This is a genomic window from Paenibacillus sp. Z6-24, from assembly GCF_054161335.1.
The window spans coordinates 2,014,403-2,072,073 of sequence record NZ_CP096398.1 but is presented as its reverse complement, the minus strand read 5'-3'; the positions used below and the strand labels follow the sequence as shown (position 1 = coordinate 2,072,073).

46 protein-coding genes, 1 tRNA gene, 2 pseudogenes and 1 other annotated feature (2 of these 50 running past the window's edge) are annotated in these 57,671 nt (G+C 49.2%); of the genes and pseudogenes, 15 read left to right on the top strand and 34 right to left on the bottom strand.

The annotated features are described in order from the left end of the window. A protein-coding gene (gene modB, locus M1D61_RS09150) for a molybdate ABC transporter permease subunit (RefSeq protein WP_458122059.1) crosses the window boundary here: on the top strand, positions 1 to 546 show its 3' portion. 132 nt of this gene lie to the left of the window's left edge; only the last 546 of its 678 coding nucleotides appear in the window; the start codon falls outside the window, past its left edge; its stop codon occupies positions 544 to 546. A 312-nt stretch (positions 547 to 858) separates the two neighbouring features. After that, positions 859 to 1,722 carry a GNAT family N-acetyltransferase gene (locus tag M1D61_RS09145; RefSeq protein WP_458122058.1) on the top strand — a complete coding sequence of 288 codons (864 nt, stop codon included), beginning with the start codon at positions 859 to 861 and terminating at the stop codon, positions 1,720 to 1,722. 265 nt (positions 1,723 to 1,987) lie between these two features. Here the strand turns inward: M1D61_RS09145 and M1D61_RS09140 are convergent, their stop codons facing one another. The 4 genes and pseudogenes from M1D61_RS09140 to M1D61_RS09125 all read right to left on the bottom strand — a co-directional run. Then, positions 1,988 to 2,773, bottom strand: a complete 786-nt coding sequence (locus M1D61_RS09140; protein WP_458122057.1) for a hypothetical protein — start codon at positions 2,771 to 2,773, stop codon at positions 1,988 to 1,990. A gap of 30 nt (positions 2,774 to 2,803) precedes the next feature. Continuing rightward, positions 2,804 to 3,256 carry a flavodoxin gene (locus tag M1D61_RS09135; RefSeq protein WP_458122056.1) on the bottom strand — a complete coding sequence of 151 codons (453 nt, stop codon included), beginning with the start codon at positions 3,254 to 3,256 and terminating at the stop codon, positions 2,804 to 2,806. A 213-nt stretch (positions 3,257 to 3,469) separates the two neighbouring features. Continuing rightward, a pseudogene (locus M1D61_RS09130) lies at positions 3,470 to 3,607 on the bottom strand (aminoglycoside phosphotransferase); the annotation flags it as partial. Positions 3,608 to 3,792: 185 nt separating this feature from the next. Then, positions 3,793 to 4,109, bottom strand: a pseudogene (locus tag M1D61_RS09125) (transposase); the annotation flags it as partial. Between the two features lie 504 nt (positions 4,110 to 4,613). Between M1D61_RS09125 and M1D61_RS09120 the strand changes: the two are divergent. Together M1D61_RS09120 and M1D61_RS09115 are read left to right on the top strand one after the other, a co-directional pair. Further along, complete coding sequence (locus tag M1D61_RS09120) at positions 4,614 to 5,477, top strand: class I SAM-dependent methyltransferase (protein ID WP_046215087.1); 864 nt, start codon at positions 4,614 to 4,616, stop codon at positions 5,475 to 5,477. Positions 5,478 to 5,483: 6 nt separating this feature from the next. Beyond that, entirely contained in the window at positions 5,484 to 6,209 is a 726-nt protein-coding gene (locus M1D61_RS09115) for an RluA family pseudouridine synthase (RefSeq protein ID WP_458122055.1), read from the top strand. Between the two features lie 237 nt (positions 6,210 to 6,446). On the opposite strand, the gene M1D61_RS09110 is transcribed toward M1D61_RS09115, so the two are convergent. Continuing rightward, a complete protein-coding gene (locus tag M1D61_RS09110) occupies positions 6,447 to 7,280 on the bottom strand; it encodes a LysR family transcriptional regulator (protein WP_458122054.1) in 834 nt (277 codons plus the stop codon). A 240-nt stretch (positions 7,281 to 7,520) separates the two neighbouring features. Between M1D61_RS09110 and M1D61_RS09105 the strand changes: the two genes are divergently transcribed. After that, on the top strand, positions 7,521 to 7,952 hold the full coding sequence (locus M1D61_RS09105) for a DUF4865 family protein (protein ID WP_458122053.1): 432 nt from the start codon (positions 7,521 to 7,523) through the stop codon (positions 7,950 to 7,952). A 327-nt stretch (positions 7,953 to 8,279) separates the two neighbouring features. Here the strand turns inward: M1D61_RS09105 and gyrA are convergent, their stop codons facing one another. The 6 genes from gyrA to M1D61_RS09075 form a co-directional block, all read right to left on the bottom strand. Next, positions 8,280 to 10,742, bottom strand: a complete 2,463-nt coding sequence (gene gyrA / locus M1D61_RS09100; protein ID WP_458122052.1) for a DNA gyrase subunit A — start codon at positions 10,740 to 10,742, stop codon at positions 8,280 to 8,282. Positions 10,743 to 10,882: 140 nt separating this feature from the next. Continuing rightward, a complete protein-coding gene (gene parE / locus M1D61_RS09095; RefSeq protein ID WP_458122051.1) occupies positions 10,883 to 12,868 on the bottom strand; it encodes a DNA topoisomerase IV subunit B in 1,986 nt (661 codons plus the stop codon). Between the two features lie 533 nt (positions 12,869 to 13,401). Then, a complete protein-coding gene (locus M1D61_RS09090; protein WP_458122050.1) occupies positions 13,402 to 14,391 on the bottom strand; it encodes an ABC transporter permease in 990 nt (329 codons plus the stop codon). Next, a complete protein-coding gene (locus M1D61_RS09085; RefSeq protein WP_458122049.1) occupies positions 14,384 to 15,394 on the bottom strand; it encodes an ABC transporter ATP-binding protein in 1,011 nt (336 codons plus the stop codon). Before M1D61_RS09085 ends, M1D61_RS09090 begins: the two co-directional genes overlap by 8 nt. A 77-nt stretch (positions 15,395 to 15,471) precedes the next feature. Further along, positions 15,472 to 16,305: a GDSL-type esterase/lipase family protein gene (locus M1D61_RS09080; RefSeq protein ID WP_458122048.1), complete on the bottom strand. Its 834-nt coding sequence runs from the start codon at positions 16,303 to 16,305 to the stop codon at positions 15,472 to 15,474. Positions 16,306 to 16,535: 230 nt separating this feature from the next. After that, positions 16,536 to 18,245: a glycoside hydrolase family 13 protein gene (locus tag M1D61_RS09075; protein ID WP_458122047.1), complete on the bottom strand. Its 1,710-nt coding sequence runs from the start codon at positions 18,243 to 18,245 to the stop codon at positions 16,536 to 16,538. 329 nt (positions 18,246 to 18,574) lie between these two features. Here M1D61_RS09075 and M1D61_RS09070 point away from each other — a divergent pair. Next, positions 18,575 to 18,647, top strand: a tRNA-Lys gene (locus M1D61_RS09070). A gap of 201 nt (positions 18,648 to 18,848) precedes the next feature. On the opposite strand, the gene M1D61_RS09065 is transcribed toward M1D61_RS09070, so the two are convergent. The 12 genes from M1D61_RS09065 to leuC form a co-directional block, all read right to left on the bottom strand. Continuing rightward, positions 18,849 to 19,544: a DUF1450 domain-containing protein gene (locus tag M1D61_RS09065; RefSeq protein WP_458122046.1), complete on the bottom strand. Its 696-nt coding sequence runs from the start codon at positions 19,542 to 19,544 to the stop codon at positions 18,849 to 18,851. 193 nt (positions 19,545 to 19,737) lie between these two features. After that, positions 19,738 to 20,295 carry a CAP domain-containing protein gene (locus tag M1D61_RS09060; RefSeq protein WP_458122045.1) on the bottom strand — a complete coding sequence of 186 codons (558 nt, stop codon included), beginning with the start codon at positions 20,293 to 20,295 and terminating at the stop codon, positions 19,738 to 19,740. Positions 20,296 to 20,495: 200 nt separating this feature from the next. Further along, positions 20,496 to 20,951: a GNAT family N-acetyltransferase gene (locus M1D61_RS09055; RefSeq protein ID WP_458122044.1), complete on the bottom strand. Its 456-nt coding sequence runs from the start codon at positions 20,949 to 20,951 to the stop codon at positions 20,496 to 20,498. Further along, positions 20,941 to 22,128, bottom strand: a complete 1,188-nt coding sequence (gene purT, locus M1D61_RS09050; protein ID WP_046215077.1) for a formate-dependent phosphoribosylglycinamide formyltransferase — start codon at positions 22,126 to 22,128, stop codon at positions 20,941 to 20,943. Before purT ends, M1D61_RS09055 begins: the two co-directional genes overlap by 11 nt. Before the next feature lie 546 nt (positions 22,129 to 22,674). Next, on the bottom strand, positions 22,675 to 24,492 hold the full coding sequence (locus M1D61_RS09045) for an ABC transporter ATP-binding protein (RefSeq protein WP_458122458.1): 1,818 nt from the start codon (positions 24,490 to 24,492) through the stop codon (positions 22,675 to 22,677). A 43-nt stretch (positions 24,493 to 24,535) separates the two neighbouring features. Then, positions 24,536 to 26,368 (bottom strand): ABC transporter ATP-binding protein, encoded by a 1,833-nt coding sequence (locus M1D61_RS09040; protein ID WP_458122043.1) that lies wholly within the window; start codon positions 26,366 to 26,368, stop codon positions 24,536 to 24,538. A gap of 369 nt (positions 26,369 to 26,737) precedes the next feature. Next, positions 26,738 to 30,607: a dynamin family protein gene (locus M1D61_RS09035; RefSeq protein ID WP_458122042.1), complete on the bottom strand. Its 3,870-nt coding sequence runs from the start codon at positions 30,605 to 30,607 to the stop codon at positions 26,738 to 26,740. Between the two features lie 287 nt (positions 30,608 to 30,894). Further along, a complete protein-coding gene (locus tag M1D61_RS09030; protein ID WP_458122041.1) occupies positions 30,895 to 31,173 on the bottom strand; it encodes an NAD/NADP transhydrogenase alpha subunit in 279 nt (92 codons plus the stop codon). A gap of 16 nt (positions 31,174 to 31,189) precedes the next feature. Beyond that, entirely contained in the window at positions 31,190 to 31,906 is a 717-nt protein-coding gene (gene nth / locus M1D61_RS09025; protein ID WP_458122040.1) for an endonuclease III, read from the bottom strand. A gap of 342 nt (positions 31,907 to 32,248) precedes the next feature. Beyond that, the gene (locus M1D61_RS09020) at positions 32,249 to 33,676 is read right to left on the bottom strand and encodes an N-acetylmuramoyl-L-alanine amidase (RefSeq protein WP_458122039.1); all 1,428 of its coding nucleotides are present in this window, start codon (positions 33,674 to 33,676) and stop codon (positions 32,249 to 32,251) included. Positions 33,677 to 34,010: 334 nt separating this feature from the next. Continuing rightward, positions 34,011 to 34,613, bottom strand: a complete 603-nt coding sequence (leuD, locus tag M1D61_RS09015; RefSeq protein WP_458122038.1) for a 3-isopropylmalate dehydratase small subunit — start codon at positions 34,611 to 34,613, stop codon at positions 34,011 to 34,013. Between the two features lie 30 nt (positions 34,614 to 34,643). Next, positions 34,644 to 36,068: a 3-isopropylmalate dehydratase large subunit gene (gene leuC / locus M1D61_RS09010; protein ID WP_458122037.1), complete on the bottom strand. Its 1,425-nt coding sequence runs from the start codon at positions 36,066 to 36,068 to the stop codon at positions 34,644 to 34,646. Positions 36,069 to 36,389: 321 nt separating this feature from the next. Here leuC and M1D61_RS09005 point away from each other — a divergent pair, with 321 nt between their 5' ends. Next, positions 36,390 to 37,316, top strand: a complete 927-nt coding sequence (locus M1D61_RS09005; protein ID WP_458122036.1) for a LysR family transcriptional regulator — start codon at positions 36,390 to 36,392, stop codon at positions 37,314 to 37,316. A gap of 265 nt (positions 37,317 to 37,581) precedes the next feature. Beyond that, positions 37,582 to 38,298: a DsbA family oxidoreductase gene (locus M1D61_RS09000; RefSeq protein WP_458122035.1), complete on the top strand. Its 717-nt coding sequence runs from the start codon at positions 37,582 to 37,584 to the stop codon at positions 38,296 to 38,298. Between the two features lie 208 nt (positions 38,299 to 38,506). Here the strand turns inward: M1D61_RS09000 and M1D61_RS08995 are convergent, their stop codons facing one another. The 4 genes from M1D61_RS08995 to M1D61_RS08980 form a co-directional block, all read right to left on the bottom strand. Next, positions 38,507 to 39,115 carry an alpha/beta hydrolase gene (locus M1D61_RS08995; protein WP_458122457.1) on the bottom strand — a complete coding sequence of 203 codons (609 nt, stop codon included), beginning with the start codon at positions 39,113 to 39,115 and terminating at the stop codon, positions 38,507 to 38,509. Positions 39,116 to 39,128: 13 nt separating this feature from the next. Continuing rightward, a complete protein-coding gene (locus M1D61_RS08990) occupies positions 39,129 to 40,073 on the bottom strand; it encodes a ring-cleaving dioxygenase (protein ID WP_458122034.1) in 945 nt (314 codons plus the stop codon). Between the two features lie 221 nt (positions 40,074 to 40,294). Then, positions 40,295 to 40,705: a histidine phosphatase family protein gene (locus M1D61_RS08985; protein WP_458122033.1), complete on the bottom strand. Its 411-nt coding sequence runs from the start codon at positions 40,703 to 40,705 to the stop codon at positions 40,295 to 40,297. A 161-nt stretch (positions 40,706 to 40,866) separates the two neighbouring features. Further along, on the bottom strand, positions 40,867 to 41,676 hold the full coding sequence (locus M1D61_RS08980) for a carbon-nitrogen family hydrolase (RefSeq protein WP_458122032.1): 810 nt from the start codon (positions 41,674 to 41,676) through the stop codon (positions 40,867 to 40,869). Positions 41,677 to 41,880: 204 nt separating this feature from the next. Between M1D61_RS08980 and M1D61_RS08975 the strand changes: the two genes are divergently transcribed. The 7 genes from M1D61_RS08975 to mtnB all read left to right on the top strand — a co-directional run bounded on the left by M1D61_RS08975 (position 41,881) and on the right by mtnB (position 49,496). Further along, complete coding sequence (locus tag M1D61_RS08975; protein ID WP_458122031.1) at positions 41,881 to 43,083, top strand: aminotransferase class I/II-fold pyridoxal phosphate-dependent enzyme; 1,203 nt, start codon at positions 41,881 to 41,883, stop codon at positions 43,081 to 43,083. A 163-nt stretch (positions 43,084 to 43,246) separates the two neighbouring features. Then, positions 43,247 to 43,467, top strand: a binding site (T-box leader). Positions 43,468 to 43,525: 58 nt separating this feature from the next. After that, entirely contained in the window at positions 43,526 to 44,635 is a 1,110-nt protein-coding gene (gene proB, locus M1D61_RS08970) for a glutamate 5-kinase (RefSeq protein ID WP_458122030.1), read from the top strand. 97 nt (positions 44,636 to 44,732) lie between these two features. Continuing rightward, a complete protein-coding gene (locus M1D61_RS08965) occupies positions 44,733 to 45,980 on the top strand; it encodes a glutamate-5-semialdehyde dehydrogenase (RefSeq protein ID WP_458122029.1) in 1,248 nt (415 codons plus the stop codon). Positions 45,981 to 46,100: 120 nt separating this feature from the next. Then, positions 46,101 to 46,970: a pyrroline-5-carboxylate reductase gene (proC, locus tag M1D61_RS08960; protein WP_458122028.1), complete on the top strand. Its 870-nt coding sequence runs from the start codon at positions 46,101 to 46,103 to the stop codon at positions 46,968 to 46,970. After that, entirely contained in the window at positions 46,967 to 48,181 is a 1,215-nt protein-coding gene (locus M1D61_RS08955) for a 2,3-diketo-5-methylthiopentyl-1-phosphate enolase (RefSeq protein WP_458122027.1), read from the top strand. Before proC ends, M1D61_RS08955 begins: the two co-directional genes overlap by 4 nt. Further along, positions 48,178 to 48,852 carry a 2-hydroxy-3-keto-5-methylthiopentenyl-1-phosphate phosphatase gene (locus tag M1D61_RS08950; protein ID WP_458122026.1) on the top strand — a complete coding sequence of 225 codons (675 nt, stop codon included), beginning with the start codon at positions 48,178 to 48,180 and terminating at the stop codon, positions 48,850 to 48,852. Before M1D61_RS08955 ends, M1D61_RS08950 begins: the two co-directional genes overlap by 4 nt. Next, a complete protein-coding gene (gene mtnB, locus M1D61_RS08945) occupies positions 48,849 to 49,496 on the top strand; it encodes a methylthioribulose 1-phosphate dehydratase (protein WP_458122025.1) in 648 nt (215 codons plus the stop codon). Before M1D61_RS08950 ends, mtnB begins: the two co-directional genes overlap by 4 nt. Before the next feature lie 331 nt (positions 49,497 to 49,827). Here mtnB and M1D61_RS08940 read toward each other — a convergent pair whose 3' ends face one another. The 7 genes from M1D61_RS08940 to M1D61_RS08910 form a co-directional block, all read right to left on the bottom strand. Further along, entirely contained in the window at positions 49,828 to 50,244 is a 417-nt protein-coding gene (locus M1D61_RS08940) for a LysM peptidoglycan-binding domain-containing protein (protein WP_458122024.1), read from the bottom strand. A gap of 1,175 nt (positions 50,245 to 51,419) precedes the next feature. Beyond that, complete coding sequence (locus tag M1D61_RS08935; RefSeq protein ID WP_458122023.1) at positions 51,420 to 52,115, bottom strand: DnaD domain-containing protein; 696 nt, start codon at positions 52,113 to 52,115, stop codon at positions 51,420 to 51,422. A gap of 51 nt (positions 52,116 to 52,166) precedes the next feature. Beyond that, entirely contained in the window at positions 52,167 to 53,459 is a 1,293-nt protein-coding gene (gene asnS, locus M1D61_RS08930; protein ID WP_046215054.1) for an asparagine--tRNA ligase, read from the bottom strand. Positions 53,460 to 53,497: 38 nt separating this feature from the next. After that, a complete protein-coding gene (locus M1D61_RS08925; protein ID WP_458122022.1) occupies positions 53,498 to 54,697 on the bottom strand; it encodes an acetate/propionate family kinase in 1,200 nt (399 codons plus the stop codon). Then, positions 54,694 to 55,566: a 3-hydroxyacyl-CoA dehydrogenase family protein gene (locus M1D61_RS08920; protein ID WP_458122021.1), complete on the bottom strand. Its 873-nt coding sequence runs from the start codon at positions 55,564 to 55,566 to the stop codon at positions 54,694 to 54,696. The genes M1D61_RS08925 and M1D61_RS08920 overlap by 4 nt, the downstream gene beginning before the upstream one ends. A 267-nt stretch (positions 55,567 to 55,833) precedes the next feature. After that, entirely contained in the window at positions 55,834 to 57,336 is a 1,503-nt protein-coding gene (locus M1D61_RS08915; protein WP_458122020.1) for an AAA family ATPase, read from the bottom strand. Then, a protein-coding gene (locus M1D61_RS08910; RefSeq protein ID WP_458122019.1) for a hypothetical protein crosses the window boundary here: on the bottom strand, positions 57,336 to 57,671 show its 3' portion. Its footprint extends 192 nt past the window's final position; the window shows 336 of its 528 coding nt (coding positions 193-528); the start codon falls outside the window, past its right edge; the stop codon is at positions 57,336 to 57,338. Before M1D61_RS08910 ends, M1D61_RS08915 begins: the two co-directional genes overlap by 1 nt.

Here is a 57,671-nt window from a genome sequence, read left to right as displayed (position 1 = left end):
CCCGGCAAAATGATCCTGGAAACCCTATTTATGCTGCCGCTTGTGCTGCCGCCTTCGGTCGTCGGATTGCTGCTGCTTACGATTCTGGGCAGACGCAGCTGGATCGGACAGGCTGCCGAATGGCTGATCCACCAGCCGATTGTCTTCAGCGTTACCGGAGCGGTGATCGCATCGGCTGTTGTATCCTTTCCCCTCGTCTACCAGACGCTCAAGACCGGATTCGCTCTCGTCGACCGGGATGTACTGGAAGCTTCCCGTTCCCAGGGAGCGAGAGAATTGCAGGTGCTCTGGTATATGGTGCTGCCGCTGTCGTGGCGGTCGCTGGTAACCGGCTTTGTGCTTGGTTTTGCCAGAGCACTGGGTGAATTCGGAGCTACGCTCATGGTCGCCGGTAATATTCCGGGCAAGACGCAAACACTGCCTACAGCCATCTATTTTGCGGTTGATGCCGGGCATATGCAGCTGGCCTGGAGTCTGACGATCATTACGATTTTGATTTCATTTATCCTGCTGTTATTAACCGGAAAAATCCGTGGTACTGATTAATCAGACTGCGGATTTTTTGATATCCGGATAGGAATGGATATGAGCAGATAGAGATTAATCTTCCGGATGACAAGCGATAATCCACCTCTTTCATGAAGAATATGGAAACAAATGTAGCTTTATCTAAACGTTTATTTATATAATTGTATTGGGATTTATGCGTATATACTGATCAGTTGATGGGTTATACACAGGTATACTGTACATATGAATGACTTTTTATTCATCATTCATGACTGAAATGAGTACCGCAAGCACGATGAGAGTACAATTTCGTGATCGGTATGGTCAAAAAGAGAGGACATCAAATTTATGCTAAAACTCCGTCAATTATCCGATATCTCCGAACTGCAGATCATATGTGAAAAGCATGACCAGGTGATGCTGAAGCTCAACTGGGATATGCTGAAAAATCGTTCCCCCGGCAGTACGGAAGACTTTTTCCATTATGAACAGGAGCGGCTGGTCGCTTATCTGGCTGTCTACCAGTTTGGACCCAATATTGAAGTGTGCGGGATGACGCATCCTGAGCACCGGCGCCAGGGTCTGTTCACGGCGCTCTGGCAGCAGGCTGCAGACAGTGGTGTATTCTCTGGGGCCCATCAGGTGCTGCTGAATGTTCCGCGTGATTCTACAGCCGGGCAGGCCTGGATTCATACCATTCGCACCGCACTCAGCAGTGTGGAATATTCGCTCAAACTCAATGATGATAATGCGCTGCTGTCTCCGGTATCACACGAGATTGCCGTACTGCGTCCTTTCCGTGAAGATGATTCTGCCCTGTGGGCGCGGCTTGATGCGGATGCATTTGACATTGCCGAGTCCTCTACACTAGCGGCACTGAACAGCCCATATCGTTCCTTGTCCAGAGTGATGCATGTGATTGAGCACAGCGGGCTGGCTGCAGGCAAGATTGAAGTCGATCGCCAGGATACGCAGAGCTGGATTTACGGTTTTGTGATTGATCCGGCACTGCGTGGACACGGCATTGGACGCAGCGCACTGCGCCAGGTGGCTGCCGAAGAGAAGAGATTGGGACAGGAAGTATGGCTGAATGTAGTCTCGGACAATGACAGAGCCCTTCATTTATATGAATCCTGCGGATTTGTCCACCAGGATATTCAGGATTATTATGAGTATCAGGGCATCCCTCTTCGCTCTGCAGCACAGGTATAATCGGAAGCAGAGATGGTCCAGCTGTACAGCTGTCGTCTCTATTTTTTGTACACAAAAAGCGTTGATCACTGTCATGGAGGTCCGGTCCATAACAGGATCAACGCTTTTTCGCAGAACGGCTAAACATTCCGTACATGACTGGGACAGAAGGTTCAACCGTCCTGTTTCCCCTGTAACAGGGAAGCCGTATGTTCGTGTAGTGCATTTATGTGAAAAGATGACAGCATCAAAATGATGGGGGATTTTGATACGTCTCCTCTTTCACCTACATAAGGCTCCATTGCGGAGCAAGGTATGCCATACCAGCGTTCGTCCCACAGCTGGTGCAGGAGCGATTTCCGCCCGGTACGGCATGGCGGAGCAAATGAAGATAATCGATGGAAGCCGTATACTGATCGGCATGAGGCACATACCGCTTCACCGTACCTTCGATCATATTGAATAATTCGATCTGCTCCGGCAAAGCGCCGAAGGCAGACTGGCAAAACACGGAAGACAAATGGATAAACGCTTCTTCCAGCTGAGGCTCATGCTCAAGAAAGAACTTCTGGACAATCAGGCTCTTGTGTCCGGATGACTCCGCATCCGGTTGCGCTGTTGTCCAGGGCATCTGCCAGGCTGCCTGAAAGATCAGCGACAGCTCTGCTCCCAACTCGGGTACCATTACCTGATGCTGTTCATACAGCATGACCGGATAGGCTGCCGGATGATTGGGAGGCAGCAGCTCGGTGAGACGCCGGATCATCAGATCCTTGATATCCCAGTAATGCCGCTCACTCTCAAAAGACTGGAGCTGCCTGGGCCAGCGGTAGTCCAAAAGTTGTCCTATATTGGCAACTTCGCGCAGCTCCGGGTCCAGACTGTAATAGCGGTTCACCGCATGCCCTACCGCATATTGGACACGCTGCTTCCAGCCCGGCTTCTGCTGTGCAGTACGGCGAGACGAACCTACCGTATGCGTCTCGATGGTATAGGTCTTTCTCAGCCAGTCCTCCAGCTGATAATCCCGAAGCACGGCATTATCGTCGGTCCATGTCGCAGAAGAGTTCATTATGTGTTCACCATCTTCCGTGCACTTCACTTATACGAGGCTAACTGCCGTGCTGGCAAATTGTTTGCCAAAGCTGCGACATGTTTCTTTGTCTTCCGAGGACGGGTTGAGCTCGATCTTCAGGCTCTCCTGTACGATCTCTGCACCGCGTTCTCTCAGCTTGTCAGTCAGCAGATCAACCGCTGCCGCGTATTGGTCATAAGCGGTATCACCACTGCCGAATACGGCCGCTTTTTTGCCGCTGAGATCCAGATTGTCCATGTCTTCATAAAAGTCGAGGAATTCGTCCGGCAGTTCGCCGTCTCCCCATGTATAGGCGCCAAGTAGTACAGCGTCATATTCAAGCAGAATGTCCGCATCCACATCCATGGACTGTTTCAGTTCAACTACACCGCCTGCGGATGTAATGCCTTCTGCAATAAGGTCTGCCATCTCTTCGGTATTGCCTGTCATGCTGGCAAAAACGATTAATATTTTCGGCATGGTCATCCTCCTGTTGTACATTGTTTCTCTCAGTTCTTTTCTCTGACAACATCATAATTGATAATGATTATCATTGTCAACTTTTTTTTATTTGAATTTCGTGTTCCTCAACATAAAGCGGCATTAGAGAAGGCGGATCGTACCTATCGCGGATTTTGAACGACAAAATGGTGCCGATAGCCATAGCCCTATAGCTGCAACGAAATAATGAACCTAATCCGACAGCGCCCGCATGATGTTGGATTTGGCCTCTGCCACAATCACTTCATTCCCATCATCGACCGCTTGCATTAAGATCAGTATGGGGATGTATACCGCGATCAGCCGCGCCAGCAGCTTCGTTTCCTCGTTCGCTCGTCTTTGCAGCCTGCTAATATACGCTTCGATCACACCGGACTCCTCCGGTTTTTCTTGTTCGATACGGTATTCTCATATGCATTGCTGTCTAAATAACGAAACCACGCCAAGTAATTCTGCAAATACTTTGTTGCAACACCATTGAAGCGATCCATCCATTTCTTCAATCGGCTGAGGTAATCGTTTAACTGCTCTGCACATTTTCTCAGAGAAAAGCCTTCAATCATGCATTCGATAAAACGAGCCCACATATGAGGTCTCTTTGTTCGTTGCAGAAGGGGTTCGTAAGGTCATTGAATGTTTAGTGACAGGACTTACAACGATAATATTGACGATTAACCTCTTCAGTGCGTGTTCTTACAGCGTACTTTCCAAATCGAACAACAGAATGGCTTTGGCAATACGGGCAAACAATACTACCTTTATGCTTCTGCTCTTGAATTTCATCAATCGCTCGAACTGGAAGTGCCACTCCCTTGATTCGGGACTGCAAAATACTTGAATACAGCAGTTGAGAAATCAAAAAAATCATTTTGATCATTCTCATTTGAATAGTTATTCTCAATTACATTCTCAATGAATATCTTCTTTATCAAAATCCTGGTAAATGCGATTTACCCTTTATTCTGCTGAGACCGATGACCGGATTACTCAAAAGGAAACATATATAGCGCCTGTGCGTCTGTTGTTGTACAATAAAATGCGGTAAACCTATTTGAAGAGCGGGCTGTTATTCTATATTTTGATGTTCCTGTGCAATAAAATCTCTTATATTCGTAAGCGTTTGAGATGGAAAGCGCGATGTTCCATAAGAAATCATTTTGTTGGATAAAATGATTGGACGGTTGAAGCCTGAATATCTCTAAATATTCGTGAATGGAACAGGCAGCCAATATTCGGAATCCTCAGATCTGAAACCTCCTCTTGCTGGAGAAATCGAAGCTGTCGGAATCGTCTGTACCCGGGCTCTGAAAGAAATAAATCATAAGGATGGTTACACATGTATATTGCAGATCAATGGAAAGACTATGAATTAATCGATACTGGTGATGGAGAGCGTCTGGAGCGCTGGGGAGAAATTCTGCTGCGTCGTCCGGACCCGCAGATCATCTGGCCCAAGAAATCCGACGATCCACGCTGGAATCAAGTGCACGGTCATTATCACCGCAGCTCCTCCGGCGGTGGCGAATGGGAATGGAAACGCAAAATTCCGGAAAAATGGGAGCTTGGTTATGAGCAGCTGAAGTTCCATATCAAACCGACCAACTTCAAGCATACCGGTCTGTTCCCGGAACAGGCAGCCAACTGGAGCTGGATGATGGACAAAATTCGCAATGCCGGACGTCCGATTTCCGTGCTTAATCTGTTTGCCTACACCGGTGGTGCGACAGTAGCCGCCTCCTCTGCAGGCGCTGAAGTGGTGCATGTCGATGCGGCTAAAGGCATGGTGCAATGGGCGAAAGAAAACCATCAGTTGTCCGGTATCGGCGATCGCCCGGTACGCTTCATTACCGATGATGTATTCAAATTCGTGCAGCGTGAGCAGCGTCGCGGCAACAAATACGACGCAATCATTATGGACCCTCCTTCCTACGGACGCGGACCAGGCGGAGAAATGTGGAAGCTGGAGCAGAGTCTGTATCCATTCCTGGAATCGTGCATGACCATCATGTCCGACCAGCCGCTGTTTATGCTGATCAACTCGTATACAACCGGTCTGGCACCGACGGTATTGTCCAATATTCTCAGCATGACCATGAAACAGCGTTATGGCGGTACCATTTCTTCGGGAGAGATCGGTCTGCCGATCACCAATTCGGGAATGACCCTGCCATGCGGTATCCTCGGCCGCTGGGAAAGCTGATCGGTTATGAGTACACCGAACGCATCCATTCCAGTCTTATTCGAAGATAATCATCTGCTCGCTGTCGTCAAGCCGGTCAATGTTCCTTCTCAGGAAGACAATACCGGCGACCCTGACATGCTGACACTGCTCAAAGCCGATCTCAAAGAGCGGCATAACAAGCCGGGCAATGTATTTCTCGGTCTTGTTCACCGGCTGGATCGTCCGGTCGGCGGAGCGATGGTGTTTGCCAAAACATCCAAGGCCGCTTCCCGTCTGTCCGAGACGGTACGCAGCCGCAGTATGATCAAACAGTATGCTGCGGTAGTGCGGGGTGTACCTGCGCGCCCACAGGGTACTTTAAAAGACACACTGCTCAAAGATTCACGTACCAATACGGTAGCTGTCGTGAAACCGGGGACTGCCGGCGCCAAAGATGCGGTGCTTGATTACGAAGTGATCGCCAGCACCGGTGAATTGTCGCTTGTACTGATTCATCTGCATACCGGCCGTTCACATCAGATTCGTGTACAGATGGCTAACAACGGCCATCCGCTGTACGGCGATCAAAAATATGGTGCCGATGTGAACAGCAAAGGGGAACAGCTGGCTCTCTGGTCGGTCTGCACAGGCGTACCGCATCCGGTATCCAGGGAAATGATGACCTTTGTCTCTCTGCCACCGCGTACCCGTCCATGGACGCAGTGGAATGAAGATGTCTATGAACAGATTAGACTACAGCTTGGACAGTAATTAGACCGCAGGTAATAGGCAGAGGAATAGATATCCTATTGGCAGTTTTTTCCGATTCTGATTGAGATTCAATGCTTTATTTATGTACACATCGGCAAAATCAATAATCCAATATACCGCCAAAGAATACGCAAGAATATAAAAACCCCTGGTATGCACTCATCCAGACCGTTTGATAGAAACGGCAGATGCTTGGCAGATCAGGGGATTTTTTGTATACGAATTGATAGAATGCCATTATACAGCAGCTTTCTCCGCCAGCATTCCTGATAGGGTAGTCAGCTTGCAGCTTAATGTATGGTCATGAGAGACTTTACAGAAATACATATAAATATGCAGGGCTGGCGGCTCAAATAATGGAAGATCCAGCCTTTTCAATTTCTCGGAAGCCAGCGTGCTCGGGAGTAGTGCTACCGCCTGGCCGTTCTCTACTGTGGACAGAACGATATCCAGCGTATCCGCTTCAAGTATTTTTCGGCAAGCATTATTATCTTTTACATATTTCAATGCCGACTGCTGATAAGGACATTCCGGATCGCGAACCACAATAATTGGAAGCTGAGAATCCGGTTGCCCGGTCAGATTACAGGCTGCCATCCAGGCTATTCGGTCTTCGAGCATGAATCCGCATTCCAGCTGTTCATCCGGCAGTTCCCGGTTAACCAGTATTACATCCAGTTCCCGACTCTTTAACATAGATGCCAATTCTCTAATCGGACGAGTATATACAGCCATAGGCAGTCGTTCATTCCACATGAGTTCCCGCATATATCCGCTGGTAATCGTCTGGGTGGCTCCCAGTTTCATCTGCTCCCGGCTGATGCTAATTTCTTTTTGCGCCTGATCCGCGAGTGCCGTAATCTGATCGGCATATTGCAGCAATATCCTTCCTTCCGGCAGCAATTGTACACCCTTCGGATGCCGAAGGAATAACGGCGTTCCGAGTTGTATTTCCAGCCCACGGATTCTGGAAGTGATATTGGATTGTACATAACCAAGCTTTTCTGCTGCTTTTGACATGGACTCCAGCCGGGCTACTTCAGCGAATATACGCAGGTCATTCATTTCCATACTGTTCCTCTCCATACTGTTCCTCGCTTTTGTAAAATGTGTTAACTGTATTGAATGTACCAGGCAGTGCTTTTTATTTATTATACTCGTGTCAGTATCTGCTGATGCATTTTCTTTATGAGGTGCAGCTATCATTAAAAGGAATGGCTGCTCTCATTTATAATCATTATTCAAATTGCCAGGCCAGCTATACAATAGTCCTGTGTTCAATATATGCCTGTTAGGAAAGGAAGTTAATATATGATTACTATGCAGTATAAAATCAGCCTGCCTGCAGACTATGATATGCAGATCATCCGTCAGCGCGCCCGGCACAATGGTCACAAAACTGATGCGTTTCCTGATCTTCTGTTCAAAGCTTATCTGATTAGTGAAAAAGGGCAGTTTGGCAATTTGCGAAACAGCTATGCTCCGCTGTACGTCTGGAAAGATAGCCCGGGGATGAATACATTTCTACTGCAAGGACCTTATGATGCGATATTGTCTTCTTTTGGATGGCAAAAAGTGGAGCTCCATATTCCACTGGAAGTTCAACTACCGGATAATTTTTCGCAAATCCGTTATATTCTCCAGTATACGGGTACTATTGCGCCTGCAGGCAAGCTGGATGGTATTAAAGACCATGTTTTTCAGCAGATAACTCCTCCAGTCAGGATTCGATATCCAATCTGAACAGAGCGCATCTGCTGTGATATCGAATCATGGAAACTATGACATATCCAGATATGTTTTATCCTACAGTCCGGAACGCTGGGAATATAATTGCTGTTTTTTACTGGATGATCCTCCTGTTCTTGCGTCATTATCTTCTGCTGGAGAGTGTCAAACAAGAGAAGTCCATGAGGTGATCCATATGTCTGTTCCTTGTTAAATAATTGTTAATTTATTATTGATAAAGACCAAAAAGCTTTCCCTATTTATTCCAAGGATATGCAGCCAAGGAATATACACAGGAAAAGCTTTTTGATTTTTCAATCGGTATTGATACCCAATTCGGAACTACCCGTTAGTCGACTGGGTTGATACATCTTCCAGTACAGCGATGATTGCATCATTTTTGTCGAGCGTGACAATCGGTTTACCGATATGTCGACGTTCATCGGTCTGCACAGCCAGCTTGCTGTTAAATGGTATCGTACGATTTGGCGGTACAATGGCGATAAACGAACGATTTTCCTTGCAGATAAAGGCAGCAATAATGCGGTTACCGTTCGGCTTCACGCGCTTGCCTTCTTTGAGTTCAAAGGTAGATACGCCTTTGCCCCCACGGCTCTGTGTCTGATACTGCAGCATGGATGTTCGTTTGGCATAACCGAGATCGGTCATAACCATCAGCTGTCCATCTTCTTCCCCGTCTACCCATAGCGAAATAACGACTTCATCATCATCCACCAGCTGAATGCCGCGTACTCCTGTCGATACCCGGCCCATCGGACTGACTTCTTCCGCCCGGAAGCGGATGCTCATTCCATTACGGGTAATCAGCATCAGGTCGCGTGCCTGATCGCCGCGGCTGACGGATATGACTTCATCTCCTTCACCGAGCTTGCATGCAGCTACTGCGCCGGAGCGCTTGGTTGCATAGTCTTTGAGTTCAGTTCGTTTGACCTGTCCCCGCTTGGTGACAAACACCAGACTGCCTGTCTCTTCTTCCAGATTACGTACCGGGATAATATCGACTATCCGGTCTTCACGGGTCATGGAAATGACATTCACAATCGCTGTACCGGTTTCTTTCCACTTGAAGTCCGGAATCTGATGCACCGGCAGCAGGAAGTACTGACCGCGCTGTGTGAAGATCAGCAGACTATCGAGTGTATTCACATCCAGTACCTGACGGATAAAGTCATCTTCCTTCGCTCCCGATCCGCTGCGCTCTGCACCGGAACGGTTAAAGGACATCATACTCGTACGCTTGATGTATCCACCGTTCGAAAGTGTAACCAGTACATCCTCGGAGTTGACCAGGACTTCCAGATTAACTTTGAGTTCTTCCACTTCATCACGGATCTCGGAGCGGCGCTCGATTCCGTATTTGTCGTAGCTCTCCATCAGTTCTTTTTTAATGACACCGATCAGTTTTTTGTCGCTGTCCAGAATGGACTGGAGATTTTTGATTTTTTTCTGGATATCGCTCAGTTCTTTCTCCACCTGATTGATTTCCAGGTTGGTCAGACGATACAATTGCAGGCTGAGAATCGCATCGGCCTGACGCTCGGTCAATCCGAACATCCACTGCAGATTCTGATGGGCATCCTGGCGGTTTTTGGAAGCTTTAATTGCTGCGATCACTTCATCCAGAATATTCAGCGCTTTGGCGAGACCTTCCAGTACATGTGCACGATCTTCCAGTTTGTCCAGATCGTAGCGTGTACGGCGGGTAACCACTTCGCGCTGATGAGCGATATACGCTTGCAGTATCGCTTTTAGACCCAGCTGCTGTGGAGCTTTGTTGACAATAGCGACCATGTTAAAGTTGTAGGCTACCTGCAAATCGGTCTTTTTGAGCAGATAAGCGAGAATCCCTTCTGCATCTGCATCCTTTTTCAGTTCAATGACGATACGCAGACCTTCACGGCCGCTCTCATCGCGTACTTCAGCAATCCCTTCCACCTTTTTCTCCAGACGGATATTTTCCATTGCGGTAACCAGACGTACTTTTACCACCTGATAAGGGATCTCGGTAATCACAATCTGCTGTTTGCCACCACGCATCGTTTCGATTTCGGTTTTGGAACGAACATAGATGCGTCCTTTGCCAGTCTCATACGCATCGCGGATACCGCTGCCGCCCATAATAATGCCGCCGGTCGGGAAATCTGGACCTTTGACATGAGTCATCAGTTCATCCAGCTCCATCGCCGGATTTTCCATGAGTGCAATACAGGCTTCAATGACTTCGCGCAGGCTGTGCGGTGGAATCTCGGTCGCAAAACCCGATGAAATGCCGCTCACACCATTGACGAGCAGATTCGGATAACGGGCCGGCAGAACGGTCGGTTCCTTGGTCGTATTATCAAAATTGTCCTTAAACTGGACCGTATTGCGATCAATATCACGCAGAATCTCCATGGCAATGGCAGACAGGCGTGCTTCGGTATAACGCATTGCTGCTGCCGGATCATCATCCGGGGAACCCCAGTTACCATGACCGTCCACGAGTGTATGTCCCATTTTCCATGGCTGTGCCATCCGGACCATACCATCATAGATGGAAGAGTCACCATGCGGGTGATAGTTACCCATTACGTCACCGACGGTTTTGGCGGATTTGCGGTAGCCTTTTTCCGGTGTATTGCCGGATTCGTACATCGCATAGAGAATACGGCGTTGCACCGGTTTTAATCCGTCCCGTACATCTGGAATCGCACGGTCCTGGATAATATATTTGGAATAACGACCAAATCGGTCTCCGACGACTTCTTCGAGAAACGCCGGCATATACTGTTCATTTGTAGCCATCCGTTCACCTTACCTTCCGGCCGCAGCCGGATTATTTTATAAAACTGTTATTCGTGCAAAAAGGAATGAAAACCATCCCTGAAAGCTGGTGTGTCTCATTCCTGATTGCCCTCTATAGCATAAATTATTGTATGGAAATATTACTCTTCATATTCTGTGAAATCGACATTTTCGACGATCCAGCGTTTGCGCGGATCGACTTTGTCACCCATCAATGTGGATACACGGCGTTCTGCCTTGGCCGCATCCTCGATCTGTACCTGCAGCAGCGTACGACTCTCCGGATTCATTGTGGTCTCCCACAGCTGATCGGGATTCATCTCACCCAAACCTTTATAACGCTGCAGCTCAACGTTGCGGCCGAATTCCTTGAGTGATTTCTCCAGCTGCTCATCGGTCCATGCGTAACGTTGATTGATCTTTTTGCCGGAACGCTGTGTGATTTTGAACAGCGGCGGCTGGGCGATATAGATACGTCCCTGGTCAATCAGAGGCTTCATGTATCGGTAAAAGAACGTCAACAGCAGCACCTGAATGTGCGCTCCATCCGTATCGGCATCGGTCATGATAATAATCTTGGAGTAATTGCTGTCTTCAATCGCAAACTCAGGTCCGATACCGGCACCAATCGCCGATGTGATCGCCCGGTATTCTTCATTTTTCATTACATCCGCCAGCTTGGACTTCTCCGGATTCATCGGTTTACCCTTAAGCGGCAAAATCGCCTGAATCTTGGAATCACGTCCCTGCTTGGCCGAACCACCAGCGGAATCACCTTCAACGATAAACAGTTCATTACGGGAAAAGTCCTTGGATTGTGCAGGGCTCAGCTTACCGTTCAGGTTGGAGCTCTCGCTGCGCTTGCGCCCGGTGCGCATATCATCGCGTGCCTTGCGGGCAGCTTCACGGGCTCTGGAAGCCTGAATCGCCTTTTTGATAAGCTTCTGACTGACCTGCGGATTCTCTTCGAGGAAACGCTGCATGCTCTCGGCTACAATCGCATCCACGGCTCCGCGTGCAGAGGAACTGCCCAGCTGGTCCTTGGTCTGGCCGACAAATTCTACTTCAGCCATCTTGACGCTGATAACAGCCATCATGCCTTCGCGCAGATCCCCGCCCTCCAGGTTCTTTTCCTTTTCCTTAAGCATGCTCATCTTACGGGCATAATCATTGAGCACGCGAGTGTACGCTGTCTTGAATCCGGTCTCATGCGTACCGCCTCCGCGGGTAGGAATGGAATTGACAAAAGAGGCAATTGTCTCGGTATAGCCTGCGTTGTACTGCAGTGCAATCTCTACCTCGATATCCTCGCGTTCCGCATTAAAGTGAATCACATCATGCAGCACGTCCTTGCCCTCGTTCAAATATTCAACGAACTGGCTGGCACCGCCTTCGTAGTAAAAACGGTCTTCTTTATCATTGCGCTCATCCTTGAGCAGAATCTCCAGTCCCGAGTTCAGGAAAGCAATCTCCTGCAGACGCTCGGACAGCGTATCATAGTTAAGAGAAATCCCGTTCTGGAATACACGGATATCCGGCTTAAAGGTAACTTTGGTACCGGTGACTTTGGTTTTGCCGATCACTTCAAGACCGGTTACCGGCTCACCGACATGTTCCTTGCCCTTTTTGTCCATCCAGTATTCGAACCGTTGACGGTGAATTCCTCCATCCCGGTAGATTTCCACTTCCAGCCATTCGGACAGGGCATTGGTAACCGAAGCACCCACGCCGTGCAGACCGCCGGACTTTTTATATCCGCCACCGCCAAATTTACCGCCGGCATGCAGAATGGTAAATACGACCTGAGGCGTTGGAATGCCGCTTTTATGCATTCCCGTCGGAATTCCCCGGCCGTTATCATATACGGTTACAGAACCGTCTTTGTTTAGGCTGATCTCTATTTTGTCGCAATGCTTTGCAAGATGCTCGTCGACTGCATTGTCTACAATCTCCCAGACAAGATGATGCAGTCCAGACGAACTTGTACTACCGATATACATCCCCGGACGCTTCCGTACGGCAACAAGCCCTTCGAGCACCTGAATGTCGTCAGCATCATACCCTGTAGCTGGCGGATTAACGCCATCCCGGGATGAATTTGTAAGTGAATCGATCTGTTCGACCATTCATGGCCCCCCTTTATTTATTGCAATCATGCTTCGTGCTTCTCAACCTACGCTTTAGTAGTATACTGGTTTGTCGAAAATTACGCCAGAGCCAGCCGAACAATCCTTTTCGGTATCCGAAGGGAGGATTATATCACTTCAGGCTATCCTCAGCTTTGCCTAAGCATACCACAAGCCTTGAGCATATCACATATTACGATTTACATTAAATGTAATTTATAAGTATGTTGTTCGGAAATAATGCAAACACATGTTTCCATTTCTTTGTTTATTCTAAATCAAACTCCCGTTTTCGTAAAGGAAATGTTGCAAAGGAGTACGAACGGGTCTACCCGCCTATCCTTTTATCATGCCCTCCCATTAAAACAAGCCTGCCTGCAGATGTGTTCGCATCCTGCAAAGGCAGACTTGTCTATTTTAACGAATAATTAGAAGCGCGCAAGCTTGCCAGTCTCGATTTCCCTGTTCGGACAGCTGCTTTGACAGCAAACCGATACAGAATGGAACACCCAGCTGAGTTCGCAGCATTTATGCTAATTCAGTACATCCCTTTTTGTAAAGACGGCAAACGACACAACCAGCGATACCGCGGCCCAGATGCCGAGTACCGCCAGCGAAAACGGCAGGGTCATGCCTTCGATCGGTGCCGGGCTGCCGGACAGGTAGTTGGTCAGGCCCAGATTGACCATAAACAAATATTTGGCACTGCTCCACGAAGAAGCCATATTGGTCAGAATCGTCCCGGCGATCAGCGCAGCCATCATAATGACGATACTCGCAGCGGTACTGCGTACGAGCACAGATACCATAAAAGCCAGCAGCCCCACCGTCAATCCGACGAACCAGATCAGTCCCATCTGCATCAGAATGAACTGCCACTGGTCCACCGCATGCACCGTCGCCATATCCACGCCCGTCTCACTTGGCTGGAATCCGGTAAATACCGGAATGGTAAAGCCCGAATATCCGAATACCAGCCCCGATATTGCATAACATATAATAAAGGTCGATACGACGATGAGCGATACAAACATCGTCAGCGTAATCAGCTTGCTGAGCAAAATTTTCCATCGCCGCACCGGCCTCGTCAGCAGCATCTTGATCGTGCCGCCGGTTCGTTCGCCGGAGACCAGATCCGAAGCGATCGTCATAATCAGCAGCGGGATAAACAGACTGCTGGAATTATCGAGGAATTCACGGGTAAAGGTCACACCGCCCGGTTCGTTCGGATTCACGTCATTTTGCAAATAATACTGCATCTGCTGGATAAAGATGCGGCGGTACTTTTTCCATTCTTCCGGTACCCGGTCACTGCCCAGGGAGTTCTGGTTATCCGTAATGGCCTGCTGCAGCTCGGTCCGCCAGTCATCTCCGAACTTGGTACGGTTCTCCTGCGCCTGGCGCATCTGTGCATAGGTAAACATTGGCACCAGCACGAGCAGCACCAGCAGGATCACATAGAACCGCTTTTTCTTGATAATCTTGATCGTCTCATTTTGTACGAGCGGCCAGATGCTATTCAATCGTCTCACCCTCCGTAATGCCGAGGAACAGCTGCTCCAGGGTAGGATTTAGTTTGCGTAGGTTATGAATTTGGACATTTGCCTGTACCAGAGCCTGAATGGTTGAAGATATTTGTTCTTCCGGTGTGCGGGTGATGATGCTGTCTACCTTCAGTGAAGCAGCCGTATCGTTATCCAGATGTGCCGATTCCATATCCAGCACGCTGACTTCAGGCAGGGACTCCAGAATGCGCATTCCCTGATCGGCAGGCTCCAGTTCCCAGACGACGAGATGTTCCCTGTCTTCGACCAGCTCGTTAACACTGCCTACCGCAATTACCCGGCCGTTGCCGATAATGGCGACCCGATCACACAGCAGCTGAATCTCGCTGAGCAGATGGCTGGAGACAAATACGCCCATCCCCTGGGCCGCCAGCTCACGAATGAACAGCCGCATATCACGGATACCTTTGGGGTCGAGTCCGTTGGTCGGTTCATCGAGAATGAGCAGCTTCGGTCTGCCGAGCAGTGCCTGGGCAATACCGAGGCGCTGACGCATCCCCAGCGAGTATTTGCTCACTTTATCATGAATCCGTTCGTCCAGACGTACGATCTCCGTAACTTCCTGAATCCGCTGTTCATCCACACCCGGCTGCATCCGGGCAAAGTGCTGCAGATTCTCCCAGCCGGTCAGATACGGGTACATCTCCGGATTCTCAACAATCGAACCTACATAGGCCAGTGCCTTTTCCGGCTGGCGGGTTACGTCGTATCCGCAGATAGTAATCTGTCCTTCGGTCGGTCGGATCAGATTGACCAGCATCCGGATCGTAGTCGTCTTCCCTGCTCCATTCGGACCAAGAAAGCCGAAGATCTCACCTGCCCGTACGTTAAAGGTCACATCCTTAATAATCCATCGCTTGCCGATCTTTTTCTTTACTTTTACAGCCGATAGTACGATTTCCGATTCTGTCTGTTCGCCGCCAGTGGTCGCTGTGGCAATGTCCGGGTTTGGTCTATTCATCCGTTGATATTCCCTCCTGTAACCTGTACTTGTACGTAGTGACCTGACTGTATTGTTCCGAAGCGGACGAATCCCGGTTAGCGGATACTTTGAACGATACGCTGGGCAATCTGCTCATAGCCATCACCATTTGGATGGAAATGATCGGCCGACAAATACTGATCCAGATTGTTCTGAAACAGATCAAACGTCGGAATGACCATCATATGCTCATTGATATTGGTCAGACTGGTCGCTTTCATATTCCAGGCACTTACCTCCTGATTGCCCGGTACACGCAGTTCTTTCAGATCGCCGAACGGATTGTACAAGCCGAGGTAAATAATCTGTGCATCGGGATTGATTTCTGCCAGTCGATCCAGAATTTTCTGCAGTTGTGCCACAGCTTTAGGCTGATTGGTCAGCAGCTGCTTGGCGGTAGGAGCCTGCTCATCCAGATTACCGAGCGCTTCACCACCATTGAACAGATCATTCGCACCAATCGACAGCATGATCACATTGGACTGACGCAGCGTATGCTGTACACCGGATTGCTCCAGTGAAGCCAGCACCTGATTGGTCTTTTGCCCGTTGATGCCCAGATTGGCTACCAGCTTGGCATCAACTCCTTGTTGCTGCAAAAGGTTGACTGTCCGGCGTACAAATCCGCTGCCTTCATCGTCGCCGGTTCCTTTGGCCAGCGAGTCACCCATGGCTGCAATGCGTATTCCTTCCGTCGCCGGATCAACTGCAGTCCGGGAAGCGGTATCTGCGCCGCTGCCGGCAGAATCACCTGCTGTAAAGGAGCTGCCTACCGGATTGACAACATCATTGACCGCATATACAAAACCGCCGATCAGCAGTAGCGTTGCTACGATGGAAGCGATGCTGGTAATTCTCCATATTCGTACCGATGATGAAGATTGTTTCATCCTGTAACCTCCAAGTCATAAATTATAGTGAGTAGTACTCTTCATTATATACACTATGTATACAACGTCCAAATGATCAGCAGCTATCCAATGTATGTCGACCATTTGGACGTTGTACGCCCTATTCTGCAAGTTGGAAAAGGGACGCTGTCGATCCGAAAATAACGGCAGATCGATCAGAACGTCCCTTTCCTGTGTATTGTAATTACAGTTTGCGTAACGAATGTTATTTATTTTAGCAGATATACCCTTGCTTCATAAGGCTGCAGGCTCAGCTGACGGATATCCTGCTGGTCGTCCACTTTGTAGTTGCTGATCAGCAGTTGCTGCTGCTTGTAGTGAATCTCATCCTCAAGCCGGAAATGCACATTTTGATCACAGAAGTTCAGTACGACAAGCAGCTGTTCTCCTTCATAACTACGCACATAGGCAAAGATCTGCTCATCATCCGGCAGCAGCAGACGGTAGTCTCCATAGACGATAATCGCATGTTCTCCGCGCAGAGCGATCAGCTTCTGGTAGTAATAGAAAATAGAATCCTGATCATTTAGCGCTTCAGCGACATTGATTTTGTCATGATTCGGATTGACCGGCAACCATGGCTTGCCTGTAGTAAAGCCAGCATGCTCGGAATCGTCCCACTGCATCGGCGTACGGGCATTGTCCCGGCTTTTGATATAGATGGATTCCATCACTTTATTTTTGTCGATTCCGGCCTGGATATACTCATTGTACATATTCACTGTCTCGATATCCTGGTAGTCATCAATGGATGGCATACGGATATTGGTCATCCCGATTTCCTCACCCTGATAAATATACGGCGTGCCCTGCAGCGTATGCATCAGCGTCCCGAGCATTTTGGCAGATTCCTTGCGGTAGCGGGTATCATTGCCAAATCGTGATACCATGCGCGGCTGGTCATGATTGTTCATATAGTTGCTGTTCCATCCCTTATTGTGAAGCAGGGTCTGCCATTTGCTAATGATTGCCTTGATCTCAGGAAGTTCCCATGGACGGATATCCCACTTGCCGCCTTTGCCGGCATCGACCCGCATCAGTTCAAAATGGAATACCATATTCAGTTCATTGCGATCTTCTCCGACATACAATGCACCATCTTCAGGAGTGACATTAATCGCTTCACCGACCGTCATAATATCGTATTTGGACAGTACCTTTTCATTCATCTCCTGCAGGTATTCATGCACCCGCGGACCATTAACAAAGTACTTGCCTCCAAAATGATATGGGAAAATGTCTCCCGGATCGCCTGTTCCCAGCTGAGGCGTTTCTTCTCTCGCATTGGGCAGCTGAGGATCCTTGGAGATCAGATTGATCACATCCATCCGGAACCCGTCGATTCCCTTGTCCAGCCACCAGGTCATCATCTTGTATACTTCTTCCCGCACGGTCGGATTCTCCCAATTCAGATCCGGCTGCTTTTTGGAAAAGAGGTGCAAATAATATTCGCCGGTTATCTCATCGAGCTGCCAGGCCGATCCACTGAAAAAGGAGCTCCAGTCGTTCGGCTCGCGGCCTTCCTTGCCCGGACGCCAGATGTAGTAGTCACGGTAGGCATTCTCTTTGGATTTGCGGGATTCGACGAACCAGGCGTGCTCATCGGAACTATGGTTGACGACAAGATCCATGATCAGCTTCATACCGCGCTGATGCAGGCCATCCAGCAGCTGCTCCCAATCTTTCAGCGTGCCAAATTCATCCATAATATTCTGGTAGTTGCTAATATCGTAGCCATTGTCATCATTCGGTGACTCATATACCGGACAGAGCCAGACCACATGCACGCCAAGCAGCTGCAAATAGTCCAGCTTGCTGATAATACCCGGAATATCACCGATTCCATCTCCATTACTGTCCATAAAGCTGCGCGGATAAATCTGATATACGACACTTTCTTTCCACCATGTCTTTTTCATATCGCTTCCACCTCTCCTTATGTAATTGATCCGGTTGATGCAATTGCTGGCTGTGTACATATGCTTCTTTATTATTTCCCCATCTGTCCATCGATGAAGCAGGCTATTCAGCAGAACCTGTGAACTTTGTCAGGCAGACGTGCGGCAGTTGGAATAATGGACCGCCAGTATAAGCATGGAGTCCTCACCTCATCCAACAGATACTCAACCGCAAGAGCAGATTGGACAAATATTAATCACAGGTGTATACTGTTCCCAGTAATAGTTGTTATACGTAGTATTATGCTGCTTTGTTGATTTAAATACAGGAGCAACACCCTCCTTCGTACGGGACATTAGCTCAGCTGGTAGAGCATCCGACTCTTAATCGGCAGGTCGCGGGTTCGATCCCCACATGTCCCATTCCGATATAATTTTCATATTTATAAATAGCCAAAAGCCCCATCGTCCATTATCAAAATGGATGATGGGGCTTTCTGTTATACCTTTTCGATATCGATGCCAATAATGCTGGCATCTGCATGCATATTATTATAAATGGAAATTATGATCTGCTCAACGATGTCATATCAGATATTTCGAGAATATTTCATCGTGTAATGATTATCCGGTGACAACTTGCTGCTCCGGTGCAGAAGCAACAACATACATCCGTACTTCCTTGCTGAAGCCCGGACGCTCCAACAGGAATGGTGCTGCAGAAGACCAATCGCCCTGCTGGATGTACTTTTCCAGTCGGGATAATAGATCCTGTATGGCAGACTGTGTCAACTGCAGGCTCAGCTCGTTTTTTTGTACATTCAGCTGATTACTGCTGCTTTCTGCTATCGCCACACTCAATCTGGTTTTGACCGAAAATGATTTTTTGAGACGGATGGCTTTCATCTTTTTCGGTTTGCCGGATAGCTGTAGTGCTCTTAGTTTGTCGGCTAATTGGGCAGCAGAGACAGGATTCAGCGAAAGGGATAATTCCTTTTTGTTTTGCGCTGCAAACCGGTAAGAAATCATCGCAGCCTCTTGCTGTTGATCCGATTTAGATTTATTTTCGGACTTTTTACCGGACTTGGAACGGGATTGAGCGATTAATGCTGTCAGCTGTTCATACAGCTGGTCCGGCGAGTCTGCACAGAGCATCTGTTTTTTGCCGATTTTGACAAAAGGTTGACGGCGGCAGGTTTTGCACTCACTCAGACAGCTTTTGCGCTGCTGATCGATATCGGGGAACTGCTCTCCGATATCCTGATAGACTTTTTTGGTGCCGACCCTGTCGTTTTTACTGCAATATTTGATCGTCTTCATGACTGTGATTCCCCCATCTTGCGATCTGATGCATCGGTTGAAATGTAACTTTATACTAGGGAGTGCCCTGCGGATTGTCAATAGAATGTAAAAGAACCTTATGGACTGCCCGGCAAGCTAGAGCGTCCATAAGGTTTCTTTTATCGTCATGCTTCTGTCAAATCGATTCGTATACATGGGCATACATTAATAATTATTTACCGATAAATTCTTGTACCCAGATACCATTCACATAACCTACACCAATATGCGTAAAGTTTTTGCTCAGTATATTGGCTTTGTGACCCGGGCTGTTCATCCAGGAATTCATGACCTGTGCGGGAGAAGTCTGGCCTTTGGCGATGTTCTCTCCTGCAGCGCGATAGCTGATTTTGTAAGTGTTCATCATATCAAATGGTGATCCGTACGTAGGTGAAGTGTGGCTGAAGTAATTGTTTTTGTACATATCCACTGCTTTGTCCTGAGCCACGGTCTGCAGATTGGTGTCTACAGCCAGCGCCTTCAGTCCGGCTTTGCTGCGCTCCTGATTCACGAGATCGGCTACCTGAGCGACAAAAGCATACGTATCGGCTGTAACGGCCGTTTTCCCGGCTGCTGTAAAATCCGCAGACAATTTGGCATATGCTTTGTGTGTATATTGAACATGACTGGATGGAGCTGCCTGTGCACCTGCTGGTGCGATGAGTGTCGCTGCAAGAACTCCGACAGCTGCTGCCGATGCGACGATGCGTTTCAGTTGGGTAAGCTTCATAATAGGTACAAATCCTCCTGTAAAATGAGTATGTTCAAATCCGCCTAAGATTTTAACATTTATTTCTATATATCGGCAACTTTGTATGAAATATGTGCCTATTTGCAAAAAAAGACACCGATTCAGCCTCGGTGTCCTAAAGAGAAATAAAAAACGACTCCCCTTATGCAGGGGAGTCGTCATTTTGCATCTTTTGATACTTACATCTGTTTAATGAAATTACAGCCGATCTTCTCATAACCCATATGCTGGTAAAATGAGCAGGAAGACAGACGCTCGTCACGGTTCATTCCGGTGACAAATACGGAATGATCTCCGGCTTCACGCGCCTGACGTTCAGCCGTCGTAATCAACTCACGGCCAATTCCCTTGTTGCGGTAGGCTTCCGAGATCACCAGACCGGTAATCTGGGAGGTCTGATGACCTGTATCATAAGATGTCTTGCGATACAGAGCGATCATACCAACCACCTGTCCTTCACGTTCAGCGACAAGGGTTATATATTGGGGCTTGCCTTCCAGTGCAGCCATCCGGTCACGCAGTACACTCTCCGTCATAGGGTAACAAAGTTCACGCATCAGGCCAGTCAAAGCTTGAACATCTTTACTTTCGAATTTACGGACTTCCGCAACAGGCATTAATACACTAGTCGACATGTACATACTCCTCTTTTAGCAGAGCGGCCGCTTCAACGGCACGCTTCCGCGCGATTTCCACACTTTCGTCCGCACTGAGTGCCACTGCCATCCGGCGTCCGGGTTTGGTCTCCGGTTTGCCGAATACCCGTACCTGCGTACGCGGCAGCTTCAATGCTTCTTCCAGTCCGCCAACAACAAAATCTTTTGAAGTCTGTGCTGCCTTGAGTGTTGCTGATGCGCCAGGGGTCAATAGATGGACGCCAGGGATCTCAAAACCAAGAATCGCCCGCACATGCAGAGCGAATTCGGACAAGTCCTGGGTTACCATCGTTACCATACCCGTATCATGCGGTCTTGGCGATACTTCGCTGAAGACTACTCCATCCGCCGTAAGAAACAGCTCCACACCGAACAATCCGTATCCTCCCAGATGTCCGGTAATGGTGCCGGCGATATGCTGGGCTTCTGCCAGCTGCTCCGCAGTCATGTAATGCGGCTGCCAGGACTCCACATAATCCCCATCCCGCTGAATATGCCCGATCGGCGGACAATACAGGGTGCCTGAGGCTGAACGCACCGTTAGCAGTGTAATTTCACTTTCAAAATGGACAAAGGCTTCGACGATGACCCGTACTGACTTGCCTCTGGCTCCTTCGAGCGCCGTATTCCAGCAATCTTCCGTATCTTCCGGCGTACGGCAGACACTCTGTCCTTTGCCGGACGAGCTCATCAGAGGTTTTACTACGCAGGGTGTTCCGAGTTCAGCGACGGCTGCCTGGAGCTGCTCGAGATTATCCGCGAATCGGTACGCTGCAGTCGGCAGGCCGAGTGTCTCGGCAGCCAGGCGGCGTATCCCCTCACGATCCATCGTTAATCTCGCAGCTGTAGCGGTAGGAACGACATGATAGCCTTCCTGCTCCAGCTCTACCAGCACATCCGTCGCAATCGCTTCAATTTCAGGTACGATCAGATCCGGCTGCTCCAGGGCGATAACTTCCCTGAGCTGCTGTCCGTTCAGCATATCAATGACATGAGAACGGTGAGCGACCTGCATCGCAGGTGCGTCCGGATAGCGATCTACGGCGATGCATTCCACGCCGAGACGCTGAGCTTCGATCACTACTTCTTTACCAAGTTCTCCGCTGCCAAGCATCAGAATTTTCTTCGCCTGGCGAGACATTGGGGCCCCCCACATAATAAACAGCACTCCCTTATCCACTTTTTTACACTGCGTCAAGCTTGCATACTACTCGAACTGCAAAACTCTCCGTTGGTACAGATTGTGCTCTTTGTCTATTCTCTTTGCTGTTAAGTGATTAACACATTGTAAAATTCCCGACGATGTTGATAATGAACTTTACAATGTGTTGACACTCTTATTTTCTTACCTTCCAAGTTAGATTGCAACCCACTTTACTTAAATTTTTGAACAAATCACGAAATTTATTAAATGATGGCGCTTTCATTAACGAATTTTGTCACAATTTGTATATTTACTCGTTTCCTGCTTTTTACAGGAAGTGTTTTTAAGCATAAAAAGCCCTCTATCGCTGCTCATCTGAACAGCGGATAGAGGGTTTGCATGGAAATAAAAGGATATTACAGTGCTTGTTTAATCGATATAATTTCTAATTTATACCGGAAAAAATTTCTATTCAACATCTGCAAAGTCAATATGATCTGCAAACCGAAGTTATTTTACCATTTCCAAGCTATTCGATCCGGACTGATCCAGACGGTCTTACAAAAAGCGAAACTGGGCTTCGATCAGTCCATTGTATACCCCTTTGCGCTGAATTAGCTGCTCATGGGTACCTTCTTCCTTGATCTCCCCATGATCCAGCACGACGATATGGTCGGCATGGCGGATCGTCGATAGCCTGTGAGCGACGATAAAGGATGTTCTTCCCTGCAGCAGCACCTTGAGCGCTTCCTGAATCCGCAGCTCGGTCTCCGTATCGATACTCGCTGTCGCTTCATCCAGAATAAGAATCCGTGGATCGGCCAGCAGCGCCCGGGCAAAGGAGAGCAGCTGCCGCTGTCCCATGGACAGTACATTGCCCCGCTCCTCGACTTCGGTATCATAACCTTTGGCCAGCTTTTCGATAAATACATGGGCATGAACTGCCTTTGCCGCCGCTTCCACCTCTTCATCGGTCGCATCCAGACGCCCGAATCGGATATTGTCACGGATCGTACCGGAGAAAATAAATGTGTCCTGCAGCACAATACTGATCTGGCTGCGCAGACTCTCCAGGGTCACATCACGCAGATCCTGACCATCGATCGTAATCTGGCCGCTCTTGATATCATAGAATCGGCTGATCAGGTTGATAATCGTCGACTTGCCGGAGCCAGTATGACCGACCAGGGCAATCGACTGTCCGGCTTTGACGTTCAGATTGATTCCTTTGAGTGCCGGACGGCCCGGCTCATACTCAAATACTACATCCTTGAACACGATATCACCGCGGATACGAGGCATCGGACGAGCATCCGGCTTGTCGGCTACCGACGGCTTTTCATCCATAAATTCAAAGATCCGTTCCGAGGAGGCCATGGCAACAAGCAGCTGGTTGTACATATTGCCGAGCCGGTTGATTGGGTCCCAGAAATTGCTGACGTAGTTGGCAAAAGCTACCAGAATGCCGATTTCAATCTCGCCGCTGGCGATAAGCATAGCTCCGAACCCAAACAAAATGACCGATCCAAGACCGCCTGTTACTTCGATCAACGGTCCGAACATCTGGTTCATTGCTGACGCTTTGTCCCAGGACTGCTTGCTCGACAGATTCATATTATCGAAATATTTCATGTTCTGCTTTTCCTGCGTATACGCCTGGGTTACACGAATTCCCTGAATCGATTCATTCAGATGGGAATTGATACGCGAGTTTTTCATACGTACTTCCTGCCACGAACGGCGAATTACCTTGCGCAGCTTGGTGGAGACGAAGAACATGATCGGCACGGTCAGCATAACCGCCAGTGCCAGTTTCCAGTTGATAAACAGTAAAATGACAATGATCCCGAGCAGCTGTACACAGTCGATCATGACATTGACCGCTCCGTTGGTAAACAGATCCTGCAGCGAGTTCACATCATTGGTTACCCGTACGAGTACCGAACCGGCAGGCCTTTTATCAAAGAAAGAAAAGGACAGCCGCTGAATATGGCTGAACAGGTCCGAACGAAGATCGTAGATGACTCGCTGTCCGATAATATTCGTGTACTTGATCCGGTAGGCATTGGCTGCCCATTGAATCAGATAAAGCACCAGTGCGAGCGCAGTCAATCCATACAGCAGCTTCAGACTTGGTACACCGTTAGCAGGCTGGATCGCCCGGTCGATCGCCATACCGGTAATGAGCGGGACCGCCAGCTTGGTTACAGTTCCGAGCACCATCATGAGCAGAATAAAGGGTAGCAGCTGCCGGGCATACGGCTTCATGTAGCTGAACAGACGGCTGAATTGTCCCCAGTTAAATGCTTTGTCGATCAGCTCGTCATCCTGGTAGATAAACCGCTCCTCTACCCGTACCGATGCCGAGGTATCCATCACTTTTTGCTTGTCATCGATGGAGGTATTGTTCATGGACGGATTACTCATGGTATCTCACCTGCTCCCCACTGCCTGGCTGCGGCAGTTCGCTTTTCCAGCCGTCCTGCTGATCCGGTATATCGGCCTCCGACTGATCCTGCAGACGGGAGATATGGTCAGCATATTGGACATGGTAAATGTCCTGGTATGGACCCGCCATGTTGATTAGCTGTTCATGCTTGCCGCGCTGGATGACGCGTCCTTCTTCCAGTACGAGAATCTCATCCGCATGACGCAATGAAGATATCCGGTGAGCGATAATGAAAGTTGTTCTGCCCCGCATGACTTCCTGGAAACCGGTCTGAATCTCGTGCTCGGTCTCCATATCGACTGCGCTGGTCGCATCGTCCAGAATGAGAATTTTTGGATTTTTGAGCAGTGCCCGGGCGATAGCGAGACGCTGCTTTTGTCCGCCTGACAATCCCAGACCACGTTCGCCGACGATCGTATCGTAGCCCTTTGGCAGCTCCATAATAAATTCATGGGCTTTGGCCAGCCGGGCCGCACGTACGATCTCTTCCATCGTGACCTCTTCCATCCCGTAGGCGATATTATTTTTGATCGTGGAGGAGAACAGGAAAGTTTCCTGAAAAACGGAGGCAATCTGTGCCCGCAGGTCTTCGATCCGAATATCCCGAATGTCAATGCCATCTAGTGCAATTTTACCTTCATTCACATTGTAAGCACGCATCAGCAGCTGAATAATAGTCGATTTCCCGGAACCTGTACCACCCAGCAGCCCGATGACCGAGCCGGGAGGCGCATCCAGACTGATATCCACCACAGCCGCCATTTTGTTGCCATAGGCAAAGGTCACATGATCAAACACCACATGGCCCTTGATTTCATGCATTTGTTGAGCGGTATGTTCATCTTTGATATCCACCGGCTGATTTAGAATTTCCAGAATCCGTTCGGTCGATGCCTTGGATTGGGTGTAGTTGTTAATATGAAAACCAAGTCCCCACATCGGGCCAATTATGTACCAGATCAGGGTAAAAAAAGCGACCAGTTCCCCAAGAGTCATCGATCCCTGGATTACGAGCGTACCGCCAAATCCGAGCAAAATGACGATACATACCGAAGCCAGCAGCTCCATCACCGGAAAGTAACGGCTCCAGAGGGATGAAGCAAAAATCTGATTGGTCCGGTAGCGTTCATTGCGTACGGAGAACTTGTCCACTTCATGCGACTCCCGGGCAAATGACTTGATCGTACGCACACCGGTGATATTTTCCTGTACAGCAGTCGTGAGTGAACTTAACGCCAGTCGCATTTCCTGAAACGCCGGGTGAATGCGTGATTCAAATCGCAGAGCGACATAAACGAGAAACGGGATGGAAATCAGGGTAACAAGGGTGAGCTGCCAGTTGAGCGAGAACATGACGGCTGCGCCGAAAATGACCATGAGGAATACATTGAGCAGCTGGGCGAAGCCAAACGCGATAAAGTTACGGATGGCCTCCAGATCTCCGGTCAGACGGGACATCAGATCGCCTGTCTTGGCAGTGTCATAATAACGGAAGGAAAGAAATTGAAGCTTTTCATAGCAGGCGTTACGAAGCCGGTAGGCGAGGAAATTACCGAGCCTTCCCCCGAAAAAACCATGCAGGAACTGCATAAATGCTTTTAAAACGGTAACGACGAACAGTCCAATGACCAGCATGGGAACCTGGTCAAACTGCCTGAGCCTGATAATATCATCGATCAGGTATCTCAGCAGATTCGGATAGACCAATCCGAGCGCGGTAGCGGTTGCAAGACAAAAGATGGAGAGGTAGAGATAGCTCTTTTTTTCGCGATAAAAGTCTTGCAGTTGCCTGAGAACGTCCATGTTGTTCCTCCTTCAATCACCTGTCAGGTTATTTAGCATAATGAAGCTTACCACCGTCGCCAATTGCCCGCAAAGAGGAAAAGAGACCGTTTACAGTCGATGGTGACAAATTAATGCCATAATCGATATATAATGGGCTAATTATAATGAAATCATGCAAAATGCTCGCAATAACAGCCAATTGTTCCACAGTCCCGATTTTTGTAAACCATAGATGATCTTTACAAGGTATAAGCGCTGTAATTTCAAATTTGAAACAGCTGTTCTCCCGATATTCATATAATAATAAGGAAATAAATAATATGTAAAAATAGAAGGCCGTTCCGCATAAGGAACTGCCTTCTATAATTTTAATGCGCAATTATATTGCTAATGATGAAGTGCGGGAGCAGCCGATTCAGACGCCAGTTGATCCAGTTCGGCAGCCAGCTGCTGCCAACGCTCCGGACCGTCGGACATACTCAGTGATGCTTCTGTTGCTTCTGCCCATTCAGCGATCTGACGATGCATCTCCCGGACCGTCTCCTGGAATCTCGCATTCAGGCCATCGATGTAATAAGCAGCCAGACGTTCACGCTGTTCTTCCAGCAGCTGACCGATCATATTGTCGATCCGGGCAGTTACTTCTGTCCGCAGCTTCTCCCGTCCTCCCTGCTCGAAGAAATGACGCGGATTACGGAACATGGACCAGAGCGACTTCCAGTCCAGCGCCCGGGACAATGCCAGGGGCGGCAGCTGAGGCGTCTCCCAGCCGGATGGTTCGTAAGCAGACAGGCGCAGTCCCTGTGCACCGGCCTCTGCTTCACGGCCATAGGTTCTCATGCGCTCGCTGATCAGCTGACGGGCAGCCTTTTCCATCCGAAGCGTGGTGGCCAGCACTTCCTGTTCCAGCTCAATGCCGACACGCCGCTGAAGTTCGCGTCCACAGGCAGAAAAGTCGGCTTTCAGATCGGCAGATTCCTGGTTCAGCTGTGCCGGGTTAAAGATTTCCGGTATCCATTCCAGTGTCTTGAGGCGTACGCGCTGACGCACATGGAACAGCAGCTCTCCACTCTCTTCCTGCACTCTGCGGTCCGGCTCGGTACGTGCGATACCGCCGACCGCTTCCCGTGCTGTCTGCTGCTCTGTCATGAGCTGCTGTCTGCGCTGGTGACGATAAGCTTCGCCCTGCCTTGCAGCCTGCTCCCAGGAGAGAATCATATCCCGGATACGACCGATTTCTTCCAGTGCAGCATGTACAGCCAGCCCGGCCAGTGTCTCATCGGCAAATGTATTAAAGCTGTGCTGGAATTGACGGAATCCTTCGTCCTGACCATGCAGAGCGCGACGGCTGGACAATGCATGAATATTCGGCTCACGAATGCCCGCTGTATTCAGCTCGCGGACGATCCGGTTCACCACATCATCCTTTTCCTCTTCCGATGAAGCCAGATCGGAAGCATTCACGATAAAGAACATATTATCCAGTGCCAGACTGCCCTTGACCCGTCCCAGCTGCTCGAGCAGCTGACGGTCGCCAGCGGTAAAGGCATGATTGTAATAGGTTACAAACACCAGTGCATCCGCAGACTTCATATATTCAAACGTTACACCGGTATGACGAGCATTGACCGAATCGGCACCCGGTGTATCCACCAGCACCATCCCCTGGCGGGTCAGATCACAGTCATAATACAGATCAATCCGGCGGACAAAGCAGGACTGCTGCTCTTCCGACACATATCCGCGGAAAGCTTCCATATCGGCGACCACTTCCTCACCCAGATGACCGGACATCTGCTCCCAGCCAGCTGCTGCAGCCATAATAAAGTTGTAGTGCGCACGGGCAGAAGGATGAATACGCGACGGAGACAGTGCAGCCACCGCTTTGCGCCAGTCCTGATTGAGCGTACGATCCGGCAGACCGAGCAGCCGCAGCGCTCCGCTGATATCCTCCTGCATTTCTTCCGCATCCTTGAGGAAGACAACGGCAGTTCCGTGCGGATGAGCAGCGTCTGCTCCCATAATCTGCGTAATCGCCGCCGTCATCGGATGCGGCGAGACCGGCAGCACCGGCCCACCCAGCAGGGCATTGGCAAAAGAAGACTTGCCTGCACTAAATGCACCGAACAGTGCCAGGGTAAACTTGCCATCCTCCATTACACCGGCACGGCGGCGCAGCTCTTCGGCCTGGGAAGCCATACCCGGCAGTCCGCTGATCTTGTCAGCGGTATGACGCAGCCGCTCAGCCGTATCCAGCAGACGCTGTCTGCGCGCTGAAGATCCTGTCCTGCCAGCATGCTCCGGTATAGCCGTGGATGCTGCTTCGTTCATAGCTTCCGTTTTCGTTGCAGCGGAACCTTTATCGCTTTCGGCTGCTGCATCATATGACACATCAGAAGAAAAAGTATGATTATTGCTCTCCTTCTGACTCTTTACAGGCACATCGCTGCTATTCTCTTCAGCAGAAGGACGAGTCATCGCTCCAGCCTGTTCTGCTTGTGAAGATAAAGGACGATCTGCTGCTGTATTCTGTCCAGCTGGCGCCACCTCGATACGCGGCAGCCAGTCCGGCACTTCGATCTCCCGCTGCGGCAGCAGGCTGCGAACTGCCTGATCCTGCTGCCGCATCTGCTGCTCGGCTTGCTGCTGACGCAGCAGATCGTCATAACGCACTTGCAGCTGCTGCTGTTCAGCCTGCAGAGCAGCCAGCTGGCGATCGATCTCGGGCTGCAGTTGTTCCAGCAGCAGATCAGCCGCTTCCAGCGCGGCACGGCGATAGCGGGCAGCGGTCTGCTCGCGCAGTGCACGCGTATAATTAAGCACATATTCCCCGGAGACCGCCATATCCTTGCCCGCACCATTCTCGATATCGGAAGCTGTTATCTTTGGCAGTGATGCGGTCAGTGTCGTCTCTTGCTCCTCATTCCACAATTCATGCTCCCGGCTCCAGCCGCGCAGCAGGCCGCGTACATGCACATCCAGATGTGCGGCTACCTGCTCCTGAAAAGCCTGCAAAAACGTCTGTCTGCGCTGCTCGCGCTCCTGCAGCGTTTTCTCTCTGGAAGCAAACAGTCCTTTTTTGAATCCCGGACGTTCACCCTCCAGATAGAGCTGAGCCAGGTCACGCAGATCGGCCGGTGTCAGATTCGCCTGCTCCACCAGCCGGCCGATCTCCCAGCTCCACTTCTCACGCAGCGCCTTGAGATTGCCGGACAGTTCGGACTGCCGCTGCTGCAGCTGTGCGATTCTCCCGCTTAAGGCAGGCAGATTATCCGGTTCCTGCTTGGTATCAGGCTCTTCTTCAGAACGATGTTGATCCTGATCCATGGAAAATTCCGCATCTATTCCTTCATTTTCCATTTCAGTCTCGTCCGCTTGATCTTCCACACCTATCGACATTTGCTGAACAAGCCACTTGCTGTGCTCCTCTGCCAACTCCCACGCCGCCTGTGACAGGCTGTAACGCAGCAGCGGCCGATGATCCTGCAGCAGCTCGCCAATCACTTCCCGGAGACGCTCCAGTCGGCCATACGGATGATCGGGAACCTGGCGGGAGACATACAGTATACCTGCAGGCTCAATCCCGCGTCTGGCAAAAGCCTGCTCGACCCCTTTACGATAATCGGCAAAGGACAGCTCCTGATCTTCATGCTTGTCGATCTGGTTGACGATCAGATACAGCGGCTTGCCCCGTTCGTACAGGGTGCGGGCAAAAGAAAGATTCGTTTCCGACTGCACATGATTATAATCCATTACATAAAAGACAACATCGGCGCGGTGCAATGCCGAATAGGTAGCTGCTTCATGAGCCGCATCCGTTGAATCCACCCCGGGTGTATCCAGTAGTACTCCATGCTGTCCAAGCAGCGGAATCTGATCCCACAGCTCTACAGATTCGTAGTCGCCGCCATTTTTACAGTACTCATCAAGGTCGTTCAGCCCGATCTCCAACTGGTCGCCTGCATGTACATGAACAACCGCCCGCGGCTTGCCGCAGCGGATAGCTGCAATATTGGCGGTAGTTGGCACCGGGCTGGTCGGCAGTATCTGCTTGCCGCACAGCCAGTTCATGAGGCTGGATTTGCCTGCCGAGAAATGGCCGCAAAATGCCAGTACCAACTCCTCCGAGCGGTGCTTCAGCTGCAGATCACGGACTTTGCGAACAGCGGCATAGTTACCCTGCTGGTTCAATTCCTGTTCGAGCTGTTTCAGAATAGGTTCGAATGAATCTTCTCTCTGCGTTGTAATCGCTTGCATCAGTATGTCCTCCGTCACTTTCTGATGATGGTTCAATCGGTGTGTTCCTGTGCTGATTCGGTACAGGCGACAGTGATGCGCCTGCATATTATTTTAAAATTTATCCTTATCTGTATTGTAGCACTGTATAGGATGTATCGGAAACCAGTGATCTGTTTTAAAGACGATCATAGCAAAAAAGCTTTTTATAGACGATTTCTGCAAACAGAAATTCATCATATAAAAAGCTTTTGAACCGCTGGAGATGATCCGGCTGACAGGCAGCCGTGCTCCACAGACGTGATGTATTAAACTACGCTTGCTTCCGTTTGCGCAACCGGAACCAGAATTTCAAACAGTTTGCCGTGCTGCAGAATCGTGATGCCTCTGCCTTTGTCTTTCATAACGACTACATCGCGCTTTTGTGCCATACGCTCGATGTAATGTTCCGGAACATCGCCGGAGTAGTTGACAGTGATGCCTTCAACTACTTTTTCTTCATTTTCGGCCAATTCTTCAGCAACGATCTGCTCGAAGATATCGGAGAACTGCTCAAAGTTATCAGTGTAGACGGAAATGCATTTCATAACGTTCGACCTCTTTTTATGTTGTAGTATTAGATTGCTTTCCCTTGGCTCTGGAGGCACGCGGCTTCGCGGTTTTTTCCTTGATCAGAAGGGATGTTTTCATTCTTTTTTTGCCTTCACGGCAAATGTCGAGTAATGGACAGATCTGACAAGCAGGGTTTTGCGCCTTGCAATGATACCTTCCAAAAAAAATAAATCGGTGATGGGATAGCGTCCACTCGTCGCGTGGTACCCGCTTCATCAATTTACGTTCCACTTCCAGTACATTGTCTTTCCAATTTGCGAGACCCAGTCGTTTGGATACCCGTTCTACATGAGTATCAACGGCAAAAGCAGGCACCCCGAACGCATTGGACACGACGACGTTGGCTGTCTTGCGGCCCACACCCGGAAGCTGCACGAGCAGATCATGCTCACCTGGCACGTCGCCTCCATACTGTTCGATCAGAATCCGGCATAAATTCTGGATATGCTTGGCTTTGCTGCGATACAAACCGATCCGTCGTATATCCTGCTCCAGCTCTTCCAGTGGCACGTTTAGATAATCTTGCGGTGTACGGTATTTCTGAAATAAATCAACCGTTACCTTGTTGACTGTTGCATCTGTACACTGTGCGGAGAGCAGTACGGCAATCGTCAGTTCAAAGGCGTTGCTATGATTAAGCTCGCAGTGGGCATCGGGAAACATGCCGGCAAGCGTGTCCAGAATATGTCTTACGGTAGCGGCATTCATTTTCATTCCTCCTGCAAAAAACCGCCTGTTCACGATATGGATCGTGATGCAGACGGTATCGTCTCACGGTACCTGATGATGGGATTGCTGGATTACGTGTCAGACTCTGATGCTCCATCTTCAATGACAATACAATTCGTATCTTAACATGTTCTGACTGTAATTGCACGTATACTTTACATGAAATTTCAGTAATTTTATTGACGGTGATTGCAATTGTTCAGCAGCCAGTCGCTTTACAGAAAACGACATAAAAAAGGACCAGCCCTCCTTGCGGATAGGAGCGGCTGGCCCGGTCAGGCAGGATACCGTTAAGCGGATATCCTCCTGTTTAGGAATGAATTAGGATACACCAAGGTATTCCTTGATGCCTTTAACGACAGATGCGGCAACCTGGTCCTGCTTGGCGGAATCCATCATTTTGGATTCTTCTGCCCGGTTGCTGATAAAGCCAACTTCGAGCAGTACAGCAGGCATTGTCGTTTCACGGATAACATGGAAGTTACCGTACTGTACGCCACGGTCCTTAAATCCTGTAGCGGCTACAAAATACTTGTGGATCGTCTGTGCAAGCTTTTTGCTGCTGCTGCGCTGGTAGTACGTCTCCGTGCCCGAGGCAGCAGATGAACTGCTGCTGTTCGCATGAATGGATACGAATACGTCTGCATTCAGCTTCTCGGCCACTTTTACACGCTCCTTGAGTTCGAGGAACGTATCATCCGAACGTGTCAGCACGACATCAATATTCGGATCGTTCTTGAGCAGCGCCTCCACTTTGAGTGCCAGTGCAAGGTTCAGCTTCTTTTCGGTCGTCTGGGAGCCAACAGCACCCGGATCCTGGTAACCATGGCCTGCGTCAATAACGACAACTTTCTTGCCGGAATTACCTACCGAGGAACCAGGCTGTGTTGCGCCTGTCGTCGAATCCGGCTGTTTGGTTGTACCATTGTTCGCTGTCAGATCCACAATCAGCAGACCCTGGCCTTCATTGAATACTTCATAATTCCGTTCTTTTTTCAGATCGATAACAATACGTACACTGGATGGATCGGTACTGTACTGCGAGTAACGAACCTGGGAGACATTATTGTTATTGGGAACAGCCAGCGTAGCAATTTGCCCTGCTCCTGCATTGGCCCCCTGGGCAAAACCTTTACCGAAATCGGAATTTGGCAGATCGACCACGATCCGATTTGGTGAATCCATTTTTGATACTTTTGGCGTCACGCTCTTATCCAGCGTCACCAGCAGGCGACTTTCACTGAAGCTGATGCCGTTCACCAGTGCAAGACCGTTTTCGGGAGTTGCATTGTCCGCGTCCGAAGTCGTTCCTCCGCCGGTGCTCGTGCCCGTCGATGTCAATGTGACGATTTTGTCGCTGTTGTTCCAGTGAACTCCGATACCCATCTGTTCACTTACCAGTCGGATTGGTACCAGTGTGGTGCCATTTTGAACGACTGGTGCGGTGTTCAAGCTGTACGTTTTGTTGTCTACAGAAGCCGCATTCTTGCCAATATACAGCTGAATGGACTTGCCTTCTCCATCAATATTGACCTGGCCGGCAGATTGATCCCATTTCACCTGATAGCCAAGATTCTGGGAAATGACCCGAATCGGCACCATAACCGAACCTTTGATATTCTGCACGTCTTCCGGAATGCTGAGCTGTTGACCGTTCAGTACAACTTTCGTGTCTGTGGCAGCTTCGCCGATATGGGGAAAGGACCACATAAACACCAACAAAAAGACTAAAAAACCTAATTTCTTCATTCTTCACCCCTACCATTCCCGTTTTGATTACCGAACTACCCAGCACGGCTGTACCGGCAAATGTTATTACCAGACGACATATTAGACGCTTGCACTCTGCAAAAGTTGCGAGCCAATTTACATTTCCGGGCACTTTTCTTGATTCTGCGCTGTCCTTTTTCGAGCATGATAGACGAGATCGCAGAGCCTGTCTTGTCTGGGCCGGATTGGCATCCGCAAAAAAAAATGCATAACGATCTGTCGTAGCTAATATCGACAGAGTTATGCATTTTTGTAATAACTATTTGTAAATTCGGCGAGACAAAATTCTGTGATCAATCGTTCTGCTGCAGGATCAGGCAAACAGATGAGCACCTCTGGATTGCTCATACGCTGTGATCGCAGACTCATGCTGAAGCGTCAGACCGATATCATCCAGTCCCTGCAGCAGGAACTGACGACGGTGCTCGTCAAGATCAAAGTCAATATGCAGTCCATACTCATCGGTGAGCTGCTTGTTCTCCAGATCCACTTTCAGGCGATATCCTTCATGCGCTGCGGTGCGCTCAAACAGATCCTGCACCTGCTCTTCCGACAGCTTGATCGGCAGGATGCCATTTTTGAAGCAGTTATTATAGAAGATATCCGCAAAGGACGGAGCAATAACGCAGCGGAACCCATAGTCCATGATCGCCCACGGCGCATGCTCACGGGAAGAACCGCAGCCAAAGTTCGCACGGGAGATCAGCACGGATGCTCCCTGGTAACGCGGCTTGTTCATATCGAAATTCTCGTTCACATTGCCCTCTTCATCCCAGCGCCATTCGTAGAACAGGAACTGGCCGAAGCCTGTCCGTTCGATCCGTTTCAGAAATTGCTTGGGGATGATGGCATCTGTATCTACATTGACCCGGTCGACCGGTGCGACAATACCGTTTAACTGTTTGAATGGTTCCATTGATGAAGACTCCTCTCTAAAATACCGTACTTAGCTTAATACAGGTTCATTCTTGAATTCCCAGTCACGAACATCGGTAAAGCGGCCGGTAATCGCTGCTGCTGCTGCCATTGCCGGAGAAACGAGATGCGTACGTCCGCCGCGGCCCTGACGTCCTTCAAAGTTACGGTTGGAGGTCGATGCGCAGCGCTGACCCGGTTTTAGTACATCCGGATTCATCGCGAGACACATGCTGCATCCCGCTTCACGCCATTCAAAACCGGCTTCCTTGAAAATTACATCCAGTCCTTCTTTTTCGGCCTGGATTTTGACGCGGCCGGAGCCGGGTACGACGATTGCTGTCAGACGATCGGATACTTTGTAGCCGCGCGCCACCTCGGCGGCAGCACGCAGATCTTCGATCCTTCCGTTGGTACAGGAACCGATAAATACATAATCGACCGGAATCTCGGACATTGGAGTACCCGGTGCAAGATCCATATATTCAAGCGCCTTTTCGGCGGCTCTACGTTCATTTTCAGTAGTAAAGTCAGCCGGATTCGGTACAGCCGAAGTAATATCGGTACCCATACCCGGGCTGGTGCCCCAGGTCACCTGCGGAATCAGTGCATCCACATCAAATTCAAGCACGGTATCATAAGCTGCACCTTCATCGGTCGTCAGCTCTCTCCAGCGGGCAACCGCTTCGTCAAATGCGGCACCCTGCGGTACATACTGACGTCCGCGCAGATAGGAGAATGTCGTCTCATCCGGTGCGATCAGTCCTGCACGCGCTCCGCCTTCGATCGACATATTGCATACGGTCATACGCTCTTCCATGGACAGATCACGGATGGCTTCACCGGTATACTCAATAACATATCCTGTAGCAAAGTCCGTTCCATATTTGGCGATGACACCGAGAATCATGTCCTTGGCGGTCACGCCCGGTTTGCGTGAACCATTGAAGCGGATTTCCATCGTTTTGGAGGTGGACTGCTGCAGACACTGGGTAGCGAGCACATGTTCCACTTCACTCGTTCCGATTCCAAAAGCCAGTGCGCCAAAAGCACCGTGCGTCGATGTATGACTGTCACCGCATACAATCGTTTTGCCCGGATGAGTCAGGCCGAGTTCAGGTCCCATTACGTGAACAACACCCTGGTCAATCGTATCCAGATCAAACAGCTTCACTCCGAAGTCACGGCAGTTCTGGGTCAGTGTATCAATCTGCTGCTTGGAGATCGGATCGGTAATATTGAAGCGGTCAAATGTAGGTACATTGTGATCCATCGTAGCAAAAGTAAGTTCCGGGCGGCGAACCTGGCGGTTGCTCAGACGCAGACCTTCAAACGCCTGCGGAGAAGTTACTTCGTGAACCAGATGCAGATCGATATAGAGTACGCTCGGCTTGCCTTCTTCCTGATGAATCACATGGTTATCCCAGATTTTCTCATACAATGTCTTTTTGCTCATTATTTTCACCCCATCATGGATTGTGGTCCCAAGCTGCTGCATTTCCGGTGGAATTCCGGCGAACCGGCACCCCGTAGAGATCGGACCTGAAAATGCGCTGCTGCTCTTCTTCACCGCTGAATGACTGTCACTCCACCGCTGCATAATTTGCAATATGTGGAAAAAGATTGGTAGTTACTTTATCGGTGGCCTGTATCGTTTCAACAGGCTTTTTTATAATGATTACAATATAACATTGTGTGTGCGATAGGTCTAAGATATTATATCTATAGAAGTTATAGGTTTAACTTATAAGAGAATGAGGATTAAAGGAGACATACCATGGAACTCAGACAACTACAATATGCGCTGCAGATTGCTGCAGAACGCAATTTCTCCCGTGCCGCCGAGAAGCTGCATATCGCCCAGCCTTCCCTCAGCCAGCAGCTGTCCAAACTGGAAAAGGAGCTTGGCGTACTGCTGTTCCAGCGTAATACAAGCACCGTCGAATTGACTCATGCCGGGTCCAGCTTTGTGGAACACGCCCAGAAAATTATCGATTCGGTCGAACAGCTGCGCAAGGAAATGGCGGACATCTCCCAGCTGCAGAGCGGGCGCGTCATCGTCGGCAGCATGCAGATTACCGGTTCCCATCTGCTGCCGCATGTACTTCCTGTTTTCCGTGCGGCCTATCCCCAGATTGATGTAGTGCTGCTGGAAGATACATCGCTTAACCTGGAAAAGCTGACCGCCAGCGGCCAGACCGATCTTAGCCTGCTCGCGCTGCCGCTGACCGAATCCTCGCTGACATACGAACCGGTAGCCGAGGAACTAATCGATCTCGCCGTCCCTCCTGCTCACCCGCTCGCCCAGCGTTTCCTCGCTGGTGATCATACACCGGTCAAACTATCCGAACTGAAGGATGAGTCTTTTATCGTACTCAAAAAAGGACAAGGCTTCCGCAAAATTGTGTTTGATGTATGCAGCGAAGCCGGCTTTGAGCCGCAAGTTGTGTTTGAGAGCAATAATATCGAGACGATTCAGTCTCTGGTCGCTACAGGCATGGGCGTTACGTTTGTCCCTCATTACATCGCCCGGGCGCGTCGCGGTGAATTCCTGCCCGTCTACCTGCCTCTAGCCGAGCCTGTACCGAGCCGTACCCTTGTTATCGCCCGGCGCAAAGGACGCTATCTGTCCAAAGCGGCAGAAGCTTTTATAGAGACATTCAAGGAAACGATGGTCAATGTAGTCACCCAGGAGAGAATCTAGCAGGCTGTATGCTCTGAGAATGAAATGTCCATACTACACCATTTTTTTCTTCTATTTACTGGAAGCTATTGAACTAGAAGTTGTAAACAAACCGTCAACTCAATTAAATTAAATTAAATAATTGTTAGTTGATTATCAAAAGTAATTATAGTAGGATGAGACCATATGATTCATACATTGACCACCTGTTATGAAGATCGCGATATGCATCTCCATCCATATGGCTGCAGGCGGAACAGCAAAACAGAGATCTGGAGGTATATATATGAAAATCGATATCTGGTCCGATTATCAGTGTCCTTTCTGTTATATTGGCAAAACAAGACTGCAAAATGCACTGTCCCAGTTTTCCCATGCAGAGGAAGTGAACGTCAACTACAAGAGCTTTGAACTTGATCCCTCAGCAGAACGCGATATTCCGCTGAACATTTATGAAGCTCTGGCCAAAAAGTACGGTACTACCGTTGAGCAGGCACGCGAGATGAATGTGAATGTAGGTGCCCAGGCAGCACAGGAAGGACTGGATTTTCAGTTCGACACGATGATACTGACGAACAGCTTTGATGCGCACCGGTTGATGCAATATGCGGCCGATCAGGGCAAAGCGGAAGAGATGAACGAAGCGCTGTTCCGGGCCTACTTTACCGAATCCCGTCATATCGGTGACCATTCTACACTAATCGATATCGCCGAAAGTGTCGGTCTGGATCGTCAGCAAACTGCGGCCATGCTGGAGAGCGAGCAGTATGGCGATCTGGTACGCCGTCAGGAACATCTTGGCAGCCAGCTGGGAATTACCGGTGTGCCGTTCTTTGTGATCAATGACAAATATGCCATATCTGGTGCCCAACCGACCGAAATGTTCACCAAAGCACTAAACGATATCTGGGCAGAAGACCATCCGCTGCAGATGCTCGGTAATTCGGCAGACGGCGAGATGTGCGCAGACGGTTCTTGTGCGGTACCGGAAGACCGGAAATAATTTGGATATAGATCTGACCGAAAACTATGATTGAAATATATATTCTTCACTTTACACTTCCTGTTCTACTCTGGATGGAAATATGCACCCCACAAATACGACAACAACAAAAAACGGTACAGCGTATCATTATGCTGTACCGTTTTTATTTATTATCCTATCTTGATTTTGCTGCATCAGGTGTTCAGTTGTTGTATCTGCTTTATCTTCAGCGGAATTTGCGGGCATACCATCCAGCTGCGGTCTGTACTTCTGCTGCCGTAAGCTGATGTCCATTATTCTCCCAATGCATCGTTACATCTGCTCCCGCATTAGCCAGCAGACTTCCCAGCTCTTCGCTTTCCTGCCGCGGAATGATCGGATCATTGGTACCCGAAGCCATAAACACCGGAACGCCTGTCAGATCCGGCAGATCCAGGCTGCGCAGCGGGACCATCGCATGGTGCAAAATCGCTCCCTGCAGGGAGGTGGCATCGTGGAACAGCAGACTGGCAGCGATATTGGCACCGTTGGAATACCCGACAGCTACTACTTTTCGGCCGTCAAATCCATATTCCTCTGCCGCAGCATCCAGAAATGCATTCAGCTCATGGGTGCGGGCAATCAGATCCGGTTCATCAAACACCCCTTCTGCCAGTCGGCGGAAAAAGCGGGGCATGCCATTTTCGGATACATTCCCCCGGACACCGAGCACCGAAGCTTCCGGTGCCAGTATTTCTGCCAGCGGCAGCAGATCATGCTCATTGCCGCCAGTGCCGTGGAGCAGGAGCAGTACCGGCTGATTGGGATCAGTTCCCTGTTTGAAAATATGCTTCATTGTCGTTGTCATTTTATTTCCCCTCCACTTTACGGACCTGAATCGGCAGCAGATTACTCTCAATCAGCGCACGCTGCGGTTCATACCATTCCGGCAGCATCAATTTGCTGCCCATCTCTTCAGCGGTCTCGTCATTGGCGAAGCCTGGAGGATCGGTCGCGATCTCGAACAGTATGCCTCCATCTTCCCGGAAATACACTGCATTAAAGTATTGACGGTCGATAACCGGGGTAGGCTGGAATCCGGCTGCAGCTACCTGTTCACGCCACTGCTCATGTTCTTCAAAATCCGCTGCCCGCCAGGCGATATGATGAACGGTTCCGGCGCCGCCGATACCGCGCGGCAGATCACGTGAATTAACGTCAATGATATTACCGATATCACCGGCTGCTTTGAAGCGTACATATCCATCTTCTTCGCCAATCCGGGTCAGTCCGAGCACATGCTCTACCGTATGCAGCGTACGTTCCGGACGTCCGCTGAACAGTACACCGCCGCCGAATCCTTTGATCGCCTGCTGTGGAGTGATGCCATCCCACTCCCAGGTGCTGAGTGCTCCTTCTTCACGTTCTGCCAGTTCAATACGCAGTCCGTCATAATCGGTAAAACGAAGCAGCTGCTCTCCAAAACGCTCTGCCTTTTCCACATGCACGTTCAGGCGGTTCAGGCGTTCTTCCCAGAAAGGCAGTGCGCCAGGCGGTACGGCAAATACGGTAATACCCAGCTGACCTGCGCCGATTACACCTTTACGCGATCCCGGCTGCGGGAAAAAGGTTACGATCGTGCCAGGGCTACCGCCCTCATTGCCAAAGTATAAATGATAAACTTCCGGTGCATCAAAGTTAATGGTCTGCTTCACCATACGCAGTCCGAGTACTCCCGCATAAAAATCAACATTGCGCTGCGGGTCTGTAACGAAAGAAGTAATGTGATGAATTCCGGCTGTACGAAGTGTCATGAATTCCAGCTCCTTTTGGATGAGGGTTAGGGTAGTTGCCAATGCGGCTTGATGTAATTACACGTTATTGTGAATGTTTAAGCATTAAATATCTTTAATTGTAGGTAATTTCTATATCTTTATTATATCCACTCTGGACAGGAAGAAAAGGGGGTAAAGCAAAACAGTTTTGAAACCACAACTAACTAACTTTTAGTAAGTGATAATAACAGCTATTTGGCCTAGTCTTCGGTAAGATGTTCGACCGATGCCAATGAAGTCAGCTGGTAGTGTTCCCTGTCATACAGAAGTTCCGTAATGGAACATTCCGGAATCAGTGTGCTCTGCTCAGTAATGAACCGGGGATGCCAGCGCCCAAGTTGACTCTCGGACAATACGCCGACGAGAAAGTCTGTAATAAGGCCGCCATGAGTAACAATCACTACTGTACTGCCAGCCGGATGTTCTGCTGCCAGTTCGGACAATACGGAGTTCAGCCTCTCTCCAGCCTGACAGGCTGAATCTCCCACCGGGGGGATGTATTCCCGGTCTGCTGTACGTATAGCCTGCTGTTTTCCTTCGCTGGTGATAGGCACATCACCTGCTGTCCTTTCTTTGATACCGTGTCTTACCAGCAGAAATGTGATGCTCATTGCCTGACCCTTCTTTATCCAAAATCGGCTCTGATGTGAGCGTTACCTGCCTATCCAAAAAGAAACCGTTCATTCGGCAGCAGTATGCAGTCAAGGAACGGTTCTTAATCTTTCTTATTCTATTATATAGGCACTCTCGGCCTGTATCCATTCTAGGTGCATCAGTCCTGATGACGGTACAGCTCCGGGCGGCGGTCTGCAAATACGGGAATGCGTTCACGTACTTCTTCCGACAGATCGAGATCGATCGTTGCAGTCAGAATGCCTTCTTCTTCACCGCTCTCGGCCAGAATCTCCCCCCACGGATCAATGACCATCGAATGACCGAAGAAATGACTCTTCTCATCCCGGCCTACCCGGTTGCAGGCAATGACATACATCTGGTTCTCAATCGCCCGCGCGGTCAGCAGCGTACGCCAGTGGTTCAGACGCGGATGCGGCCATTCTGCCGGTACGAACCATACTTTGGCTCCGTCCAGCGCAAGTGTACGGGCCAGTTCCGGGAAACGGATATCATAGCAGATCGAGGCGGCTGCCGTAATATCTCCCAATGGGAACAAAGCCGTCTGTTCGCCAGGCTGCATAAATTTCTCTTCATCCATTAACTTGAACAGATGAATCTTGTCATAGCGGGCAGTACGCTCACCATCCGGGCCGAACACATACAGCGTATTATAGAAGCCGGACTGCCGCTGCTCGGAGATCGAGCCGGCTACCAGCGTAATTCCGTAATGCCGGGCGGTCTCACTCATCCAGAATGTATAAGGCCCATTCTCCGGTTCAGCCAGTCCGTCCAGCCGATCCAGCGCATAGCCGGTATTCCACATCTCGGGCAGCATGATTACATTGGGTCTCGGATAAGCTTCCATTGCCTGACGAATCCATTCTTCAGCCCGCTGCAGATTGGCCTCCGGATTTCCCAATTCAATATCCATCTGGATCAGGCTTATATGTAATGTACGCATTGTCATTCATCTTCTCTCCTTACCATTCAATTCCGGCTGTCAGCACCGGCACAATCGTTTCTGTTTCCATCATATCCTTAGTATTCTGATAAAATCAATGCCTATTCACCTCTTCCAGAAAATACCCCTATACTCATCGGAAAAATCGTGATAGATTAGGAAGACTATGTACATTTTACCCAAAATGAAGCCACCGGAGTGATGAATACAATGCAAAATAACAACCACGGCATAGGCTCTGCTTTTGCAATCAAGCCTGCCGGTATCATGAATCAGCTGCCCGAGCAGTTTTTCGCCAAACTTGTTCAGGATGTGAATCGGCAGGTCGCTGCCGGACATGATGTGATCAATCTGGGACAGGGCAATCCCGACCAGCCGACCCCTCCTCATATCGTTGAGGAACTGAGGGAAGCGGCAGGCAATCCGCAGTATCATAAATATTCGCCGTTCTCCGGGTATGCCTTCCTCAAGGAAGCTGCCGCCCAGCGTTATAAGGAAGATTATGATGTGGATCTGGACCCCGAGACGGAAGTCGCCATACTGTTTGGCGGCAAGACCGGATTAATTGAAATCAGTCAGATTATGCTGGAAGCAGGCGATGTCTGCCTCGTGCCTGATCCCGGATACCCGGATTACTGGTCCGGCGTAGCATTGGCCGGTGCAGAGATGGCTTTTATGCCGCTGACCGAAGATCATGCTTATTTGCCGGATTACAGTACAATCGCGCCCGAGACATTAGAGCGTGCCAAGCTGATGTTCCTCAATTACCCGAACAATCCGACCTCTGCGACCGCTCCATATTCTTTCTATGAAGAAACGGTGCAGTTCGCACGGGAACACCAGATTGTAGTTGCGAGTGATTTTGCCTATGGTGCGATCGGTTTTGACGATCAGCAGCCGGTCAGCTTCCTGCAGGTGCCGGGCGCCAAGGAAGTGGGCGTTGAATTCTACACTCTATCCAAAACTTACAATATGGCCGGCTGGCGCGTTGCTTTTGCGCTCGGCAACAAAGAAATCATTCGCCTGATCAATCTGATGCAGGATCATGTGTATGTCAGCCTGTTCGGCGGCATTCAGGCGGCGGCAGCGCGTGCACTGACCGATGACCAGCAGTGTGTCACCGATCTGGTGGCCATGTACGAGTCCCGCCGTAATGCCTTCTTTGAAGAACTGGACCAGATCGGCTGGAAAGCGGAAGCACCCAAAGGTTCCTTCTTCTGCTGGCTGCCTGTACCGGAAGGCATGGGCTCCAGAGAATTTGCCACACTGCTGCTGGAACAGGCACATGTCGCGGTTGCACCAGGTATCGGCTTTGGTACCAAGGGTGAAGGTTATGTACGTATCGGCCTGCTGACTTCGGAAGAACGTCTGCGTGAAGCGGTTCGCCGGATCGGTAAACTGAATCTGTTCTGAAAAACTTGCTGGAAGCAAGCAATGCGGTGCTTGGCAAAAGCAGCGGAACGTGCTATTCTAATGTGCAATACCAGCTACGCCGAGAACATGAATATCAGATGGATCAGCTGCTGCAGTCGCTATGCTGCTGTGAGAAAAAGCATTCCACTGACCTTATGATGATATAACTGCAATGACGGGAATAGTAAGCAATATCGCAGCGTGTATAGAGAGTGAATCCCACGGGCTGAAAGGATTCACCGTTTGCCTTTGCCGAACCTGCCCCCGAGCATTCAGCGCCCAAACGCTGAACGGTCTCCCGCCGTTATCCGGGATTGGAGCCGGACAGAAACATTTTCTGTCAACAAAGGTGGTACCGCGGAAGTACAGACTTTCGTCCTTTTGTATCAACAGATACAGGGGATGAAGGTCTTTTTTTATGAATTAAAGGAGTGAACAAACAATGGTACAACAGCGTATTGTCGTCAAAATCGGCAGCAGCTCGTTGACAGGTCCCCAGGGTGGGCTTAATCATGAAGCGGTGAATTTTTTTGCAGCAGAAATCGCTGCTCTCCAGCAGGCCGGATATGCCGTGCTGCTGGTCACCTCGGGAGCGGTAGCTGCAGGCTTCCGGGAAATCGGCTACAGCGTACGTCCCAAGCTGCTGCACGAAAAGCAGGCTGCCGCCTCGGTCGGTCAGGCGCTGCTGATGCGTGATTATCAGGAGGCGTTTGGCAGACACGGTATTGTCAGTGCCCAGATTCTGCTGACCCGCAGCGACTTTAATCACCGCAAACGGGCCACCAATGCCAGTATGACGATCGAAGAGCTGATCAAGCAGGGCGTAATCCCGATTATCAACGAAAATGATACCGTATCAGTAGATGAACTCAAATTCGGTGATAATGATACCTTATCTGCTCTCGTCGCCAATCTGGCCAAAGCGGCCAATCTGCTTATTCTTACCGATATGGACGGATTATACACAGCCGATCCGCGCAAAGACCCGGATGCGGTACGTTACGAACGAATCGATGAGATTACGGATGAAATCTATGCGATGGCCGGCGATGCAGGCTCGGCTGTTGGTACAGGCGGTATGCGCTCCAAAGTCGATGCAGCCAAAATCGCTACCCGCGGCGGGGTGCCGGTATTTGTCGGTCAGGTACGCGATGCCGGTGATCTGCTGAATGCAGCCCATGGTACCGGAAAAGGTACTTATTTTACAACCCAGAGCTCTTCCCTGCCGATGAAAAAACAGTGGCTCGGCTTCCTCTCTATCCCGCTCGGTACGCTGATCGTGGACCAGGGTGCCGAAAAAGCACTGCTGCATGATGGACGCAGTCTGCTGCCCGTTGGCATTCGCCAGGTAGAGGGCCAGTTTCACAGCGGCGATGTCGTCGAAGTACAGAATCTGCAGAGAGACACACTGGGACGCGGCATCGTCAACTATGATCATGATCAACTGCTGCAGATTGCCGGACTGCCCAGTACTGAGATTGCTGCCAGACTCGGTATTCAGGATATTCATCACCTGGAAGCCATTCACCGGGATGAATGGATTTCACTTTAGGAAGAGATTATGGAGTATCGCTGGATGACTGCAGTTCATCATTTTCATAAAAGAATAATCAAACCCATATAACCATTCCAATCAGGAGGGATTTCCAATGAGTGAAGTTGTTGCCAAAGCTACACTGGCCCGTCAAGCTGCCGGTGCGCTCGCCAATCTGAGCACAGCTGACAAAAATGAAGCGCTGCTGCTTATGGCTGAAGCGCTTGTTCATCAGGCAGAAGTTATTATTACAGCCAATCATGAAGATATTGAACGAGGACGGCGTGAAGGGACTTCCGAGTCCATGCTTGACCGTCTGCGTCTTGATTATACACGTATCGAAGCAATCGCTTCGGCGCTGCGCCAGATTGCCGATCTGGATGATCCGGTCGGTACCCTGATGGAGACGATGGAACGTCCGAACGGATTAATTATTGAGAAAATCCGCGTACCGCTTGGGGTTATCGGTATTATTTATGAAGCACGCCCGAACGTTACCGTGGATGCCGCCGGTTTATCACTCAAAACAGGCAATGCCGTCGTTTTGCGCGGCGGGTCTGCGGCATTGTCTTCCAACCGCAAAATTATCGAAGTGCTGCACGAAGCGCTGGAACGCTCTGCCATGCCAAAAGAAGCCCTTCAGCTAATTGAAGATGCCGACCGGGCTTCGGTGAATGAATTGATGCGCCTCAATGATCTGATCGATGTCATCATCCCACGCGGCGGCAGCTCATTGATCCAGAATGTGGTTCAGAACTCCACCGTACCGGTGATCGAGACCGGTGCCGGAATCTGCCATACATTTATCGATGCTTCGGCGGATGCGGATATGGCCCGCGATATCGCGCTCAATGCCAAAGTGCAGCGTCCTTCGGTCTGCAACTCAATGGAGACACTGCTCGTTCATACCGAATATGACCAGCAAGCGTTCCTCCAGCTGGCTGAAGCACTGCGGCAGCATCAGGTAGAAGTTCGCGGTTGTCCGCTTACGCGTGAGCTGCTGCCTTGGACGGAAATAGCGAATGAGCAGGATTATGCGACCGAGTACAATGACTATATTCTGAATATCAAATTGGTGGGCAGTCTGGATGAAGCGCTCCAGCATATCGCCACCTACAGCACCAAGCATTCCGAATGTATCGTTACCCGTGATGAAGCCCATGCAACCCGCTTTATGCAGGAAGTGGATGCGGCAGCCGTCTATCACAATGCCTCTACCCGGTTTACCGATGGATTTGAATTTGGCTTTGGCGCAGAAATTGGTATCAGTACACAGAAGCTTCATGCCCGCGGCCCTATGGGACTGCCTGCACTCACTTCCACCAAATACCGGATCTACGGCAACGGACAGATTCGTCAATGAACAGCCAGTCAATGAACAGCAATGATTTGGATATTTTCAAATTCCACTATTGTATATACGTATGAAATGCATGCAAGATGATCTGCTTATACAGGTCATAGAGAAAGGATGAAATCAATTATGGGTCACTCAGCACAGCAACAAACACTTATTCAGGAACCGATCTGCTTTTATGGCGCAGGTTCGATGGCTGAAGCTATTCTGCGAGGATTGGTACACCGCTCGGTTGTCGTACCGGGACAGGTTACGATGCTCAACCGTGGTAATCAGGAACGGCTCCATTATCTGATTCAGCGCTACGGCGTATCGGTAATCGGCCATGAATCGGAACGCGAAAATGTACTGCGCACTTCCAAAATTATCATTCTGGCGATGAAGCCAGCCGATGCAGCAGAAGCGCTGCGGGGACTTGGCCCACTGCTCAGTCCCGACCAGCTGCTCGTCTCTGTCATTGCCGGGCTTTCCGTAGAAAGTATTCAGCATCTGCTCGGTCAAGCTCAGCCTGTCGCACGTACCATGCCGAATACGTCCAGCACCATCGGTCTTGGCGCGACAGGCATTGTCTTCTCGGATGAAGTATCTGCCGACGCAAGAAAGCTTGTGCGTCATCTGTTTGAAGCTGTTGGTACGGTTACGGAAATCGAGGAAAATCAAATGGAGACGCTGACCGGTATTTCCGGAAGTGGTCCCGCTTATATATACTATATGATGGAAGCGATGATCCAGGCGGGTATCGAGGGCGGACTGACACCGGAGCAGGCACGTGAATTGACGGTGCAGACCGCAATCGGCGCAGCCCATATGGTGCAGCAGACAGGCGAAGACCCGGCTGATCTGCGAGCCAAGGTCACTTCCCCGAATGGAGCGACCGCTGCGGCTGTGAAAGTATTTGAAGAAGAACATATGAAAAATACCATTATCCGCGCGATTCAGCGCTGTACAGAACGCTCCCGCGAGATGGGAGCCGTATTAAAGGAGGAAAATTCATGAGCTATTGCATCGCCTCTTACCGCCTTTATGATGACAAAGCGGATTTCCACAAAAAAGCCCAGTCTATCGCGATCGGCATGACCGTCGGCAGCTGGACCGAACTGCCTGCCGCCAAGCAGGAATCGATGAAAAAACATCTGGGTGAAGTTATCTCGGTTGAAGTACATGAGCCAGCCGGAGGTGAGCGTTATGCTGATGTGCGTATCGCTTATCCCGATGCCAATTTCAGCAGTGATATCCCGGCCCTGCTCGTTACTGTATTCGGCAAGATTTCCATGGACGGACGCATCAAGCTGACTCATCTGGAGTTCTCCGAGTCCTTCCTGAGCCATTTCAAAGGGCCCAAATTCGGCATCCAGGGTGTACGTCAATTATTGGGTGTACCGGAACGTCCACTGTTAATGAGTATTTTCAAATCAGTGATCGGTCATGATCTGGATGAATTGACCCGCCAGTTCAGCGCTCAGGCGCTCGGCGGTGTGGATCTCATCAAGGATGACGAGATCCTGTTCGAAAATGAACTGACACCGATCGAGAAGCGTGTAGCTGCCTGTCGGCAGGCTGCTGAAGCCGCTCAAGCCGAGACCGGCAAAAAAGTGCTGTATGCCGCCAATCTGACCGGTCATACTTTCCAATTGAAAGAACAAGCCAAAAAAGCAATTGATGCCGGCGCCAATGCCCTGCTGCTCAATGTGCTGTCTTATGGCTATGACGTATTGTCCGAGCTGAGCGCCGATCCGGAGATCAACATTCCGATCATGGCTCATCCTGCTCTTGCAGGTGCCTACTACCCATCGCCTTACTACGGAATCTCCGCTTCGGTACTGCTCGGTCAGCTGATGCGATTGGCAGGAGCCGATCTGGTGCTGTTCCCTTCTCCGTATGGATCGGTAACGATGCCGCGCGAGGAAAATATGGCGATTCGTGAGCAGCTGATTACCGGCAGCCTGCCGTACAAGCAGAGCTTCCCGGTTCCATCTGCGGGCATTCATCCAGGGCTTGTTCCTTTGATTCTCAAAGATTTTGGCACCGATGTGATCATCAATGCAGGCGGTGGTATTCACGGCCATCCAGGTGGTGCCAGCGCAGGCGGAAGAGCCTTCCAGCAGGCGATTGATGCCGCGCTATCCGGTGTATCACTGGCAGATTATGCGGTTCAGGGACATACCGAACTGGCTCAGGCAATTGAGATCTGGGGGGCAGAACGATGACATCCAGACAGCCGGTTATTTTCTGCGACTTTGACGGTACGATTACCAATACCGACAATATTGTCGCGATTATGAAGCATTTCTCTCCGCCGGGTTATGAATCCATCATGCAGGAAGTCGTCGCCCAGAAATGTTCGATCCGCGATGGAGTAGGCGCCATGTTCGCGCTGATGCCTTCTTCCAGCAAAGACGAGATTGTTCAGTTCGTCATGACCCATGCGGGTATTCGCGAAGGATTCCAGGAATTTCTGAATCTGGTCCGTGAGCATCAGATTCCATACTATGTCACCAGCGGAGGAATCGATTTCTTCCTCAAACCGCTGCTGGAGCCATTCGGTATCCCGGAAGAGCATATCTTCTGCAACAGCGTCGACTTTTCCGGAGAGCATATCGAGATTCTATGGCCGCATCCATGTGACGATCACTGCCATAACGATTGCGGTATGTGCAAAACGACCGTCATGCGCGAATTTCCGCCTGAGCGATATGAGCGCATTCTGATCGGTGACAGTCTGACTGACTTTGAAGGTGCACGGATCGCTGATCTGGTCTACTCGCGTTCGGTACTGACAGAGAAATGCCAGGAGCTGGGCGTACCCCATGTCCCGTTCCAGACATTCCACGATATCATTAACGATTTCCGACAAAGAATAGGAGCGATTCACTTATGAGCTTTGTGAACATACCTCTTGAGCAAAAACAAGCTGTACTGCAGGAACTGAGCGGCATCAAGGAGCAGTTTGCTGCCCGCCACTGGTTTCCCGGTACAAGTGGTAATCTGTCGCTGCGTATAGGCGACTATACCCCGGATAACTTCCACTTTGCAATTACCGCCAGCGGTAAGGACAAATCGGTCAGCACCCCTTCCGATTTCCTGTTCGTCGATCAGGACGGCCGTCCATGCGAGACAACCGGCCTCAAGCCGAGCGCAGAGACACTGATCCACTGCGAGATCTATCGGGAGACAGGCTGCGGAGCTGTATTCCATGTGCATACCGTATTTAACAATCTTGTCAGTGAGTATTTCGGTGAACAGGGGGCGGTTCCGATCCAGGGGCTGGAGTTGATCAAGGCTTTTAACATCTGGGAGGAAAATGCGGCAATTACAATTCCGGTATTACCCAACTATGCCGAGATCCCCAGAATCGCCGAGCTGGTATCTGGCGTGTTGAACCCATCCATTCCCGGTATCCTGCTGCGTGGTCATGGTATTTATGCCTGGGGGAAAAATGCTTTTGAAGCGAAACGTCATCTTGAGGCATTTGAGTTTATTTTTGAATATATTTACCGAGATCTGCTGCTGCGCAAATCCTGAGTAGCTATTCCAAAACAGAAAAATCGAACGAATGATTTTTTTTGTATTATTCGTTCGGTTCTACTACAATGAAAGCGCACAAAAAAGCTGACATTTTTAAAATGTCAGCTTTTATTGTATGAAAAACTTTTTATTATTGCCCTTTGCAACAAATACCCGTATACTGAATTAAATTATAAAAACAGACGTACAGTATCACGTTGATTCTGCACATCTGAAATTGCGTGTTGCACAAAATAAGTTTCAGAGCATGAACCCATTTGTGGCAGCAAATGAGTCCATTTTATTCTCTGAACAATTACACTTTTCTTGGCCGATCAGTGAATAACTCTTATTTTTGTGGAACAGTCAGTTGGTAACCAGCAGGCAGCAGGTTGTTGGCAGCAACCAGTTCGTCTACAGTTACACCGTATTGAGCAGCGATTTCAGTCAGGCTGGCACCTTGTGGAACAACAACAACGATATCTTGTTTAGCTTCTGTTTTGGTTGGAGCAGTTGTCTCAGTTGTTGGGGCAGCTGCTTCTTCTTTTGTAGTTGTATTTTCTTTAGTACCAAACAGTGCGTTGAATTGAGCTTCTTGTGCAGCCAGAAAAGCAGCATTGTCAGCAATAGCTTCTGCTCTGTCTTTGTTTTTGTCGTGGGTGGATTTATCGGATGCTGCAAAAGCGTGAGTTCCTCCGATTGCAACAGTTCCCATACCTGCTGCTACTACTGTGGACAATAATACTTTTTGAATTTTTGCGTTCATGGTTTTAACTCTCCTCTAATTATGTTTTTTTACATCGATATTTAAGTAAACTCCTGAAGCCAATACTGATGCTTATTTACTGTGTACTCTGGTAGGATGAGATGCGCTGATGAATAAATATAAGCTCCAGCACACCTTTTTTCAAACAACCGGTACTTGTTTATTAAGGGCAAAAGTTACTTTACTCCTATTTCAAATAAATTGCAAGCCTAATGAAATTAATACGGATATGATTTTGTAAAATTAAATCCAAATATAACTATATGGAAACCTAATTATTGTTACGCTTACATTTTACATAGATTTTACAATTCTTTATTTTGGATGCATATTGTTTCATTTTCCGTTTACAAATCTGTTTGTGTCACTTGTTGTTCACAATTTGCATCCTATTTTCTGCTATGTTAGCTATTTTGACAATTTTTCTGTTCAATATAATATTTTTTGCTTCCTAATTAAATCAATAATTACATGTAGTTATGAATTTATGAACGCCTTATACTTATATAGCTTTCCTAAATAACTTGCTATGAAAAGATTTTCGCCTAAAACAAATATTCTTTTTTCAGAATAATTTTGATTTTTCACCCACTTAATAATAATATATTTCATTTTTAATGTTATATAAACTAACATATTTATTTTCTTATTCTATGTTTATGAGTAAATTGTTAATTATATAATCACAAAAATAGTTTTTGAACTGTTATTTATCATAATTCTGAAATGAAATATTTATACTATAAATTAAATAATTATTCACATCCGGATTTATAACATTAATTTAATTTAAAGTTAAATAATGTTATAATAACGAAAAAATATTCCTAAAAAAATATTTTTAAAGTGCTTATTTTTTACCGTATTTGCTTTGCCAAATGATCTATTCAGCCTAAGCATTTACTATGATGCATGTTTTCTTGCTCTGCTTTATGCAAGGTTATTGTGTGTTATACATAGTCTACAATGATATGAATAGACGGCAGTTATTACTGACTTTTAGCTCTTTTAGTTCTTACCATCTCATTCTTTCATGTATATAGCAAAAAGGCTGCTCTCAAGAATCTGATTCCTAAGAGCAGCCTTTTTATTATTTAACCTTGTCATTCACCGGTTTTAATCCCATTATGCAGAACTTTTCTATCGGCCCACGGTCTATCCAGCAGCTCTGCCGCTTAACGCTGACGGAACTTCTGGGTGTAGGCCCGGGCGTCCTCAACCGTGCGTACACGGTTCCGGTTCCACTCCAGTAAAATACGGTCAATATACCGGAAATGCAGCTTACCGGCGAATACAGACTCTTTGAGCGCCATCAGGATCAGTTCTTCCGGATACCGATCCTGATCCAGCCAGCCGGAGATTGTCTCGCATTCCATTGGAGACAGCGGACGGGCGAATTCTTTTTCGAAAATAATAAAAAGATTACGCTCCCGCTCTTCTTCCTTGCTTGCCTGGCTGACCACCGCAGCGGGCGGCTCACTGATCGTCGTAATGCGCTCCTGCTGCTCGGAGGCCAGAATGGTGCCCAGTTTCTCATACAAGCCGCTCAGGTCATACCGCTCGTAGCGGATGCCTGTCATTGGGTCCTGTTCATCTTCAATCACGATAAATCCGGCTTTCATCAGCTTCTGGATGCGGGCAGCGATCATTCCTGGCGCTGCACCGGTTCTCCATTCCAGCTCTTCCAGCGTCGGAAATTCATTATGCTCTACCTGACGGAAAGACAGCAGCTGCAGCAGCAGCATCGCTTCAGCATCATCCAGATCCAGCGCCTGATAATACTTCAGCAGCGCATAAGGTATATTGGCTGTCTGCATGCCCATCGTATACGCAGCGCCTTTTGCCCATGCTTTCCATTGTTCTCCGCCCATTTTAACCATCCTTTCGATACGTCCACCCTGAGTCATGTGTCGGTACGGAAATTATGGATACAAACGGTACAGCATACGAGGGAAAGCAATCGTCTCACGAACGTGATCCAAACCGCAAATCCATGCTACTGTGCGTTCCAGTCCCAGTCCAAAGCCGGAGTGAGGAACCGTTCCGTAAGTACGCAGATCCATGTACCACTGATAGGCTTCGCCCAGGTTATGTTCCTGGAAGCGCTGCTCCATCAATGCCGGATCGTCGATACGCTGCGAACCGCCAATAATCTCCCCATAACCTTCAGGAGCGATCATATCAGCGCACAGCACTACTTCCGGACGCTCTGGATCAGGCTTCATGTAGAATGCCTTGATGTCTTTTGGATAATGTGTAATGAATACCGGCTTGTCATATGCTTCGGCAATAGCTGTCTCATGCGGCGCACCGAAATCGTCGCCCCATGGAATATCAAAGCCTTTGCCTTTGAGGAATTCAATCGCTTCATCGTAAGTGATGCGCGGGAATGGACCCACGATGTTTTCCAGCTTGGTTACATCGCGTTCCAGGGTCTCCAGCTCGGCACGACAGTTTTTGAGTACAGATTGTACCACATGGGATACAAACTGCTCCTGCACTTCCAGGCTTTCTTCATGCGTTGTAAAAGCCATTTCCGGCTCGATCATCCAGAACTCGATCAGGTGACGACGGGTTTTGGATTTTTCGGCACGGAATGTCGGACCGAAGGAATAGACTTTACCCAGCGCCATTGCAGCGGCTTCCATATACAGCTGGCCGCTCTGTGTCAGGTAGGCATCCTCATCGAAATATTTGATATGGAACAGCTCTGTGGTGTCCTCTGCTGCAGAAGGCGTCAGGATTGGCGGATCCACTTTGGTAAAGCCATTTGTATTGAAATATTCCTGAACCGCACGGATAATCTCTGCACGAATAACCATAACCGCACGCTGACGATTGGAACGCAGCCACAGGTGACGATGATCCATCAGGAAATCTATGCCATGCTCTTTGGGTGTAATCGGATACTCCGACGTGATATGGATCACTTCGATGCCGGTTACAGTCATCTCATAACCCGATTTACTGCGCGGCTCTTCACGAACCACACCGGTTACGTACAGGGAACTCTCCTGGGTCAGACTTTTGGCATCGTTCCAGACGCTTTCCGGAACTTCACTTTTCACGACAACGCCCTGGATATAGCCTGTACCGTCACGCAGCTGCAAAAATTGAATTTTGCCGCTGGAACGTTTGTTGTTAATCCATGCTCCAATCGTTACGGTTTCGCCAATATGCTCATTGACTTTTTTAATAACGGTTTTAGTGGACATTCTTTCATTCTCCCCTTGTCTATACCATGCTGTTGTTCTTACTTGTTGATGAGTTTGTAGGTATCGCGTGCGATAACGAGCTCTTCATTGGTAGGTACAACCAGCACTTCTACTTTGGAATTCGGTGTGGAAATGCGGCGCGGATCGCCGGAGCGTACTTTGTTCAGTTCCTCGTCGATTTCGACACCCAGATAGCTAAGGTTCTCACAAACGGATTTACGCACAATTGCGGAATTCTCGCCTACACCGGCTGTAAACACGAGTACATCTACCCCATTCATCGCTGCCGCATAGGAGCCGATGTATTTGCGCAGACGGTATTCGTACATTTCAAATGCCAGTGTGGAATGCGGATCGCCTTTTTCCAAACCATCGGTAATCTCGCGCATATCACTGCTGATACCGGAGATCGCCTGCAGACCACTGTGCTTGTTCAGCATCAGATTCACTTCGCTCACGGTCAGCTCTTCCTTATTCATTACATAAGGAACGATCGCCGGATCCAGATCGCCGCTGCGCGTACCCATCATCAGACCTTCCAGCGGAGTCATCCCCATAGAAGTATCCACAGAAATGCCGCCCTGTACAGCTGTCAAACTGCCGCCGTTACCGATGTGAGCCGTGATGACTTTAAGGTCTTCCAGCGGCTTGCCCAGGAAATCGGCTGCTGCATGGCTTACATAATAATGCGACGTGCCATGGAAACCGTAGCGACGCACTTTGTATTTGTTGTAAAGTACACGCGGAATAGCGTACAGGTACGCTTTTTCAGGCATGGTCTGGTGGAATGCTGTATCAAATACAACGACCTGCGGTACGCCTGGCATATTAACTTCAGAAGCATCGATACCCATGATGGCAGCTGGATTATGCAGCGGTGCCAGATCGATCAGGGCACGGATGTCCTTTTTGGCCTGCTGGTCCACAATAGCGGATTCTTTGAAGAACTCGCCGCCGTGTACAACGCGGTGGCCGACAGCATTGATTTCATTTACATTTTCCAGTACACCATGCGTTTTGTCGGTCAGTTTGTCGATAACTTTGCGGATCGCTGTGTTGTGTTCCAGAATTTCGCTGACTTCGGTAACTTCCTCTTTGCCTGTCGGCTTGTGTGTCAGAATAGAAGAGTCCATCCCGATCCGCTCGACGAGTCCTTTGGCCAGAACAGATTCATCGGTCATATCATACAGCTGGTATTTGAGTGAAGAACTGCCTGAGTTAATTACGAGTACTTTCATATCCGGTCACCATCCTTGTCATACTTGAAGAATCCTTCGCCTGTTTTCACGCCGAGACTGCCTGCACGCACCATTTTTTTCAAAATGATTGCCGGGCGGTATTTCAGCTCGCCATACTCGCGGAACATGCGCTCCAGGGCAGCATTGACGGAATCCAGACCGAAGCGATCAGCCATTTCCAGTGGTCCGTATTGGAACTGGTAACCAACGCGCATCGCATCGTCGATATCTTCGGCAGAAGCTACGCCTTCTTCAAGCACGTGCAGTGCTTCGTTGATCAGCAGACAGATGATACGGCTCGTTACGAAACCAGGGGATTCATAAACCATGATTCCTCTTTTTTCCACTGTCTCTTCGACAAAGTTTTTGGTTTGGTCAAATGTTTCGTCGGAAGTGCGCAGACCGCGGATGATTTCAACGAGGTCGATTTTGGATACCGGATAGATAAAGTGAAGTCCGATGACACGTTCCGGATATTTAGTGGAGCTGGCCAGCTCGGTCAAGCTGAGCGTGGACGTGTTGCTCGCCAGAATAACGCTGCTGGAGCAGACCTGATCCAACTGTGCGAACACTTCTTTTTTCGCTTGCGGATCTTCGCTGATCGTCTCGATAACGAGATCGCAGGAGCCGAGATCGGCAAAGTGAGTCACTTTCTGGATTTTACCGAGAATAAGTTTCTTCTCCGCCTGGGTCAGTGCCCATTTTTCCATTTGCTTGTCCAGACTGGTCTCAATCATGCTCCATGCATTGTCCAGTTTGTCCGGAGTCTTCTCAACCAACAGCACCTCGATACCTTTTTTGGCCAGCATTTCTGCAATGCCCTGACCCATTGTACCGCCGCCGATAACGCCGACTTTTTTAAAATTCATGCTTTCTATTCCACCCTTCCAATATTCAGTACGGTATATAAGCTAAATAGTCTAGCCGGATACCATCTGGCCCTTCACACTTTCATATTCTTCCCAAGCTCTATTTAAAGCAAAACAGAACGAGACAAACGATTGTTTTCGTCTATTTCAACCATGCCAAGCATAAGAAATGTAATGATGAAAAATGCCGGGCTTCTATATAATCTCCAACATCTAATAATACCGTAGCACAGGCAAAAAGTAAAAAAAAAGTACCAGCTTTTTGAATTAAGCTGGTACATTTGAACTTTTCTTGAATTGTTCGCGGAATTGCTCACCCGAGAGGATTTCTTCCTGTAATAAAATGTCAAGGGAGCTGTCGAAAATGTGACGGCGTTCCTCCAGGAGTTTGCGGGTACGCTCACCGAGTTCTTCCAGAATCGCATTGCTTTCTTTCATCAGCAGTTCTTTGGGAACCATGTTGATTGTAACGATACCGAGTTTGGTCAGACCGGCTTCAACCATATTTTGCACAATGTTCAGCGCTTGGTCAAAGTCACCTCTCGAACCTGTGCTGCGGCCTTCATAATACATCTCTTCGGCAGCTGCACCAGCGAGCGCGATCATGATTTGCTCTTCCAGAAAAGGCTTGGTGTAGAGGTACTGCTCCTGCTGCGGATTGTGACGCACATAACCGAGTGCCTGTCCGCGCGGGCTCAGAGCAACCTGGCCTACACTGTTCGGACGGACAACCTCTGCCATAATGGCATGTCCCAATTCATGAATGGCTACGCGCTGTTTCTCTTCTGCACTGGATTCACGATCTGTCTTTTCACCCATCATGACTTTATCAATCGCCATTGACATATGGCGCTGGCTGATCATTTCTTCATCCTGACGCATCGCATAGATGGCAGCTTCATTCATTACGCTCTCCAACTGTGCACCGGAGAATCCATAAGCTTCTTCAGCCAGTTTGTCCAGATTGGTTTCCGGACCCATTGGCTTGTTGGCAGCGTGCAGTTCCAAAATATGCTTGCGGCCTTTTTTGTCCGGCAGATCGACCTGGATATGACGGTCAAAACGACCAGGACGCAGCAGTGCGCTGTCCAGCATTTCCTTGCGGTTGGTTGCAGCAATAATCAGGATACGTGGTGCTTCGTTGCTGTAGATACCATCCATTTCAGTCAGCAATTGGTTCAGCGTCTGATCATACTCACGCTGCTGTCCACCTTCACGCTTACCGCCGATTACGTCAATTTCATCAATAAAGATAATCGCACTTTGTTTATTTTCCTTGGCAGCGCGGGTACGTGCATCCTTGAACAGATCACGGATACGTCCTGCACCAACACCAACATACATCTCCACAAATTCACTACCCGAAGCGCTGACAAAAATAGAATTTGTATAATGTGCAGCCGCTTTGGCCATCAGTGTTTTACCGGTTCCCGGAGGCCCTGTCAGCAGGATACCTTTGAGCGGGCGGATACCGAATTTATTGATTTCATCATGACGTACGAGGAAATCGAGTGCTTCACGCAGTTCGCGCTTGGCATTGTCCTGACCCCCGATTTGCTCAAAAGTCAGCTTGACCGGACCGTTCTTTTTGCGGTTGCGTTCCTGGCTGGCGCCGACAGCGAGTCCGCCGCGTGCCTGCATGAAGAACAGGATTCCACCGACTACAGCCACCAGCAGCAGCAGCGGCAATATATTATATCCAACGTATAACAGGAAAATGAGCAGGACAGGTACAAATCCGATAATAACTTCTTTGGTCCATTTAGGCATTAGGCATTTCCTCCTGTATCTTGAGTACTGCGCGGCAGAATGAGAAATTTGCTGGCTTTGCCGTTGCTGAGCGATACATAGACATTGCGGTCATCCATCTCCGCCTTGGCGTGAACACCATTGTTCAGCTTGGCGATTTCTTCAAGAGTTTTTGGTATTTCAGTATATTCACGATTGGCCATTGCCTGGGATACAGGGAACATGGCGTTCTCCCAGATCTGATTTAGCTTGTCATTCGAATGGTCAACCACTTCTAGTTTGAGAGTACGGGTACCAAGAATATCAGTGCTTTGCTTATGGATTTGTTGAACAAGAGCCCCCAAATCTGCTTCCGG

Excerpts from the sequence above, each read along its gene's own strand:
- M1D61_RS09145 (WP_458122058.1), top strand. The coding sequence starts at position 859 with ATGCTAAAACTCCGTCAATTATCCGATATCTCCGAACTGCAGATCATA.
- M1D61_RS09140 (WP_458122057.1), bottom strand. The coding sequence starts at position 2,773 with ATGAACTCTTCTGCGACATGGACCGACGATAATGCCGTGCTTCGGGAT.
- M1D61_RS09135 (WP_458122056.1), bottom strand. The coding sequence starts at position 3,256 with ATGCCGAAAATATTAATCGTTTTTGCCAGCATGACAGGCAATACCGAA.
- M1D61_RS09120 (WP_046215087.1), top strand. The coding sequence starts at position 4,614 with ATGTATATTGCAGATCAATGGAAAGACTATGAATTAATCGATACTGGT.
- M1D61_RS09115 (WP_458122055.1), top strand. The coding sequence starts at position 5,484 with ATGAGTACACCGAACGCATCCATTCCAGTCTTATTCGAAGATAATCAT.
- M1D61_RS09110 (WP_458122054.1), bottom strand. The coding sequence starts at position 7,280 with ATGGAAATGAATGACCTGCGTATATTCGCTGAAGTAGCCCGGCTGGAG.
- M1D61_RS09105 (WP_458122053.1), top strand. The coding sequence starts at position 7,521 with ATGATTACTATGCAGTATAAAATCAGCCTGCCTGCAGACTATGATATG.
- gyrA (WP_458122052.1), bottom strand. The coding sequence starts at position 10,742 with ATGGCTACAAATGAACAGTATATGCCGGCGTTTCTCGAAGAAGTCGTC.
- parE (WP_458122051.1), bottom strand. The coding sequence starts at position 12,868 with ATGGTCGAACAGATCGATTCACTTACAAATTCATCCCGGGATGGCGTT.
- M1D61_RS09085 (WP_458122049.1), bottom strand. The coding sequence starts at position 15,394 with ATGAATAGACCAAACCCGGACATTGCCACAGCGACCACTGGCGGCGAA.
- M1D61_RS09080 (WP_458122048.1), bottom strand. The coding sequence starts at position 16,305 with ATGAAACAATCTTCATCATCGGTACGAATATGGAGAATTACCAGCATC.
- M1D61_RS09075 (WP_458122047.1), bottom strand. The coding sequence starts at position 18,245 with ATGAAAAAGACATGGTGGAAAGAAAGTGTCGTATATCAGATTTATCCG.
- M1D61_RS09065 (WP_458122046.1), bottom strand. The coding sequence starts at position 19,544 with ATGAAGACGATCAAATATTGCAGTAAAAACGACAGGGTCGGCACCAAA.
- M1D61_RS09060 (WP_458122045.1), bottom strand. The coding sequence starts at position 20,295 with ATGAAGCTTACCCAACTGAAACGCATCGTCGCATCGGCAGCAGCTGTC.
- M1D61_RS09055 (WP_458122044.1), bottom strand. The coding sequence starts at position 20,951 with ATGTCGACTAGTGTATTAATGCCTGTTGCGGAAGTCCGTAAATTCGAA.
- purT (WP_046215077.1), bottom strand. The coding sequence starts at position 22,128 with ATGTGGGGGGCCCCAATGTCTCGCCAGGCGAAGAAAATTCTGATGCTT.
- M1D61_RS09045 (WP_458122458.1), bottom strand. The coding sequence starts at position 24,492 with ATGGATACCTCGGCATCGGTACGGGTAGAGGAGCGGTTTATCTACCAG.
- M1D61_RS09040 (WP_458122043.1), bottom strand. The coding sequence starts at position 26,368 with ATGGACGTTCTCAGGCAACTGCAAGACTTTTATCGCGAAAAAAAGAGC.
- M1D61_RS09035 (WP_458122042.1), bottom strand. The coding sequence starts at position 30,607 with ATGCAAGCGATTACAACGCAGAGAGAAGATTCATTCGAACCTATTCTG.
- M1D61_RS09030 (WP_458122041.1), bottom strand. The coding sequence starts at position 31,173 with ATGAAATGCATTTCCGTCTACACTGATAACTTTGAGCAGTTCTCCGAT.
- nth (WP_458122040.1), bottom strand. The coding sequence starts at position 31,906 with ATGAATGCCGCTACCGTAAGACATATTCTGGACACGCTTGCCGGCATG.
- M1D61_RS09020 (WP_458122039.1), bottom strand. The coding sequence starts at position 33,676 with ATGAAGAAATTAGGTTTTTTAGTCTTTTTGTTGGTGTTTATGTGGTCC.
- leuD (WP_458122038.1), bottom strand. The coding sequence starts at position 34,613 with ATGGAACCATTCAAACAGTTAAACGGTATTGTCGCACCGGTCGACCGG.
- leuC (WP_458122037.1), bottom strand. The coding sequence starts at position 36,068 with ATGAGCAAAAAGACATTGTATGAGAAAATCTGGGATAACCATGTGATT.
- M1D61_RS09005 (WP_458122036.1), top strand. The coding sequence starts at position 36,390 with ATGGAACTCAGACAACTACAATATGCGCTGCAGATTGCTGCAGAACGC.
- M1D61_RS09000 (WP_458122035.1), top strand. The coding sequence starts at position 37,582 with ATGAAAATCGATATCTGGTCCGATTATCAGTGTCCTTTCTGTTATATT.
- M1D61_RS08995 (WP_458122457.1), bottom strand. The coding sequence starts at position 39,115 with ATGAAGCATATTTTCAAACAGGGAACTGATCCCAATCAGCCGGTACTG.
- M1D61_RS08990 (WP_458122034.1), bottom strand. The coding sequence starts at position 40,073 with ATGACACTTCGTACAGCCGGAATTCATCACATTACTTCTTTCGTTACA.
- M1D61_RS08985 (WP_458122033.1), bottom strand. The coding sequence starts at position 40,705 with ATGAGCATCACATTTCTGCTGGTAAGACACGGTATCAAAGAAAGGACA.
- M1D61_RS08980 (WP_458122032.1), bottom strand. The coding sequence starts at position 41,676 with ATGACAATGCGTACATTACATATAAGCCTGATCCAGATGGATATTGAA.
- M1D61_RS08975 (WP_458122031.1), top strand. The coding sequence starts at position 41,881 with ATGCAAAATAACAACCACGGCATAGGCTCTGCTTTTGCAATCAAGCCT.
- proB (WP_458122030.1), top strand. The coding sequence starts at position 43,526 with ATGGTACAACAGCGTATTGTCGTCAAAATCGGCAGCAGCTCGTTGACA.
- M1D61_RS08965 (WP_458122029.1), top strand. The coding sequence starts at position 44,733 with ATGAGTGAAGTTGTTGCCAAAGCTACACTGGCCCGTCAAGCTGCCGGT.
- proC (WP_458122028.1), top strand. The coding sequence starts at position 46,101 with ATGGGTCACTCAGCACAGCAACAAACACTTATTCAGGAACCGATCTGC.
- M1D61_RS08955 (WP_458122027.1), top strand. The coding sequence starts at position 46,967 with ATGAGCTATTGCATCGCCTCTTACCGCCTTTATGATGACAAAGCGGAT.
- M1D61_RS08950 (WP_458122026.1), top strand. The coding sequence starts at position 48,178 with ATGACATCCAGACAGCCGGTTATTTTCTGCGACTTTGACGGTACGATT.
- mtnB (WP_458122025.1), top strand. The coding sequence starts at position 48,849 with ATGAGCTTTGTGAACATACCTCTTGAGCAAAAACAAGCTGTACTGCAG.
- M1D61_RS08940 (WP_458122024.1), bottom strand. The coding sequence starts at position 50,244 with ATGAACGCAAAAATTCAAAAAGTATTATTGTCCACAGTAGTAGCAGCA.
- M1D61_RS08935 (WP_458122023.1), bottom strand. The coding sequence starts at position 52,115 with ATGGGCGGAGAACAATGGAAAGCATGGGCAAAAGGCGCTGCGTATACG.
- asnS (WP_046215054.1), bottom strand. The coding sequence starts at position 53,459 with ATGTCCACTAAAACCGTTATTAAAAAAGTCAATGAGCATATTGGCGAA.
- M1D61_RS08925 (WP_458122022.1), bottom strand. The coding sequence starts at position 54,697 with ATGAAAGTACTCGTAATTAACTCAGGCAGTTCTTCACTCAAATACCAG.
- M1D61_RS08920 (WP_458122021.1), bottom strand. The coding sequence starts at position 55,566 with ATGAATTTTAAAAAAGTCGGCGTTATCGGCGGCGGTACAATGGGTCAG.
- M1D61_RS08915 (WP_458122020.1), bottom strand. The coding sequence starts at position 57,336 with ATGCCTAAATGGACCAAAGAAGTTATTATCGGATTTGTACCTGTCCTG.